The organism is Microbacterium sp. Yaish 1, from assembly GCF_002245215.1.
Taxonomy (GTDB): domain Bacteria; phylum Actinomycetota; class Actinomycetes; order Actinomycetales; family Microbacteriaceae; genus Microbacterium.
Genome location: NZ_NPMR01000001.1, coordinates 790,263 through 847,672 on the forward strand (window position 1 = coordinate 790,263; position 57,410 = coordinate 847,672).

At 71.9% G+C, this 57,410-nt stretch carries 50 protein-coding genes (2 of these 50 cut by a window edge); 33 read left to right on the plus strand and 17 right to left on the minus strand.

All coding sequences use genetic code 11. From position 1 onward, the window contains the following. From CI089_RS03815 to CI089_RS03840, 6 genes are all read left to right on the plus strand, one after another. Positions 1–254: the 3' portion of an RNA polymerase sigma factor gene (locus CI089_RS03815; RefSeq protein WP_094260332.1), read on the plus strand. Its footprint begins 319 nt before the window's first position; only the last 254 of its 573 coding nucleotides appear in the window; its start codon lies off the left edge, out of view; it ends in the stop codon at positions 252–254. Then, on the plus strand, positions 254–841 hold the full coding sequence (locus tag CI089_RS03820; protein ID WP_256977459.1) for an Asp23/Gls24 family envelope stress response protein: 588 nt from the start codon (positions 254–256) through the stop codon (positions 839–841). Before CI089_RS03815 ends, CI089_RS03820 begins: the two co-directional genes overlap by 1 nt. Next, positions 838–1,158 (plus strand): hypothetical protein, encoded by a 321-nt coding sequence (locus CI089_RS03825; protein ID WP_094260334.1) that lies wholly within the window; start codon positions 838–840, stop codon positions 1,156–1,158. Before CI089_RS03820 ends, CI089_RS03825 begins: the two co-directional genes overlap by 4 nt. A gap of 110 nt (positions 1,159–1,268) precedes the next feature. Next, the gene (locus CI089_RS03830) at positions 1,269–2,294 is read left to right on the plus strand and encodes an alpha/beta fold hydrolase (RefSeq protein ID WP_218823010.1); all 1,026 of its coding nucleotides are present in this window, start codon (positions 1,269–1,271) and stop codon (positions 2,292–2,294) included. Between the two features lie 9 nt (positions 2,295–2,303). Continuing rightward, positions 2,304–3,785: a carboxylesterase/lipase family protein gene (locus tag CI089_RS03835; protein WP_094260336.1), complete on the plus strand. Its 1,482-nt coding sequence runs from the start codon at positions 2,304–2,306 to the stop codon at positions 3,783–3,785. 26 nt (positions 3,786–3,811) lie between these two features. Further along, positions 3,812–4,567: a hypothetical protein gene (locus tag CI089_RS03840; protein ID WP_094260337.1), complete on the plus strand. Its 756-nt coding sequence runs from the start codon at positions 3,812–3,814 to the stop codon at positions 4,565–4,567. 13 nt (positions 4,568–4,580) lie between these two features. Here the strand turns inward: CI089_RS03840 and CI089_RS03845 are convergent, their stop codons facing one another. Continuing rightward, positions 4,581–5,630 carry a lipoate--protein ligase family protein gene (locus CI089_RS03845; protein ID WP_094260338.1) on the minus strand — a complete coding sequence of 350 codons (1,050 nt, stop codon included), beginning with the start codon at positions 5,628–5,630 and terminating at the stop codon, positions 4,581–4,583. A gap of 100 nt (positions 5,631–5,730) precedes the next feature. On the opposite strand from CI089_RS03845, the gene CI089_RS03850 reads away from it, so the two are divergent. Next, positions 5,731–6,477, plus strand: coding sequence for an ABC transporter ATP-binding protein (locus tag CI089_RS03850; protein WP_094260339.1), 747 nt, complete (start codon positions 5,731–5,733; stop codon positions 6,475–6,477). Further along, positions 6,474–7,889 (plus strand): FtsX-like permease family protein, encoded by a 1,416-nt coding sequence (locus tag CI089_RS03855; protein ID WP_094260340.1) that lies wholly within the window; start codon positions 6,474–6,476, stop codon positions 7,887–7,889. Before CI089_RS03850 ends, CI089_RS03855 begins: the two co-directional genes overlap by 4 nt. A 23-nt stretch (positions 7,890–7,912) precedes the next feature. Here the strand turns inward: CI089_RS03855 and CI089_RS03860 are convergent, their stop codons facing one another. Continuing rightward, on the minus strand, positions 7,913–8,758 hold the full coding sequence (locus tag CI089_RS03860; protein ID WP_094260341.1) for an alpha/beta fold hydrolase: 846 nt from the start codon (positions 8,756–8,758) through the stop codon (positions 7,913–7,915). 83 nt (positions 8,759–8,841) lie between these two features. On the opposite strand from CI089_RS03860, the gene CI089_RS03865 reads away from it, so the two are divergent. Beyond that, positions 8,842–9,303: a MarR family winged helix-turn-helix transcriptional regulator gene (locus tag CI089_RS03865; protein ID WP_094260342.1), complete on the plus strand. Its 462-nt coding sequence runs from the start codon at positions 8,842–8,844 to the stop codon at positions 9,301–9,303. Between the two features lie 8 nt (positions 9,304–9,311). Then, entirely contained in the window at positions 9,312–10,646 is a 1,335-nt protein-coding gene (locus CI089_RS03870; RefSeq protein ID WP_256977463.1) for an MFS transporter, read from the plus strand. Positions 10,647–10,764: 118 nt separating this feature from the next. On the opposite strand, the gene CI089_RS03875 is transcribed toward CI089_RS03870, so the two are convergent. From CI089_RS03875 to CI089_RS03885, 3 genes are all read right to left on the minus strand, one after another. Continuing rightward, positions 10,765–13,641, minus strand: a complete 2,877-nt coding sequence (locus CI089_RS03875) for a rhamnogalacturonan lyase (RefSeq protein ID WP_306426960.1) — start codon at positions 13,639–13,641, stop codon at positions 10,765–10,767. A 171-nt stretch (positions 13,642–13,812) separates the two neighbouring features. Further along, the gene (locus tag CI089_RS03880) at positions 13,813–16,236 is read right to left on the minus strand and encodes a glycoside hydrolase family 2 TIM barrel-domain containing protein (protein WP_094260344.1); all 2,424 of its coding nucleotides are present in this window, start codon (positions 16,234–16,236) and stop codon (positions 13,813–13,815) included. Continuing rightward, complete coding sequence (locus CI089_RS03885) at positions 16,233–16,892, minus strand: TetR/AcrR family transcriptional regulator (RefSeq protein ID WP_218823011.1); 660 nt, start codon at positions 16,890–16,892, stop codon at positions 16,233–16,235. Before CI089_RS03885 ends, CI089_RS03880 begins: the two co-directional genes overlap by 4 nt. 183 nt (positions 16,893–17,075) lie before the next feature. Here CI089_RS03885 and CI089_RS03890 point away from each other — a divergent pair, with 183 nt between their 5' ends. The 8 genes from CI089_RS03890 to CI089_RS03925 all read left to right on the plus strand — a co-directional run bounded on the left by CI089_RS03890 (position 17,076) and on the right by CI089_RS03925 (position 30,545). Then, the gene (locus CI089_RS03890) at positions 17,076–18,602 is read left to right on the plus strand and encodes an ABC transporter substrate-binding protein (protein ID WP_094260345.1); all 1,527 of its coding nucleotides are present in this window, start codon (positions 17,076–17,078) and stop codon (positions 18,600–18,602) included. A 67-nt stretch (positions 18,603–18,669) separates the two neighbouring features. Next, entirely contained in the window at positions 18,670–19,611 is a 942-nt protein-coding gene (locus tag CI089_RS03895; protein WP_023952564.1) for an ABC transporter permease, read from the plus strand. Beyond that, positions 19,608–21,473 (plus strand): dipeptide/oligopeptide/nickel ABC transporter permease/ATP-binding protein, encoded by a 1,866-nt coding sequence (locus CI089_RS03900; RefSeq protein WP_094260346.1) that lies wholly within the window; start codon positions 19,608–19,610, stop codon positions 21,471–21,473. The genes CI089_RS03895 and CI089_RS03900 overlap by 4 nt, the downstream gene beginning before the upstream one ends. Continuing rightward, positions 21,470–22,318 carry an ATP-binding cassette domain-containing protein gene (locus CI089_RS03905; RefSeq protein WP_094260347.1) on the plus strand — a complete coding sequence of 283 codons (849 nt, stop codon included), beginning with the start codon at positions 21,470–21,472 and terminating at the stop codon, positions 22,316–22,318. Before CI089_RS03900 ends, CI089_RS03905 begins: the two co-directional genes overlap by 4 nt. A gap of 195 nt (positions 22,319–22,513) precedes the next feature. Beyond that, positions 22,514–24,799 (plus strand): beta-glucosidase, encoded by a 2,286-nt coding sequence (locus tag CI089_RS03910; RefSeq protein ID WP_256977721.1) that lies wholly within the window; start codon positions 22,514–22,516, stop codon positions 24,797–24,799. After that, entirely contained in the window at positions 24,796–25,953 is a 1,158-nt protein-coding gene (locus CI089_RS03915; RefSeq protein WP_094260349.1) for a serine hydrolase domain-containing protein, read from the plus strand. The genes CI089_RS03910 and CI089_RS03915 overlap by 4 nt, the downstream gene beginning before the upstream one ends. Then, complete coding sequence (locus CI089_RS03920; RefSeq protein WP_094260350.1) at positions 25,950–28,727, plus strand: alpha-L-rhamnosidase; 2,778 nt, start codon at positions 25,950–25,952, stop codon at positions 28,725–28,727. Before CI089_RS03915 ends, CI089_RS03920 begins: the two co-directional genes overlap by 4 nt. 60 nt (positions 28,728–28,787) lie before the next feature. Next, positions 28,788–30,545, plus strand: a complete 1,758-nt coding sequence (locus CI089_RS03925; RefSeq protein ID WP_094260351.1) for a DUF5605 domain-containing protein — start codon at positions 28,788–28,790, stop codon at positions 30,543–30,545. A gap of 18 nt (positions 30,546–30,563) precedes the next feature. On the opposite strand, the gene CI089_RS03930 is transcribed toward CI089_RS03925, so the two are convergent. Next, entirely contained in the window at positions 30,564–31,280 is a 717-nt protein-coding gene (locus tag CI089_RS03930; protein WP_094260352.1) for a FadR/GntR family transcriptional regulator, read from the minus strand. Positions 31,281–31,387: 107 nt separating this feature from the next. On the opposite strand from CI089_RS03930, the gene CI089_RS03935 reads away from it, so the two are divergent. Genes CI089_RS03935 through CI089_RS03970 form a run of 8 tightly spaced genes read left to right on the plus strand, consistent with a single transcriptional unit; the run spans position 31,388 to position 39,999 of the window. Further along, on the plus strand, positions 31,388–32,770 hold the full coding sequence (locus CI089_RS03935; protein WP_094260353.1) for an MFS transporter: 1,383 nt from the start codon (positions 31,388–31,390) through the stop codon (positions 32,768–32,770). Further along, positions 32,767–34,509, plus strand: coding sequence for a dihydroxyacetone kinase family protein (locus tag CI089_RS03940; protein WP_094260354.1), 1,743 nt, complete (start codon positions 32,767–32,769; stop codon positions 34,507–34,509). Before CI089_RS03935 ends, CI089_RS03940 begins: the two co-directional genes overlap by 4 nt. Next, positions 34,506–34,976: a ribose-5-phosphate isomerase gene (locus CI089_RS03945; RefSeq protein ID WP_094260355.1), complete on the plus strand. Its 471-nt coding sequence runs from the start codon at positions 34,506–34,508 to the stop codon at positions 34,974–34,976. The genes CI089_RS03940 and CI089_RS03945 overlap by 4 nt, the downstream gene beginning before the upstream one ends. Continuing rightward, positions 34,976–35,761, plus strand: a complete 786-nt coding sequence (locus tag CI089_RS03950) for a triose-phosphate isomerase family protein (RefSeq protein WP_094260356.1) — start codon at positions 34,976–34,978, stop codon at positions 35,759–35,761. Before CI089_RS03945 ends, CI089_RS03950 begins: the two co-directional genes overlap by 1 nt. Further along, positions 35,758–36,564 carry a sugar phosphate isomerase/epimerase family protein gene (locus CI089_RS03955; RefSeq protein WP_094260357.1) on the plus strand — a complete coding sequence of 269 codons (807 nt, stop codon included), beginning with the start codon at positions 35,758–35,760 and terminating at the stop codon, positions 36,562–36,564. The genes CI089_RS03950 and CI089_RS03955 overlap by 4 nt, the downstream gene beginning before the upstream one ends. Beyond that, a complete protein-coding gene (locus CI089_RS03960; RefSeq protein WP_094260358.1) occupies positions 36,564–37,412 on the plus strand; it encodes a phosphogluconate dehydrogenase C-terminal domain-containing protein in 849 nt (282 codons plus the stop codon). The genes CI089_RS03955 and CI089_RS03960 overlap by 1 nt, the downstream gene beginning before the upstream one ends. A gap of 11 nt (positions 37,413–37,423) precedes the next feature. After that, positions 37,424–38,179, plus strand: a complete 756-nt coding sequence (locus CI089_RS03965) for an SDR family NAD(P)-dependent oxidoreductase (protein WP_094260359.1) — start codon at positions 37,424–37,426, stop codon at positions 38,177–38,179. Positions 38,180–38,181: 2 nt separating this feature from the next. Beyond that, positions 38,182–39,999, plus strand: coding sequence for a hypothetical protein (locus CI089_RS03970; RefSeq protein WP_256977467.1), 1,818 nt, complete (start codon positions 38,182–38,184; stop codon positions 39,997–39,999). A 117-nt stretch (positions 40,000–40,116) separates the two neighbouring features. On the opposite strand, the gene CI089_RS03975 is transcribed toward CI089_RS03970, so the two are convergent. After that, entirely contained in the window at positions 40,117–41,121 is a 1,005-nt protein-coding gene (locus CI089_RS03975; RefSeq protein WP_094260360.1) for a LacI family DNA-binding transcriptional regulator, read from the minus strand. A gap of 125 nt (positions 41,122–41,246) precedes the next feature. Here CI089_RS03975 and CI089_RS03980 point away from each other — a divergent pair, with 125 nt between their 5' ends. The 6 genes from CI089_RS03980 to CI089_RS04005 all read left to right on the plus strand — a co-directional run bounded on the left by CI089_RS03980 (position 41,247) and on the right by CI089_RS04005 (position 48,579). Further along, complete coding sequence (locus CI089_RS03980; protein WP_094260361.1) at positions 41,247–41,672, plus strand: L-rhamnose mutarotase; 426 nt, start codon at positions 41,247–41,249, stop codon at positions 41,670–41,672. Next, entirely contained in the window at positions 41,669–42,835 is a 1,167-nt protein-coding gene (gene rhaI, locus CI089_RS03985; RefSeq protein ID WP_094260362.1) for an L-rhamnose isomerase, read from the plus strand. The genes CI089_RS03980 and rhaI overlap by 4 nt, the downstream gene beginning before the upstream one ends. After that, positions 42,832–44,148: an MFS transporter gene (locus CI089_RS03990; RefSeq protein ID WP_218823012.1), complete on the plus strand. Its 1,317-nt coding sequence runs from the start codon at positions 42,832–42,834 to the stop codon at positions 44,146–44,148. The genes rhaI and CI089_RS03990 overlap by 4 nt, the downstream gene beginning before the upstream one ends. Then, positions 44,145–45,005 carry an alpha/beta hydrolase fold domain-containing protein gene (locus CI089_RS03995; protein ID WP_094260363.1) on the plus strand — a complete coding sequence of 287 codons (861 nt, stop codon included), beginning with the start codon at positions 44,145–44,147 and terminating at the stop codon, positions 45,003–45,005. Before CI089_RS03990 ends, CI089_RS03995 begins: the two co-directional genes overlap by 4 nt. Positions 45,006–45,034: 29 nt before the next feature. Further along, positions 45,035–47,071: a bifunctional aldolase/short-chain dehydrogenase gene (locus CI089_RS04000; RefSeq protein ID WP_094260364.1), complete on the plus strand. Its 2,037-nt coding sequence runs from the start codon at positions 45,035–45,037 to the stop codon at positions 47,069–47,071. Between the two features lie 107 nt (positions 47,072–47,178). Further along, entirely contained in the window at positions 47,179–48,579 is a 1,401-nt protein-coding gene (locus tag CI089_RS04005; protein WP_256977468.1) for a rhamnulokinase, read from the plus strand. A 188-nt stretch (positions 48,580–48,767) separates the two neighbouring features. On the opposite strand, the gene CI089_RS04010 is transcribed toward CI089_RS04005, so the two are convergent. The 3 genes from CI089_RS04010 to groES all read right to left on the minus strand — a co-directional run bounded on the left by CI089_RS04010 (position 48,768) and on the right by groES (position 51,713). After that, complete coding sequence (locus CI089_RS04010) at positions 48,768–50,126, minus strand: ABC transporter substrate-binding protein (protein WP_094260366.1); 1,359 nt, start codon at positions 50,124–50,126, stop codon at positions 48,768–48,770. 226 nt (positions 50,127–50,352) lie between these two features. Continuing rightward, a complete protein-coding gene (gene rarD / locus CI089_RS04015) occupies positions 50,353–51,294 on the minus strand; it encodes an EamA family transporter RarD (protein ID WP_094260367.1) in 942 nt (313 codons plus the stop codon). A 122-nt stretch (positions 51,295–51,416) separates the two neighbouring features. Further along, positions 51,417–51,713: a co-chaperone GroES gene (gene groES / locus CI089_RS04020; protein WP_023954390.1), complete on the minus strand. Its 297-nt coding sequence runs from the start codon at positions 51,711–51,713 to the stop codon at positions 51,417–51,419. 143 nt (positions 51,714–51,856) lie between these two features. Between groES and CI089_RS04025 the strand changes: the two genes are divergently transcribed. After that, positions 51,857–53,083, plus strand: a complete 1,227-nt coding sequence (locus tag CI089_RS04025; RefSeq protein WP_094260368.1) for a class I SAM-dependent methyltransferase — start codon at positions 51,857–51,859, stop codon at positions 53,081–53,083. Here CI089_RS04025 and CI089_RS04030 read toward each other — a convergent pair. The 7 genes in view from CI089_RS04030 to CI089_RS04060 are tightly spaced (at most 36 nt apart) and all read right to left on the minus strand, a layout consistent with a single transcriptional unit that may run on beyond the window. Then, positions 53,062–53,523 (minus strand): hypothetical protein, encoded by a 462-nt coding sequence (locus CI089_RS04030; RefSeq protein ID WP_094260369.1) that lies wholly within the window; start codon positions 53,521–53,523, stop codon positions 53,062–53,064. The two genes, CI089_RS04025 and CI089_RS04030, sit on opposite strands and share 22 nt — an antisense overlap. Further along, complete coding sequence (tsaD, locus tag CI089_RS04035; RefSeq protein ID WP_064955362.1) at positions 53,520–54,587, minus strand: tRNA (adenosine(37)-N6)-threonylcarbamoyltransferase complex transferase subunit TsaD; 1,068 nt, start codon at positions 54,585–54,587, stop codon at positions 53,520–53,522. Before tsaD ends, CI089_RS04030 begins: the two co-directional genes overlap by 4 nt. Beyond that, positions 54,584–55,051, minus strand: coding sequence for a ribosomal protein S18-alanine N-acetyltransferase (rimI, locus tag CI089_RS04040; protein WP_094260370.1), 468 nt, complete (start codon positions 55,049–55,051; stop codon positions 54,584–54,586). The genes tsaD and rimI overlap by 4 nt, the downstream gene beginning before the upstream one ends. Next, entirely contained in the window at positions 55,048–55,725 is a 678-nt protein-coding gene (gene tsaB / locus CI089_RS04045; protein WP_094260371.1) for a tRNA (adenosine(37)-N6)-threonylcarbamoyltransferase complex dimerization subunit type 1 TsaB, read from the minus strand. The genes rimI and tsaB overlap by 4 nt, the downstream gene beginning before the upstream one ends. Before the next feature lie 36 nt (positions 55,726–55,761). After that, positions 55,762–56,265, minus strand: a complete 504-nt coding sequence (gene tsaE / locus CI089_RS04050; protein WP_064955364.1) for a tRNA (adenosine(37)-N6)-threonylcarbamoyltransferase complex ATPase subunit type 1 TsaE — start codon at positions 56,263–56,265, stop codon at positions 55,762–55,764. Further along, the gene (gene alr, locus CI089_RS04055) at positions 56,265–57,398 is read right to left on the minus strand and encodes an alanine racemase (RefSeq protein ID WP_094260372.1); all 1,134 of its coding nucleotides are present in this window, start codon (positions 57,396–57,398) and stop codon (positions 56,265–56,267) included. The genes tsaE and alr overlap by 1 nt, the downstream gene beginning before the upstream one ends. After that, positions 57,395–57,410, minus strand: the 3' portion of a protein-coding gene (locus CI089_RS04060) for a holo-ACP synthase (protein ID WP_094260373.1). It continues 341 nt past the right edge of the window; 16 of the gene's 357 nt are visible here — the last part of the coding sequence; the start codon falls outside the window, past its right edge; the stop codon is at positions 57,395–57,397. Before CI089_RS04060 ends, alr begins: the two co-directional genes overlap by 4 nt.

Genomic DNA, 57,410 nt, shown 5'->3' on the forward strand with positions numbered 1-57,410 from the left:
ACGGATTCGACAGAGCCGCGGAGACGGGCCTCCTCCCCGAGGCCGCTGCCATCCGCAACGCACAGTTGCAAGCGCTCTCTCTTGCACTCGATGCACTGCCGGAAGCCCAACGCCGCTGCTGGCTGCTCCGAGAAGTCGGGTCGCTCAGCTATACCGAGATCGCAGAAGAGATGAACCTCCCTCTCAGCACCGTTCGAGGAAACCTGTCCCGCGCCCGCGCCAGCATCACGATCCAGATGGCGGGGTGGCGCTGATGGATGCCGCCGACATGACTCTCGAGTGCGGAAAGACGATCGATGAGATCAGCGACTACCTCGACAGCGGTCGCTCGCCGTACGACCCCGAGATCGAGACCTGTCCCGACTGTCTGAACGCCCTCGACGCGCTCGAGCGCGCGGGGCGGTTGTCACGCGAGCTCATCGCGGCGGATGCCGCCGAGATGCCCGAGCCCTCGGAGAACTGGTTCCACGGCGTGATGAACGCCGTCCGGGCCGAGCTGCGGGCCGGACGCTCGATCCCGCTGTCGCATCCCGATCCGCGGGTCTCGATGACCGTCACCGAGGGAGCCGTGCAAGCGCTCATCCGCGCCAGCGGCGACGCGGTCGACGGCGTCTTCATCGGCCATTCGCGCATCGTCGGCGACGTCGAGGTGCCCGATGCACCGATCGCCGTCGACATCACCGCGTCGGTCGCGTGGGGCGAGTCGCTGCCGACCGCCGCCGGAGCGGTCCGCCGAGCGGTGTCCGACGCGCTCGCTCAGCACACCGAGCTGAACATCACCGCTGTCGACGTCACCGTCGAAGATCTCCACCGTCCCTCCCCGCCCAAGGACATCGCATGATCGAGCCCGTCTCCGTCGTCGACCCGTCGGCTCCGCGCCCCCTCGTCGAGGTGCCCGGGGTCAGTGCCGTGCACGACCCCCGCCCGCCGCTGACCCGCGCGCTGGGAGCGGCGGCATCCGCGCTTCGCCTGGAATCGGCGGCACCGGCCGACGGCATCCTCGTCTCCGCCGACGGCGGGGTGACGACCGCTGTGGCCGCCATCTCCGTCGCCGTATCCGCGCGCACCCCCGAGGTGGCCCGCGCCGTCGCTGACGAACTGCGCGCGCAGCATCCGACGGCAGACCGCATCACGGTGCAGGTCCGCCGCATCGCCTGACCGCGATCACCTGCCGCCGGCCTCGCGACGCATTTCGCCACGCAGGATCTCGAGGGCCCACTCGCCGTCAGCGTCATCGGCGAGGCGCGCTCGTGCTAACATCCCGCCTTGTGAACACAGCTGTGCTAAAACCACGGCGCAGGATCCGCCGCTTCGTCATCGGACTCGCCGTCATCGTCCTCGCGATAGCGAGTTCACTCGCAATCGAACAGGCTCAGGTCGTCGCCGGCCGGGCCGAGCATCCGATGCCCGGCGAGATGGTCGATGTCGGCGGCCATCGGCTGCACCTCGTGCGCACCGGGACGGGCGGACCCACGGTCGTCCTGGAATCGGGAAGCGGCGAGGTCGCCTCCGGCTGGGCGCCGGTCGCCGCCTCACTGTCGCGCGACACCACGGTCGTGCGCTACGACCGCGCCGGCACCGGCTGGAGCGAGCCGTCCGACACCCCGCGGACAGCGGCGGCGATCGTCTCCGACCTGCACCGAGCGCTCGAGGAGATCGGGGCGCCCCGCCCTTATCTCCTCGTCGGGCACAGCCTCGGGGGTCTGTACGTCCGGGAGTTCGCGCGCCAGCATCCCGGTGATGTCGCGGGCATGGTCCTCGTCGACGCTCGGCCGGAGGACGACGCCCGCCGCACGTCCGAGCTTCTGCCGGGCGGAGCGGGGACCGCGGCTCTCCCGACCTGGATCCCGTCGGTGCTGAAAGCCACGGGGGTGCTGCGGCTGGGCGGCGGTGCGCTCCTGGACGGTCTGGTCCCCGAGGACCAGCGACGCGAGTTCCTCGATGTCACCGCATCGCCGACCTACTTCGCCACCCAGAGTGAGGAAGCCGACCTGATCGCCCCGACCGAGGACGAGCTCCGCCAACAGGACCTCAGCGACCTCCCGCTGCGCATCATCGCGCGCGGGCTGCCGCAGGATTACGCGGCGGCCGGCATCGACAACGCGACCGGCCAGCAGCTCGAACGCATCTGGCAGGACGGCCAGCGGCGGTTGCTCTCGCTGTCGAGCAACAGCCGGCTGGTCGTGGCGGAGCGCAGCGGTCACCTCGTCACGTCGGAGCAGCCCGACATCATCGTCGACCAGGTGCGGCAGGTCCTCGACGAGATCGCGCGCACCGACGGCGGAGTCCGCTAGCTTCGGAGCGTGACAGCGAGCGTCTCGGCATCCCTCTCCAGCGGTGAGGTGCGCGGCACCCGTCGCCCGGACGGCACCCTCGTCTTCCTCGGCATCCCGTACGCGCAGCCGCCGACAGGAGCGCTGCGCTTCGCCGCGCCCGCTCCCGTCGAGCCGTGGGACGGCGTCCGCGACGCGACTGCCTACGGACCGACGCCGCAGCGCGGGGACTACGGCGACACCCTCATCCCCGAGCCGTCGATCCCCGGCGACGACACCCTGTCGGTCAACGTGTTCGCGCCGGACTCATCCCGGGAGGCGGGCACCGGTGCACGGCATCCGGTGCTCGTCTACATCCACGGCGGCGGTTTCGTGCAGGGGTCCCCGGCGAGCCCGTGGTACGACGGCGGCTCGTTCGCGCGGGCGGGCATCGTCGTGGTCACGGTCTCGTACCGCCTCGGCTTCGACGGCTTCGGCCTGCTCCCCGGCGCCCCCACCAACCGCGCCGTGCGCGACTGGATCGCCGCCCTCGAATGGGTGCGGGCGAACGTCGCCGTGTTCGGCGGAAACCCCGATGACGTCACGATCGCCGGGCAGTCCGCCGGCGGCGGCGCGGTGCTCACCCTGCTCGGGATGCCCGATGCCCAGCACCTGTTCCACCGCGTGCTGTCCATCTCGGCGGCCCTGACGAACGTACCGCCCGACCGGGCCGCGACGGCGACCGGCCGGCTCGCCGCACGCCTCGGGATCGCCCCGACGCGCGAGGCGTTCGCCGGCGTGGACGAGCTCACGGTGCTCGAGGCGCAGCAAGCTCTCGAGTCGGAGCGGCACGGCAGCATCATCGCCTCGGTGCGCTCGCGGCTCGCCGACGGGCTCACGTGGGGTCCGGTCGTCGACGGCGAGCTCATCCCCCGCCCGACCCTCGACGCGCTCGCTGCCGGCGTCGGCGCGGACAAGCCCCTCGTGCTCGGCACCACCGACGACGAGTTCACGATGATCACCGACGGGGTCGCCGGTCCGTTGCGTCTCGTCCCGCCGGCGCTCGCGCTGGCCGCACTCGGCGTCGGCCATGCGATGCGCTGGCGCTACATCCGCGACAACCGTGCGCAGCGACGACTCGGCACCGCCGCATTCCTCGGCCGTTACGCCACCGACCGCATCTTCCGCGACACCGTGCCCCTCGTCGCCGGGGCCCGTGGCGGTTCTTCGACGTGGGCCTACCGGTTCAGCTGGCCCTCGCCGACCAAGCGCTGGGCGCTGCACTGCCTCGACGTGCCGTTCTGGTGGGATGTCCTCGACGCCGACGGTGTCGCGAAGCTCGCAGGGCCGCAGCCGCCGCAAGAGCTCGCCGACGCGATGCACGGCGCCGCCGTGTCGTTCGTGCACACCGGCGACCCGGGCTGGCCGCGATGGACGCCCGACGAGCGGGCGACGCGCATGTTCGGCGCTCCCCCGTCGGTGCCGACGGTCGTGGCCGACGGCTACGCGTCGGTGCGGGCGCTCACCGGCTGACCGCGTGCGGGTGAGAGGAGAAGACGATGCGTGAGAGCTCCGCCGCCTCCGCGGCCCGCGAACTCGTGGCGTCCGGGCGCGGATTCGACGCCGCGCTGATCGAGCGCGCCGCCTTCGCCGACGAACCGGCGGTGCAGGATCTGCTGGACGCGTCGGACGAAGAGCGCCGCCGCCCGGTGGGCCGCGGGTCGATGTTCCGCTCACTGGGCGTCGCACTGTCGGAGTTCCTGCCGATCATCGCCGCCGGGGTCGTCGTGATCCCCGCCCGAACGGCATCCGACCTGACCGTGCCGACCCTCGTCGCCGCTGCGCTGGCGATCGTGGCGGCGGCATCGCGTCCGGTGCTGTGGCGGCAGCTGGCGAGCGGGCGCGCCGAGGCGAGCGGTTCCCAGCTGTCCATCAATGCCATCTCGGTGCTCTTCGCCGCGTTCGCGATCCTCATCGTCGCGCTGCGCTCCAATGACGCCGGTGCCCCCGGCCTCACCATCGGCGCCTTCACCGTGCAGGGCATCGCGTCCGCCGTCACCGTCGCCATCATCGTCCGAGCCGGGCGTCGCGCTGGAGGGTCTTCGACTCCGCGCACGGGAGTCGAGGCCCTGCGCGCCGCTGTCGGCGCGCTGCCGGCCGCGCGACAGGAGCGGGCACGGGAAGACATCGCCACCGCATTGCGCGTGGCGGTCGACGGCGGCATCCTGAGCGAATCGGATGCCGCCATCCTGACGCGAGCGCCGCTCGGCGGTCTCACCCGAGCCCACTGGGCCCTGTCGCAGACGCGCCGCTGACGAGGCCGCGGGGTCAGGGAACGCGCTTGAGCCAGGCGTCTGTCGCGAACTTCGACTCGACGAGCGCTTCGGCCTCGGCGTACTCCTCTTCGGAGATCGTGCCGGGAACGGCGCCGTAGCGCTTCGAGAACACCTCGATGAACCGCTCGATGATCGCGTCGCGCGGCAGACCCGTCTGGCTGCGCAGCGGGTCGACACGCTTGGTGGCCGAGACGGTGCCCTTGTCGCTGAGCTTCTCACGGCCGATGCGCAGCACCTCGGTGAGCACCTGCCCGTCCATGTCGTACGACAGGGTGGCGTGATGGAGCACCCCGCCGTTGGCCAGACGCTTCTGCGCGGCGCCGCCGATCTTGCCCGAGGGCGAGGCGATGTCGTTGAGCGGCTGATACGTCGCCTCGATGCCGAGCGAGCGGAGGGCTTCGAGCACCCAGTCGTCGAGGAAGGCGTACGAGTCGGCGAAGGTCAGCCCTGCGACAAGGGATGCCGGCACGTACAGCGAGTACGTCACGATCGAGTTCGCCGCCATCATCATCGCGCCGCCGCCGGAGATGCGGCGCACGACGTCGAATCCGTGCTTCGCGGCACCCTCGGGGTCGACCTCGTTGCGGTACGACTGGAACGACCCGATCACGACCGCCGACTCGTTCCACTCCCAGATGCGCAGGGTGGGGTTGCGGCGGCCGTCGCCGACGCGGGTGGTGAGCACCTCATCGAGCGCGAGGTTCATGCTCGGCGAGACGGCCCGGTCGTGCACGACCTCCCAGTCGAACTCGCGCCAGCCCGGCGCCGTGATCATCGCGCGCCGCACCGCGGTGCCGACCGACTCGGGAGTGAAGCCGAGCAGCTGGGCCCCATCGGGCAGCGCCGAACGGACGGCGGCCGCGATCGTCGCGACATCCGACTCCTCGGGCAGACCCGTCACGGCCGCATCGATGTCGGCGAGCGCGTCGTCGGGCTCGAGGAAGAAGTCGCCGGCCAGGTGGAAATCCGCGATGCGGCCGTCGCGCACCTCGAGGTCGACGACGACCAGCTTTCCTCCGGGCACCTTGTATTCGCCGTGCATGCGTCCAGCCTAGGACCGTGCGGAGGATCGGTCGCCCGACGGATGCCGTTACACCTCGCGACGGACGACGGCGCAGGCCCCGCTCGGGAGAGTGGATGACATGAACCCCACCATCGACTCCGCCCCCGTCCTCGAAGCCCGCGGGCTCGTGAAGCGCTACGGGCCGCTCACCGCGCTCGACCGCGTCGACCTGACCGTGCGCGCCGGCGAGGCCGTCGCGATCATGGGCGCATCGGGGTCGGGAAAGACGACGCTCCTGCACTGCCTCGCCGCCATCATCGCGCCCGATGCCGGCTCCGTCCGCCTCGCCGCTCCCGGCACGGCGCCCCGAGAGCTCGTCGGGATGCCCGACGCCGACCGGTCCGCCGTGCGTCGCAGCAGCCTCGGCTTCGTCTTCCAGGACCACCTGCTGCTTCCCGAGCTCACCGCCGTCGAGAACGCCGCGCTGCCGCTTCTTCTCGTCGGCACGGCCCGGGCCGCCGCCGAGGCCCACGCCGCGGCGTGGCTCGGCGCGCTGGGACTTGCCGGCATGGAGAACCGTCGCATCGGCGAGCTCTCGGGCGGACAGGCGCAGCGCGTCGCCATCGCCCGGGCTCAGGTGACCGGCGCACCCGTCGTGTTCGCCGACGAGCCGACCGGCGCGCTCGACTCCACCACCTCGGCGGAGGTGCTCGACGCGCTGCTGCACGCCACAACCGGGCAGGGGCGCAGCCTCGTCGTCGTGACGCACGACGCGGAGGTCGCACGCCGATGCGATCGCGTCCTCCGCATGCGCGACGGGCGCATCGTCGACTCGGCTGCCGGCCCCGCGCGTGCGGGCGCAGCCGCCACCGAGGTAACCCGATGAGCGCCGCCGTCGCGACCAGTTCGCTCCCGCAGCCTCCCGCCCCGCTCGCCCGCGCGTCGGAGGCACCGGGCGGCATCCGCCGCGTCGCGGCTCTGACGATCCTGCTCGCCCGACCGGCGCGCCAGGGGTCGGCGGCGATCGTCCTGCCGCTGACGGCCTTCGCGGTGACGACGACGCTCATGCTGATCGTCGCCGGCGGCACGCGCATGTTCCTCACCGACCCGCGCACGGGTCAGATGGCCTTCCTCTACGGCGTGCTCAGCGTCCTCGCGCTCATCCTCCTCGCCGTCCCGACGGCGACCCTGGGGGCTGCCGCCGCCCGCCTGTCGAGCCGCCGCCGCAACGACCGCCTCTCGACGCTGCGGCTCCTCGGGGCCACGAACACCGAGGTCGGAGCGATGGCGGTGGGCGAGGCATCCGTCGTCGCGTTCGCCGGTGCCGTCGTCGGCGCCGCCGCCTACGGCGTCGCGTTGCCCCTGGTCGGGCTGCTCCCCTTCTTCGGCGGGCCCGTCGGCGCCGCCGCGGTGTGGGCGGGGTGGCCGATCGTCCTCGCCGTCATCATCGGTGTCGGTCTCATCGCCACCGTGAGCGCGGCGGCGAGCCTGCGACGCGTGCGGCTGACCCCCCTCGGCGTGCGTCGCCGCACCGAGGCGCCGCCGCGACGCACCCGGACCCTCGTGATCTCCGCGATCGCGATCGTCGCCGTCGGCACGATCGTGGCCCAGTTCAGCAGCGTGAGCGCGGTCCTCGCCCCCGCTGCGTCGATCGTGGTCCTGCTGGCTCTCTTCGCCGGCGCCCTCGCCCTGGTGAACCTCATCGGGACTCCGATCGTCGCGGCGCGCGGACGATCGATGGCGCGGCGCGCCCGAACGGCTGCTCAGCTCATCGCCGGCCGCGAGCTCGCCGCACACGCCCCCACCGCGTGGCGCCGCGTGTCGAGCATCGCGATGATCTCGTTCATCGCGGTCGTCGGCGGCAGCGGAATGGCGCTGACCGAGATCGCCGGCGACGAGCCCGGGATGACGCTCTTCGCCGACATCCGCACCGGCGTCCTCGTCACGCTGGGGGCGGGCTTCGTCCTGCTCGCGGCCTCGGTGGGCGTCAGCCAGGCGGCGTCGGTGCTCGACGACCGCGAACTCATCGTGGGCCTCGACCGGCTCGGCATGGAACCCGCGGAACTCGCCCGGGCACGTCGCATCACGGTCATGCTGCCCCTGCGCTGGGCCGCCGCCGGCGGGGCCGTCGTCGGGGTGGCGCTGGCCCTCCCGATCGTGGGGATCAGCCTCGTCGTGGCGCCGCTCACGATGGCCGTCATCGCGGCGACCTTCGTCGCGGGGTTCGGGGCCGTCGCGCTGGCGCTCCTCGCGTCTCGACCGCTCGTCACGGCGATCCGGCGCGGCCCGGCCCAGTGACCCGGACGCTCGCTTCCCGCGGCTCAGTCCCGCGGGAAGCGAGCGTCGAGCCAGGCGAGCAGATCGGCCTGCACATCGCCCCGCACCGCCTCGTTGAAGATCTCGTGGCGAGCCCCGGGGTAGACGAGCGTCGTCACATCCGTCAGGCCCGAACGCGTGCGGTAGGCGTCGGCGAGCCGATGGACGCTGCGAGGCCCACCCACGGTGTCGTCCCGGCCGACCATGAGCAGCACCGGGACGTCGACCCCGAGGTCGCGACGCGGCCGCCCGATGAGCTTGAGCGTCTCGAGCGGCCCGAACAGTCGGGGCAGCGCTGTCGTCGTGGTCAGCGGATCGTCGAGGAAGCTCTGCTGGACGGCGGCATCCGTGCTCAGCCACTCGACGCCGGTCGCGCCGGGCGCCTTCCACGGCGCATTCAGGTCGCCCGAGTTGAGCGATCCGGGCCAGCGCAGCGCCGACGCCGAGAGCACGAGTCCGGCGTAGGCGTCGGGCCGATCGTCGAAGAGCATCTGCGCGAGGAACGATCCCCACGAATGGCCGAGGAGCACGATGGGCGCCCCGGGATGGTCGCGCTCGATGATGCGGGTCAGCTCGGCGCACGCGTCGCGCGCGGCGTGCAATCCGCCCCGGCCGAGCTTTCCGAGCCTGCTCGGGTCGCCGTGCTGCCGGATGCCGGTGCGGCCATGGCCCCGGTGGTCGTCGGCGTAGACGGTGAAGCCGGCGGCGGTGAGCACCTCGGCCAGCTCCGCGTAGCGGCCCGCGTGCTCGCCGACGCCGTGCAGCAGCTGCACGACCGCCCGCTGCGCGCCCTGCGCGGGATGGATGTCGTAGACGATCGCGACCCCGTGCGCGTCGATGAACTCGGGCATGCGGCGAGTCTACGTTTCCGGCCGTCGCTTTCCGGACATCACAGACCGTTAGCAAGACTAATGAGCTAAGCTAAACATCACCGATGAGCACCTCCTCCCCCGCCCCCGCCGCACCGCCGCCCGCCATCGATCTCGCGCACGAAGCGACCGACCTGCGGATGGCGACGTTCCGCCTCGCACGCCGGCTCCGCGCTCAGCGCGCCGTCGACTCGATGAGCGACGGACAGTTCGCCGTGCTCGCCAACCTCCACGTGCACGGACCGCACACGCTCGGCGAGCTCGCCGACCGCGAACGCGTTTCGGCGCCATCGATGAACCGGACCGTCAACCACCTCGAGGAGCTCGGGTACCTGACCCGGACTCCCGACGACGGCGACCGCCGCAAGGTCAACATCGCCCTCACCGACGACGGACGCACCGTCGTGGTCGAGACGACCCGCCGACGAGACTCTTGGCTCGAGCACGCCCTGGAGGAGCTCGACGCCGCCGATCGTGAGACGCTCGCGGCAGCCGCGGTCATCATGCGGGCGGTGGCCGACCGATGAGCTCCGCGATGTTCCGCTCCTTCTCCGTGTTCAACTACCGGGTCTGGTTCTTCGGTGCCCTCGTGTCGAACGTCGGCGCGTGGATGCAGGCGACGGCGCTCAGCTGGGTGGTCCTCACCGGACTCACCGACAACGACGCCGGCGCGATGGGCGTCACGATGGCGCTGCAGTTCGCCCCGCCGCTCCTGCTCGTCGGCGTCACCGGGTGGGTCGCCGACCGTTTCGACCGGCGCAGGCTGCTCGTGGTGACCCAGAGCTCGCTCATGCTCGTCGGACTGGTCATCGGGACGCTTCTGCTCACGGGCGTCATGACGCTCCCGCTCATGTACGTCTTCGCGTTCACGCTCGGCATGATCTCGGCGTTCGACAACCCGGCACGCCAGGCGTTCGTCTCCGACATCGTCGCGCGCGAGATCGCCGCCAACGCGGTCGCGCTCAACGCGGCATCCTTCAACGGAGCGCGCATGATCGGCCCCGCGGCCGCGGGCATCGTCATCGTCGCGGTCGGCACCGGCTGGGTCTTCTTCATCAACGCGGCGACGTTCCTCGCGATGATCGTCGCGCTCTTCCTCATCCGGCCGGGCGAGCTCATCCCGCGGGTGACCTCACCGGGCGCCGCTCGCCTCGCCGACGGCTTCCGCTACGTGCGCGGGCGTCCCGACCTCATCGTCACGTTCGCGATGGTGTTCCTCCTCGGCGCGTTCGGCATGAACTTCCCGATCTTCGCCTCGACGATGGCGATCGAGTTCGGGCGCGATGCCGACGGGTACGGCCTCCTCAGCTCGATCCTCGCCATCGGATCCCTCGCCGGCGCCCTGATGGCGGCCCGTCGTGAGCGGGCGCGCATCCGCGTCGTGATCCTCGGCGCGGGACTCTTCGCGGCGGCCGCGGCGGTGTCGGCCTTCATGCCGGACTACTGGCTGTACGCGGTGACCCTGATGTTCACGGGCTTCGCGGTCGTGACCACCCTGACGACGGCCAACGGCTACGTGCAGACGACGACCGACCCGGCCCTGCGCGGCCGCGTGCTCGCGCTGTACATGGCGATCCTCATGGGCGGCACCCCCATCGGCGCCCCGATCGTCGGGTGGGTCGCCGACCAGTTCGGGCCGCGCGCGGCCATCGGTCTCGGTGCCGTCGCCGCCCTCGTCGCGTTCGGGGTCGGGGTGACATGGATGCTCGTCTCCGGACGCGTCCACCGCTCGAGCTCGCGCCGGTTCGCGCTCTCGCTCGACGAGACGCGCCCGATCTCGGTCGTGGCACCCGAGGAGTTCAGCGACGAGGTCGCCGGAACGACGCCCATCTCCCTGCCCGACGCCGCCTCCGACCGCCCCCGCCGCTGACCTTTGCACGCGGGAGGCCCGCGCTAACTCCTCAGAGCCGGGCCGAGAACGGGGCGGGCAGGCGCCCGGCACCGCGGTGCGTGGCCGGGTCTGAGGAGTTAGCGCGCGAGCACCGGGCTCAGCACATCCGGGCGAAGTAGGGCACGTCGTACGTCGCGTGGTAGCCGACCCCGTCGAGCCACTGGTACGCCGTCACGGTCGCCGATCCGGGCACGAGCGAGTCGCGGCCCGAGTCGAAGAGCCGGTACGCCGAGTCACCCGCCGCGACCTTCTGCTGCGCGTGCTCGCCGCCGACCGCGGCGAGTCGCACGTCGATCGCACCGTCAGCCTCGTTCGCGGCGTGGACCGCGACGTGCACCGCCCCGTTCACGCACTGCGACCGCGCGCTCACGCGCAGCGGCACCGGCTGCCCCGATCGCACCGTGGCCGTCGCCGACGGCTGTGACGGCGCCGCCTGGCCGAAGGCGCCCGCGGGGGTGACGGTCGCGGCCCACTCCCCCGGGGGTACCTGCGCGAACCGCGCGGCGCGAGCCTCGGCCCCGACCTGCTGCTCGATCGTCTCGCCCGCCGCCGAGCGGAGGACGACGGTGAAGCCGGTGGCCGCAGCACCGGTATCCGTCGTCGTCCAGGTGACGTTCACGCCGGCCGAGTCGACCCCGATGCCGGGGGCCGCGACGGGTGCGGGCGCGGGCCGCAGGGGCACACCGCCGAAGTCCATGCCGGAGGCCAGGTGGAACCCGGTGTAGCTCGGCTGGTTGTAGGTCGTCTGCTGGCGGGCGACCTCGGCCCGGTACTGCGGGTCGTGCATGAGCGTGTAGAGCTTGTGCTCGGTCGGCTCGGTCGAGACGTACACCCGCAGCGCCGACGAGTCGGCCGTGCGGACGACGAGCTCCTCGCGCCAGTCGCCCAGCACGTCGGCGACGAGGCCGGGATTGCCCTTCGTGCCGTTGTTGGCGAGGGTTCCGGATGCCGTCAGCACGGCGCCGCGCGCCCAGTCGTCGATCGTCGGGGTAAAGTCGCCGCTGCCGTTCACGATCTGCGTCGTGAGGTCGCCCGCCCACCGGATCGAGGCATTGGTGCCGGGCGTCGCCGCCGAGAGCACCTCGCCCTGGGCGGTCAGCAGGCCCGAGGCATCCGTTCCGCCGGGCATGCTCGACCAGACCTCCATGCCGGGCACATCGGGGCGCACGTCGCCGATCATCCCGCGCCCGGTGTCACGGCCCGAGTAGGCGCCGAAGATGACCTCGCCGGTGGCGGCATCCCGCAGCGCCGTGCCGTACGGCGCGTACGCCCCGCCCTCGTGCACGGTGAAGATCTCCAGGCCCGGGCGGGTCGGGTCGATGTCGGCGACGTGCATCGCATCGCCGTGACCGAGACGCGCCATCTCGCCCGGGGTCGCCGATCCCTCGGGCATCTCGGCGAACGAGCTGTAGAGCAGGCTGCCGTCGTCGTCGAGCGTCGCCGATCCGTAGACGATCTCGTGACGGCCGTCACCGTCGACATCCGCCGCCGAGAGACTGTGGAAGCCCTGCGTCGTGATGGTGCCGTACACGGGATCGGTGCCGTCGACCCCGTGCGGACCGTCGTTGAACGGGTTGGTCATCGGCGCGTGCCCGCTGTCGACGAACCAGCGCTTGACGAGGTTCTCGCCGTCCCAGTCGTAGGTCGCGATCGTCGTGCGGGTGTAGTACCCGCGGGCGAAGACCGCCGACGGCCGCTCGCCGTCGAGGTAGGCGACGCCCGCCAGGAACCGGTCGACCCGGTTGCCGGGCTCGATGCGCGACATCGCGTAGTCGCCCCACAGCAGGCCGTCGTCGCCGCGGTCGGGCTCGTAGCGCACGGTCTGCAGCTCGGCCCCGCTCTCGCCGTCGAAGACGGTGAGGTACTCGGGGCCGTCGAGGATGAAGCCCTCGAAGTTCCGCAGGACGTTGCGGGCGCTGCGGCTCGGCGCGTACACGTCGATGAAGTGGTCGACGAGGGCGCGGGCGTCGGCATCCGACAGCGGATAGTCGTAGCGCGGCTCGATGCCGAAGGCCTCCTCGAGCGTGGCCGGCCACTGGCCCGACACGACCTCGTCGCGCGTCGACCACCCGCGGAACACCTCGACGAGGTGGTCGGCGTAGTCGGCGGCGCTCATGCGGTAGTCGTCGGTGTGGGCGTAGCCCGCGGCGACATCCTCGGCCGGCATCGTGACGTACTGCTCCGACGCCACCGAGCCGTCGTCGGCGTAGGTGATCGACTTCGTTCCGGGCGCGGTCTTGAGCATCGTCTCCGAGCGTCCGTCGCCGTCGAAGTCGTAGACGAGGAACTGCGTGTAGTGCGCGCCGGCACGGATGTTGGGGCCGAGATCGAGCCGGTTCAGCAGGCGTCCCTCGAGGCTGTAGGTGTCGATGTAGACCCCGCCGGTGTACCCGACCTGCGAGACATCCTTGGAGTTCGAGGGGTCCCACTTCACGACGAACTCGTAGCGCCCGTCGCCGTCGACGTCTCCCACCGAGACGTCGTTCGCCGCGTAGGTGTACTCCTCGCCCGCCGGGGTCACCCCACCCTCGGGCCGCTGCAGCGCGACGTCGAGGAAGCCGTCCTGCATCGGGATCGCGGGGTCGCTCGCCGCCGCCTCGACGCCCGCCGTGACCGGCGCCACGCGGTAGACGGATGCCGCCGTCCCGGCGTCGTCGCGGTAGTTCGTGCTGTCGGTGACGGTGGCGATCGGAACGTCGTCGCGGTAGACGACGAAGTCGGTGCCCGTGAGGCCGGTCTCGCCGGCACCGCTGGCCTCGCCCGCGAGCAGACGCCAGCTGAGGAACACGCCCTCGCTCGTCGGCACCGCGACGAGACCCCGGTCGAGGGTCTCGAGCCGGGGCACGGGGGTGGCCGGTGGCTCCTGTGCGCCCGCGGCCGGGAGCGTCGTAACGCCCCCGACGGTGAGGGTGGCGGCGGCGAGCGTCCCCGCGGTGAGGCCCGCGAGCAGCGTGGAGCGGAGTCTGTTCTTCATCGAATCGATCCCATCGGAATACGCTTTCCTGCGTTGCTCCGAGCCTAGGCGCACCTCCCCCGCGCACCGATGAGTCTTCTCTCATCCCCTATCTCCACCCGCAGCACCCCGAGGGTGCGCATCCGCACGGTCCGGACCCGCCGGCACCGTGCATTCGCGCATTCTCACGGCTCACGACGGGGAGGGGGCCACCTCGAACACCAGGAATGCGGGGGCGTGGCCGGGGGCGGATGCCGTGAGGGCGACCGTGCCGGTTCCGGTGGGCTTCACCACCGCGAGCAGCCGGCCGTCGAACGTCGTGAAGAAGGGACCGGCGTACGACTCCTCACTGTCGGTCCGGCCCGAGCCGATGCCGGCCAGCACCCCGGGTCCGGCGACCTCGACCATCACCGGAACGTCGCGGTCGCAGACCACGACTCCGTCGTCGTCCTCGAGCGTCACCGCGACGAACGCGAGACCGTCGCGGTGCACGACCGCGTCTTCCACGCGTGCGACCAGCGAGGCCGGTCCCGCGGTGACGAGAGCGTGCCGGCCGACCTCGGCACCGCCGCGCCGCGCGACGGCCACGAGACGGCCCGGGCGATAGCGGGTCTCGAAGCGCGCGAGGAACGCCTTCTCGCGGCCGACCGGCACGACGCCGACGCTCTCGTCGTCGACGAACAGCTCGACCTCGTCGGCATCCGCGTAGACGTCCACGGTCACGGGGGCACCGGATGCCGCATCCCACGACCACGACGACACGGCGTCGGTCCACGACCATGGCGTCGTCGCGGTGGGACGCGCGTGATGCTGCGGGCGGTGCACGGCGATGTAGGGGTCGCGGCGCAGCCCGTAGACGATCTCGCGGTAGTACGAGATCGGCCGGCGGAACCCGGTGATGTCGAGGTCGCCGCAGCCGGCGAGCCGGTAGGGATAGGGGCCGGCGGTGCCGGTGGGCGTGTAGCCGGGCTCGTCGGTGTAGTCGACGCGACCGATGCCGGCTTCGCCGAGGTAGTCCCAGCCCGTCCACGTGAAGTCGCCGATGACGTGCGGCAGCTCGCGCACGAGCTCCCACATCACGTCGATGCGCTCGGGGAAGGTCTCCGAGCCGACGATGATGCGATTCGGGTGATCGAGGGCGTCCTGCCGGTATCGCGAATCAGCGTAGTTGAACCCGACCACGTCGAGCACCGCCGCCGACTCCTCGATCGACGCGCTCACGAGCGGCGAGGCGTTCATGAGCCCCATCTGCTCGCCCATGCCCGCCATCATCGTGTTGGCGTCGGGAAGCTGGTCGCGCGCTTCGGCCATGCGGTCGAGGTTCGCGATGATGCCGTTGATCCCGTTCGTGACGAATCGCGTCGGGTCGAGCTCTCGCACCCGCTCGGCGAGCCGCCGGCTCCAGGTCGCTCCCAGCGGCGTGGCGAGCTCGAGGATCTCGTTGCCGATCGAGTACATCACGACGCTCGGGTGGTTGCGGTCCTTCGCGACGAGCGACGCGATGTCGTCGCGCCAGTGCTCGGCGAACGTGATGGTCGCGTCGAACGGGGCCTTCGGCCGCGTCCAGGCGTCGGTCAGCTCGTCCATGACGAGCATCCCGTGCCGGTCGCACGCCGCGAGCATCGCGCGGCTCATCGGATTGTGGGCGCTGCGCAGCGCGGTGAAACCCGCCCGCTTGAGCAGCCGGACGCGCCGGTCCTCGGCGGCGGGCTCGGTGGCCGCTCCGAGCATGCCGTTGTCGTGGTGCACGCAGGCGCCGCGCAGGTCGATCGAGCGCCCGTTCAGGCGCAGACCGTGGCGCGGATCGAGCTGCAACGAGCGGATGCCGAAGCCGGTGACGTCCTCGTCGAGCAGCGCGCCGTCGGCTGAGGCGAGCGTGGTGTGCAGCCGGTACAGGTCGGGGGTCTCGACATCCCAGCGCATCGGCGCATCGACCGTCACCCGCGCCCGGGCCACGGCGCGCTCGCCCGGCAGGACCGTGACGGGCGAATGGGCGCTCGCGACCACCGTTCCGTCGGGTGCGGCGACCTGCCAGCTCACCCGGGTCGTCACGGTGTGCCGGGTCGTGTTCGCGACCTCCGTCGCGACGGCGACGACCGCACGCTCGTCGTCGATGTCGGGAGTCTCCACCCCCACCCCGTCGAGCGGGATGTGCACGGGATCGGCCACGACGAGATGCACCGGGCGGTAGATCCCCGCCCCGGAGTACCAGCGCGAATCGCGATGCGCCCGCGCCTCGACGCTGATGCGGTTGACGGCACCGAACTCGAGGAACGGGTCGAGCACGACCGAGAAGCCGGCGTAGCCGCCCGCCTGGTGCGCGGCGAACGCGCCGTTGACGAACACGACGGCGTCGCGGTAGACGCCCTCGAACTCGAGGACGACGGTGCGCGAACGCCAATCGTCGGGCACGTCGAGCGACCGCGCGTACTCGAAGACGCCGCCGGGGGTGTATCCGGTGTGCACGCCCTGCGTTTCGTCGGGCGAGCGAGGCAGATCGCGCAGCGCATCGTGCGGCAGGGTCACGGCGACGGGGCCTCGCTCGTCGTCTGCGGACTCGAACGGACCGAGCTTGGGGCCGACCGTCCATCCGTCGTGCAGCGGGACGCGGATCACGACGACGCCTCGTCTCGCGGTCGGCGTGACCAGTCGATGTCGACGAAGCTCGCGAACATGGCCTGCAGCTCGGCGGCCATGTCCAGCGCGTCGCGCTCGAGCAGCCACTGCACCTGCAGGCCGTCCATGAGGGCCACGGCCATGATCGCCGCGCGACGCGGCGTCATCCCGTGCCGGAGGCGTCCCTCGTCGCGCAGGGTCCGGAACGACCGCTCGATGTTGCCGCGGGTGTACTCGTACCGCCGCACGAAGTAGCCGTGCGCCGGATGATCGGATGCCGTCGCCTCGGCCGACAGCGTCGTGTAGAGCTCGACGACGCCGGGGGTCGAGGCGTTGTGCGAGGCGAGGTCGATCAGTCCGCGGAGGACGTCGGCACCGTCCTCCGACTCGATGGGCACCAGTGCGCGGGCACGAGCGTCGCGCTCCTCGAGCACGGCCTCGAGCAGGGCGCTCTTGTTGCGGAAGTGGTGCAGCAGCCCGGCCTCGCTCATGCCCACGCGCGTCGCGATGTCACGGAGTGATCCGGCGCGGTAGCCGGACTGCGAGAACACCTCGAGAGCGGCATCCAGGATCGCCTGGCGCGTGGCCTCGGTCTTCGCGTACGTGCCTCGCCGTCGACGGCGCTCGGGCGCCGTCGTGTCGGTCGTCGTCATCATCGTCCATCTGTCCGTCGTCGCCCTCGTCGGCGAACGGAGGCCAGTCTGCACGCTCGGATAACGAAAACCTAGCGATCGGTAGAAATTCGTTTCAAAAATCTAGTCACCGCTCGGATTTGGTGCTAGCGTCCAGCGCCAGGGCGATCCACCGGGGTATCGCCTCTCCCGAGAAAAGGACCAAAGATGTTCCGATGGAAGGCCACAGCAGCCCTCACGGTCGTCGCCGCACTCGCCTTGGCGGGGTGCGCGGGGACCGACGACGGATCCGGCGGTGACAGCGGTCGCGCCGACCGGCTCACCCTCACGGCGATCGCCGCTCCCACGAGCTACGACATCGGCCAGGGCGCGGAATGGGGCAACCGCAGCCCCTTCTTCCAGGCCGTGTTCGACACCCTCCTGTCGAAGGACTCCTCCGGTGAGACGCAGCCCTGGCTCGCCACGGAGTGGTCGTACAACGACGACAACACGGTGCTGACCCTGACGCTGCGCGAGGGAGTCACGTTCACCGACGGCACCGACCTCGACGCCGCGGCGGTCGTCGCGAGCCTCGAGCACTTCCGCGACGGCACCGCCCCGCAGGCGGCCACGCTCGCCGGCAAGGAGTTCGCCGCCGTCGACGCGACGACCGTCACGATCACGCAGGAGGCGCCCGACCCCTCGCTGATCAACCTGCTCTCGATCGCCCCGGGCCTGATCCAGGCGCCCTCGACCTTCGACGACCCCGACTCCGCGACCGACCCCATCGGCTCGGGCGCGTACATCCTCGACACCGCTTCGTCGGTCACCGGGACCACGTACAACTACACCGCGAACCCCGACTACTGGAACGCGGACGCCGTCAAGTACGACAACCTCACGATCAACGTCCTCGAAGACGTCACCGCCACCGTCAACGCGATCCGCGCCGGCGAGGCGAACGGCGCGAAGATCGCCGACAACAACACGATCTCCGAGGTCGAAGGCGCCGGCTGGACGATCGAGTCGAACGAGCTCGACTTCCAGGGCCTGCTGCTGCTCGACCGGGCCGGCACGATGGCCCCGGAGCTCGCCGACGTCAAGGTCCGCCAGGCGATCAACATGGCCTTCGACCGCGAGGCGCTGCTGGCGTCGCTGCAGAGCGGATACGGCACCGTCACGGAGCAGGTCTTCCCCGAGACCTCCGTCGCGTACGACGCGGCGCTCGACAGCACCTACCCGTACGACCCGGATGCCGCGAAGGACCTCCTCGCCGAGGCGGGCTACCCCGACGGGTTCACGCTCAACATGATGTCGACCCCGGCCTTCCAGACCACCTTCGACCTCGTCGCCCAGCAGCTGTCCGACATCGGGATCACCGTCAACTACACCGACCCCGGCACCGGCAACTTCATCACCGACATGCTCGCGCCGAAGTACCCCGCGACCTGGATGGCGCTGGAGCAGAACCCCGACTGGCAGCTGATCAACTTCATGGTCGGCCCCGACGCGACGTTCAACCCGTTCAAGTACCAGGACCCGACGGTCGACGGATACATCAAGACCGTGCAGTTCGGCACCCCCGAGGAGTCGGATCAGGCCCTCAAGGACCTGAACAAGTACCTCGTCGACCAGGCGTGGTTCGCGCCGTTCTTCCGGGTGCAGGGCACGTTCGCGACCGACGCGAACACGAACCTCGAGTTCTGGCCCACCAACGCCTACCCGTCGATCTTCGACTTCTCGCCGAAGAACTGATCAGACTCCCTCGGACCGGGCGGCTCGTCTGCGCCCGGTCCGAGGGCTCCACCTTCGGGAAGGCATCATGCTCACATTCATCCTGCGCCGCCTGCTCTCGGGCGTCGTGCTGATCGCGGTGATCTCGTTCCTCGCGTTCGTCCTGCTGTACGCCGGCGGCGGCGACATCGCCCGCCGCATCCTCGGCGAGAACGCGACGGCCGAGACCGTCGCGAAGAAGACCGAGGAGCTCGGTCTGAACCGCCCCCTGCTCGTCCAGTACGGCGACTGGGTGGCCTCCGCCCTCACCGGCAACCTCGGACGCAGCTGGTTCACCGGCGAGCTCGTCTCGGTGAGCGTCAGCGGGCGTCTCGCCGTCACGCTCTCGCTCGTGCTGGGGGCCACGATCGTCTCCGCCGTCCTCGCCGTCGTCCTCGGAGTGCTGGCGGCACGCCGCGGCGGCATCGTCGACGGGGCCGTGCAGTTCCTCTCGCTCGTCGGTTTCGCCGTGCCGGGCTTCCTCATCGCCCTGCTCCTCGTGCTCGTCTTCGCCATCAACCTCGGATGGTTCAAGGCGACCGGCTACGTGCCCATCACCACGTCGCCAACCGGCTGGCTCGCCTCGGTGACCCTGCCCGTGGTCGCCCTCTCGCTGGGCGCGATCGCGACGGTCGCCGCTCAGGTCCGCGGCTCGGTCATCGACGCGATGTCGCGCGACTACGTCCGCACGCTCCGCTCGCGGGGCCTCGGCATGCGCTCGGTCATCTACAAGCACGTCCTGCGCAACGCGGGCGGCCCGGCGCTGGCCGTCCTGGCCGTGCAGTTCGTCGGTCTTCTCGGCGGCGCGGTCGTCGTCGAGCAGATCTTCGCGATCCCCGGCATGGGCCAGCTGAGCGTCCGCTCCACCACCCTCGGCGACGTCCCCGTCGTCATGGGCCTCGTGATCGCGTTCGCGATCATCGTCGTCATCGTGAACCTCCTGATCGACCTCGCCCAGGCCGCTCTGAACCCGAAGGTGAGACTGTCATGACCGCCGTCGACGTCCCTCCCGCCGTCCCCATCGCCCCCGTGCGGGTGAGTCTGTTCCGCCGCCTGCTGAAGAAGCCCCTCGGGGTCGTGTCGGCGCTGTTCCTGCTGCTGGTCGCCCTCGTCGCGATCATCGGCCCCGCGATCGCGCCGCAGGATCCGAACTTCGCCGACATCCGCAGCATCCTCGCTCCGCCCAGCGCCGCGCACCTCCTCGGCACCGACGGCAGCGGCCGTGACGTGCTGTCGCGCCTGCTGGCAGCCACTCAGACGAGCGTCGCCGCCGCCCTCATCGCGGTCGTCGTGGCCGTCGTGCTCGGCGTCGTCAGCGGACTCATCGCCGGCTACTACCAGGGCTGGTTCAACACCGTCGCCACCTGGGTGACCGAGCTGAACATGGCCCTCCCGGGCATCGTCGTGCTGCTCGCGGCGCGCGCCGTGCTCGGCCCGTCGGTATGGATCTCGATGCTGATCTTCGGCATCCTGCTGGCGCCCGCCTTCTTCCGTCTCGTCTACGCGGCGGTCACGGCGGTGCGTGGCGAGCTGTACGTGGATGCCGCCCGGGTCTCGGGCCTCGGCGACGGCCGCATCATCGGCCGCCACGTGCTCGCGGTGGTGCGGGCGCCCATCATCATCCAGGGCGCGATCATCTCCGGCATCGCCCTGGCGATCCAGTCGGGCCTGGAGTTCCTCGGCCTCGGCGACGTCAACGTCCCGACGTGGGGATCGATGCTGACCGACGGCTTCAAGAACATCTACAAGACGCCCGTCCTGATGATCTGGCCCTCGCTCGCGATCGCCCTGACCTGCATCGCGCTCACTCTCCTGGCCAACGTCATGCGCGACGAGCTCGAGCGCACCGTCACCGTCCGGCGCAAGCGCCGCCGCGCGGTGACCACCGCGACCGGCTCGGTCGCCGCCGTCACCACCTCGGTGTCGACCGGCGGCGGCGAGCCCATCGAAGACCTCGACGAGCTGCCCGTCGTCGAGGGCGCCGACGTCATCGTCCACCCCGAGGACGCGCGCAGCAAGGCGACCGAGCGCGTGCTCGAGATCCGCGACCTGCGCGTCGGCTACGACCAGCCCGACGGCTCGCACATCGAGGTGGTGCACGGCGTCTCGCTCGACATCCGCCGGGGCGAGGTGCACGGCCTGATCGGCGAATCCGGCTCGGGCAAGACCCAGACCGCCTTCGGCGTGCTGGGGCTCCTCCCCCGCGGCGGCCGGGTGACCGGCGGCTCGATCACCTACGAGGGCATCGAGCTGGCCGACGCCTCCGACCGCGTGTACGCGGGAGTGCGCGGCAAGCGCATCGGCTACATCCCGCAGGAGCCGATGAGCAACCTCGACCCCGCCTTCACGATCGGCAGCCAGCTCGTCGAGCCCCTGCGCGCGACGCTCGGGCTGTCGAAGAAGGAGGCGACCGAGCGCTCGCTCGACCTGCTCGCCCGCGTCGGGATCCCGCAGCCGAAGCGGACCTTCGACGCCTACCCGTTCGAGGTCTCGGGCGGCATGGCGCAGCGCGTGCTGATCGCCGGCGCGGTCTCGACCGATCCCGACCTGATCATCGCCGACGAGCCGACGACGGCCCTCGACGTCACGGTGCAGGCCGAGGTGCTCGATCTGCTCCGCGATCTGCAGGCCGAGCGACACATGGCGATGCTGCTCGTGACGCACAACTTCGGCGTCGTCGCCGACCTGTGCGACCGCGTCACCGTCATGCAGAACGGCCGCTTCGTCGAGCAGGGCCCGGTGCGCTCGATCTTCCGCGACGCACGTCATCCGTACACCCGAGCGCTGCTGGACGCGATCCTCGACGAGGGTCCCGCCCGCCCGGCGCTGGTCACGAAGGGAGCGAGCGCATGACCGCTCCGCTGCTCGAGGTCTCCGACCTCGTCGTCGAGTACCCCGGCAAGGGATTCCGCGCCGAGCCGTTCCGCGCCCTCAAGGGGGTCTCGCTCGACATCCTGCCGGGCGAGACCGTGGGCCTCGTGGGCGAATCCGGCTCGGGCAAGACCACGCTCGGGCGCGCGGCGCTCGGCCTGGCACCCGTCACCGAGGGCTCGATCGTCTTCGACGGCCGCGACATCTCGCACCTGACCCGGCGCGAACGGCGCCCCCTCAGCGCCGACATCCAGGTCGTCTTCCAAGATCCGTACTCGTCGCTGAACCCGTCGATGACGATCGAGCAGATCCTGACCGAGCCCCTCACCGCGGCCGGTGTCGGCGCTCGTGAGGCCCGCGACCGGGTGCGCGAGCTGCTCGACCAGGTCGGCCTGCCCGGCGATGCGCGCAGTCGCCTCCCCCGCGAGTTCTCGGGGGGCCAGCGTCAGCGCGTCGCGATCGCGCGCGCGCTCGCGCTGCGTCCGCGCCTGATCGTGTGCGACGAGCCGGTCTCGGCCCTCGACCTGTCGACGCAGGCGCGCGTGCTCGACCTGTTCATCGAGATCCAGGAGCGCACCGGCGTGGCCTACCTGTTCGTCACGCACGACCTGGCCGTCGTCCGCCATGTCAGCCACCGCGTCGCGGTGATGTACCGCGGCGAGATCGTCGAGTCGGGCGACGCCGACCAGGTCACCTCCCGGCCGGAGCACCCGTACACGCAGCGCCTGTTCATGGCGGCCCCCGTGCCCGACCCCGACCGGCAGGAGGAGCGCCGCGCCGCCCGACGCGCGTTCCTCGCGTCCGAGGCAGCGCGCGGCGCAGCCTGAACGGATGCCGGGGCTCCCGTTCCGGCGCCCCGGCATCCACCCCCTCACCCCCTCTCGCTTGGAGTCCCCGTGACCGCGTCCACCGACCACCTCCGTCCCCTGCTCGACCAGCTCACCCTCGAGGACAAGGCCGCCCTCGTCCAGGGCGCCGACTTCTGGACGACGGTGCCGCTGCCGGCGATCGGGCTGCGGGCGATGACCCTCTCGGACGGACCCGCGGGTGTGCGCGGCCCCCGCTGGGACGAACGCGATCCCTCGCTGAACCTGCCCTCGGGCTCCGCGCTGGCGGCATCGTGGGACGCCGACCTCGCCTACCGCTACGGCGCCGCCTCGGCATCCGAGGCCCGCCGCAAGGGCGTCGACGTCGTGCTCGGACCCACCATCAACCTGCACCGCACCCCGCTCGGCGGACGGCACTTCGAGTGTCTGTCGGAGGACCCCGAGCTCACCGGCGAGCTCGGCGCCGCCTACGTGCGCGGCCTGCAGGACAACGGGGTCGCCGCGACGCCCAAGCACTACGTGGCCAACGACTCCGAGACCGACCGCTTCACCGTCGACGTGCAGGTGGACGAGCGCACCCTGCGCGAGCTCTACCTCGCCCCCTTCGAACGCACGGTCACGGATGCCGGCGCCTGGGCCCTCATGAGCTCGTACAACTCCGTCGACGGCGTCACGATGACCGAGAACGCCCTCCTCGAGACGCCGCTGAACACCGAGTGGGGCTTCGACGGCGTCGTCATCAGCGACTGGACCGCGGTGCGATCCCTCGGCGCCGTGCCCGCGGCACAGGACCTCGCCATGCCGGGACCGGCGCCGGCGTACGCCGACCTCGTCGCCGCCGTGCGCGACGGGCGCGTCGACGAGACCGACCTCGACCGCAAGGTGCTGCGCATCCTGCTGCTCGCCGAGCGGGTCGGCGCCCTGGGCGACAGCGCCCCGCGCGAGACGGCGCCGGTCGACGGCATCGCGTTCGCCCGCGAGGCAGCGGTCGCCGGAACGGTGCTGCTGCGCAACGACGGTGTCCTGCCCCTCGACGCCGCACCGCTTCGCCGCGTCGCGGTCATCGGCCAGAACGCCCGCGACGCCCGGACGCAGGGCGGCGGGTCGGCGACGGTCGTGCCCGAACGGGTGGTGTCGCCGCTCGACGCGCTGCGCGAGGCCCTCCCCGGGGCCGACATGCGCTTCGAGATCGGCGCCGTCGTGCAGGAGGGCGTCGCCGAGCTGCCGCTGTCGCAGCTGACGAACCCGGTGACCGGCCAGCCCGGGATGCGGGTGAGCTTCCTCGATGCGGACGGCGGGGAGATCTTCGCCGAGGACCGCCGCTCGACCGCCCTCGTGTGGTTCGGCGGCGACGCTCCGATCGGCGAGAGCGCGACGATCGTCTACGAGACGCGGCTCACCCCGGCCGAGTCCGGCGAGATCGAGCTCGGCTTCGCCGGGGCGAACCCGGGCCGCCTCTTCGTCGACGGCGAGCTGCGCCTCGACGACGCCCCCGTGCTGACGGGCACCGACCTCGGCGCCGCGTTCCTCAACCCGCCCTCGCTCACCGTGCCGGTCACCGTGACGGCCGGTACGCCCGTCGACCTCCGGGTGGAGTTCGCGCGGGCGGGGGACGGCGCCATCGCCGGCGCGTTCTCCGCCACCCTCGGCATCGCCCCCGAGCGCACGGATCCCGACGAGCTGATCGCCCGCGCGGTCGACGCCGCCGCGGCGGCCGAGGTCGCGGTCGTCGTCGTGGGCACGAACTCCAAGGTCGAGTCCGAGGGCTACGACCGGACCGACCTCGACCTCCCCGGCCGCCAGGACGACCTCGTACGGGCCGTCGCCGCGACGGGAACCCCGACGATCGTCATCGTCAACGCGGGATCCCCCGTCGTGCTGCCGTGGGCCGGCGACGTCGCGGCGGTGCTGCAGGGCTACTTCGGCGGCCAGGAGTTCGGGCACGCCCTCGCCGACATCCTCACCGGCGCCGCGGAGCCCGGCGGTCGCCTCCCCACGACCTGGCCCGCCGCACTGGCCGATGTCCCCGTCACCGAGGTGACCCCGTCGGACGGCGTCCTGCGCTATGCCGAGGGGATCCACGTCGGCTACCGCGCCTGGCTGCGCGACGACGTCGAGCCCGCCTTCGCGTTCGGGCATGGACTCGGCTACACGACCTGGCGGTGGGATGCCGCGCAGCGCCACGGCGACACGCTCACGGTGACGCTCACCAACACCGGTGATCGCGCCGGCAAGCAGGTCGTGCAGGTCTACGCCGAGCGGCCCGGCTCCGCCGTCGACCGGCCGGTGCGGTGGCTCGTCGGCTTCGCCGTCGCGCGCGCCGAGGCCGGTCAGACGGTGTCGGTCGACATCGCGGTCGCCCCGCGTCGCCTGGCCCACTGGGACGGCGCCTGGGTCGTCGAGCCCGGCACGTATACCCTGCACACGGGAGCATCGGCGGCCGAGCTCCCGCTCACCGCCGAGTGGGAGGTTTCCGCATGACCACCGAGTCGACCGCAGAGCCGACCACCGAGCTGACCGGCATCCTGCACGGGCAGGCCGATGACCGTCTCGCCGAGGTGGTGACCGAGCTCGAGGGGATGCTCGCCGCCGATCCCGACCTGTCGTTCCAGGTCGCGGCGATCCACCGCGGCCGCACGGTGCTCGACGCGTGGGGCGGTCCGCACCTCGGCGGCGAGTCCGTCATCGTGCCGTACTCGGTCACCAAGAACACGATCGGCCTCTCGGTCGGCCTGCTCGTCGAACGCGGCGAGATCGACCTCGACGAGCGCGTCGCGCACTACTGGCCCGAGTTCGCGGCGAAGGGCAAGGCGGCCGTGACCGTCCGCCAGCTGCTGTCGCACCAGGCCGGCCTCCCCCAGACCGACGATCCCCTCACGTGGGACGAGCTGCTCGACCACCACGCCGCCGCCGCGCGGCTGGCCGACGCGACGCCGTACTGGCACCCCGGCAGCGCCTTCGGCTACCACGCCATCACGATCGGCAGCCTCGGCGACGAGCTCGTGTACCGCGTGACCGGCCGCACGCTGCACGAGTTCTACGAGACCGAGATCCGCGCACCGCACGCGATCGACTTCCATCTCGGGCTCCCCGCCGGACTCGAGCACCGTCGAGTCGACGTGCTGCCGATGATCCGGCCCGTCTCCGACACCGCCGAACGGCCCTCCTCCGCCCTCGGACCGCGGGTGTTCGCTCCCCCGGCGGGCGGCCTCGACCTCGCCAACTCCCCGCGCAGCTGGCGCTACGGCCATCCCGCCGGCAGCGGTACCGGGTCGGCCCGCGGGCTGGCACGCCTGTTCGCGGCCATGGTCACGGGGCTGGGCGATGCCGCACCGGTGCTGGGCGCCGACACGGTGGCCACGATCGGCCAGCAGCAGGTCCGCGGCTACGACGAAGTGCTCCACCAGCACGACCGCGCGCACGCCATCGTCTTCCAGAAGCCCTCGCAGCAGCTCGCCTTCGGCGGCCCGCGTGCGTTCGGGCACGACGGAGCCGCCGGTGCGCTCGCCTGCGTCGACCCCGAGACGGGTCTGGCCTTCGCCTGGACCATCGCCCGCGGCCCCTGGCCCGGCGGCGCCGATCCGCGCGCCGTGGCGCTGGCCGCCCGGCTCGGCCGCATCCTGGGCGACGCATGAGCGCCGCGATCGCGACGCTGCGTGCCGAGCTGCGCGACGACACCGCGTTCGTCGCCACCCCGACACCGCGGCTGAGCTGGACCGTCCGCACGGACGAGTCCGACTGGATGCAGCGACGCGCTGAGATCGACGACGGTTCGGGCCCGGTCGCCCTCGAGCACGACGAGAGCGCGCTCGTGCCGTGGCCGTTCGCCCCGCTCGCGCCCGGAGAGACGAGGCGCGTGCGTATCCGGGTCGAGGGCGCCTCGGGCACGATGACCCCGTGGAGCGACGACCTCGTCGTCGCCGCGGCCTTCCTCGCCGACGACGAGTGGGTCGCCGAGCCCGTCGGGCTGGCCGACCCGGAGCGCCCGGCGCAGCCCGCCGTCGTCCGCACCCGGTTCCGACCGGCCCGCCCCGTCGCCCGCGCGATCCTGTTCTGGACGGCGCTGGGGTCGGCCGAGCCCGAAATCAACGGCGTCGCCGTCTCGGACGAGGTGCTCGCCCCGGGCTGGACCGCCTACCGCGATCGGCTCGTGCACGAGACCGTCGATGTCACCGATCTCGTCCGCGACGGCGAGAACGAGCTGTCAGCGACCCTCGCGGGCGCCTGGTACACCGAGAAGTACGGCTTCTTCGCGTTCGCCGATCGCCTGTACGGCGACCAGCCCTCGTTCCTCGCGCAGCTGCGGATGACCTACGACGACGGCACGGTCGAGACGCTCGCCGCGACCGGCGCGGGATGGGAGGCCGCGGGCGACGGGCCCGTCGTCGCGTCCGGCATCTACGCGGGCGAGCACCAGGATCTCGCGCGCACGGCGACCGCCTTCTCGCCGGCGCGGGTCGGTGCGGCGGCTCGCCCCGGTTACGAGAACGTGCCGACGCCCGAGGCGCGCATCGCTCCGCCGGTACGCCGCACCCAGACGCTCCCGGTGGCCGAGGTGCTCACCACGCCCTCGGGCGGGCGCATCCTCGACTTCGGCCAGAACCTCGTCGGCAGGCTGCGGCTGCGCGTGCGCGGCCGGACCGGTCAGCGCATCGTCATCCGCCACGCCGAGGTGCTCGAGGACGGCGAGCTCGCGCTGCGTCCGCTCCGCAACGCTGCGGCGACGGCGACGTTCGATCTCTCGGGCGGCGACGACGTGCTCGAGTCGCGCTTCACCTTCTACGGGTTCCGGTACGCCGAGATCACCGGTGCCGACATCGACCCCGCCGACATCGAGGCCGTGGTCCTCCACACCGACATGACCCGCACCGGATGGTTCGCCTCGTCCGACCCGCTGATCGACCGGCTGCACGAGAACGTCGTGTGGGGGATGCGGGGCAACTTCCTCTCGATCCCCACCGACTGCCCGCAGCGCGACGAGCGCCTCGGCTGGACCGGCGACCTGCAGGTCTTCGCGCCGACGGCGTCCTTCCTCTACGACTGCGCCGGCTTCCTGACGTCGTGGCTGCGCGACCTCGCTCACGAGCAGCGCCGCAGCGGCGGCTCGGTGCCCGTCGTCGTCCCCGCCGCCCTCACGGCCTTCGGGGCGTTCGGGGTGAGCCCCGCCGCCTGGGGCGACGCCGCGACGGTCGTGCCCACCGTGATGCACGAGCGCTTCGGCGACCGCGACGTCGTCGCCGCGCAGTACGCGAGCATGCGCTCGTGGGTCGATGCGGTGGCCGCCGATGCGGGAGACAGCGGGCTGTGGGCGGGACGCATGCAGCTGGGCGACTGGCTCGACCCCGCCGCTCCCCCCGACAAGCCGGGGCAGGCGAAGGTCGACTCCGACATCGTCGCGAGCGCCTACTTCGCCCGCTCGCTGCGACAGGTCGCCGACGCGGCCGCGCTGCTCGGGTTCGACGCGGATGCCGCTCACTACGGCGCGCTCGCGGAGCGCAGCCGGGAGGCCTTCGTCGCGGAGTACGTCACCCCCGCCGGCCGGATGGTCAGCGATGCCCCGACCGCCTACGCCCTGGCGCTCGAGTTCGACCTCGTCGTCGACGCACCGGTGCGCGCGGCCCTCGCGACCCGGCTGGCCGACCTCGTCCGCGAGGGCGGCTACCGCATCGGCACCGGGTTCGTCGGCACACCGCTCGTCGCCGACGCCCTCGCCGAGGGCGGGCGGCTGGATGCCGCGGAGCGCCTCCTCACGCAGACGGAGTGCCCGTCGTGGCTGTACCCGGTCACGCGCGGTGCGACGACCGTCTGGGAACGCTGGGACTCGCTGCTGCCCGACGGAAGCGTGAACCCGGGCGAGATGACGTCGTTCAACCACTACGCCCTCGGCGCGGTCGCCGACTGGCTGCACCGCACGGTCGCGGGGCTCGCCCCGGCAGCCCCGGGCTATCGGCGGATCCGGATCGCTCCCCGCCCGCTGCGCTCGCTCGACCACGCCTCGGCGCGCCACCTCACGCCGTACGGCGAGGCGAGCGTGGCCTGGCGCCGCGATGGCGGGGAGATCGTGGTCACCGCCGCCGTACCGCCGAACACGCGCGCCGACGTCGACCTGCCCGGGCTGAGCACCGAGGTCGGGTCGGGAACGCACGAGTGGCGCTTCCCGGCCGAAACCCCGTCGGAGTCTCGCCCGCTCGACGGCCTGAGCGCATCGCTCGCCGATGTGATCGACGACCCGCGGGCGTACGACGCGCTGCTCGGTGCGCTCGAGCGCCACGCCCCCGATCGGGTGCCGGCCGTGCGCGACGAGACCCGCTGGGGCGCGGGCCGGACGGTGAGCTCAGTACTCATGTTCAGCCCGCCCGATCTCCTCGCGGCGGTCGATTCCGCCATCCGCGACGCCACCGCGCGCTGACCCGCGCCCCACTCCGACCTGCCCCAACCTCCCGATCCCGTTCCCGCCCAGGAGGCATGAATGTTCGACCGCGCCACGACCTTCGGCGAAGCCCTCGACGACCCCGCCGCACGCGCCATCCTCGAGCGATACATGCCCGGAGTCGCCGCCTCGCCGATGGCGACCCAGTTCCGGGGCGGTCGTCTCGGCCAGCTCGTCGCGATCGTGCCGGCGCTCGAGGACCTCGCCGAGCGCGAGCGCTTCTTCGCGGCTCTCGCCGAGGTCGGCAGCGGAGCGCCCCGCCCGCCCTACGCGCCGGCGGTCGAGCCCGACCCCGCGTACGAGGGCGACGACGTCGCGCGCGGGTCGGCGTCGATCGACGTACCGGCGAGCGCAGCCCTGTGGGACCCGATCGAGATCCGGCTGACGGGGCCGGCGCACGGCAACCCCTTCGTCGACGTCGAGCTCGACGCGGTCTTCGAGAGGGACGGGGCCGAGGTGCGGGTCGGCGGCTTCTACGACGGCGACGGCGTCTACGTCATCCGTGCCCTGGCCGACACGGTCGGGACCTGGAGGTTCCGCACCCGGTCGACGGCGCGCTCGCTCGACGGCATCACGGGCGGCCTCGAGGTCGGCGCGGCGCGGGCCGGCTCGCACGGTCCGGTTCGCGTCGACGGCTTCCACTTCCGGCACGCCGACGGCACGCGGCACCGTCCGCTCGGGACGACGGCGTACGCCTGGACGCACCAGCCCGACGAGCTGCAGGAGCAGACGCTGTCGACCCTCGCTGCGGCATCCTTCGCGAAGCTCCGCATGTGCGTCTTCCCGAAGTCGTACCTGTACAACAGCGACGAGCCGGCCGACTTCCCCTTCGCCGGCAGCCTCGCCGACGGGTTCGATCTCGAGCGCTTCGATCCCGCGCACTTCCGCCGGCTCGAGAAGCGGATCGCGCAGCTCGGCGAGCTCGGCATCGAGGCCGACGTCATCCTCTTCCACGCCTACGACCGGTGGGGCTTCGCCGACCTCGGTCCCGCCGTCGATGAGCGGTACCTGCGCTATGTCGTGCGCCGCCTGTCGGGGTACGCGAACGTGTGGTGGTCGATGGCCAACGAGTACGACCTGCTGTGGTCGAAGGATCTCGACGACTGGGAGCGGCTCGCGGCCGTCGTGGGCGAGGAAGACGCGTTCGGTCATCTCAACTCCATCCACAACTGCCGGCCGGTCTACGACTACGACAAGCCCTGGATCACGCACGTGAGCATCCAGCGGGTCGACGTGTACCGCACCGCCGAGAACACCGACCAGTGGCGCGAGCAGTGGGGGAAGCCCGTCGTCATCGACGAGTGCGCCTACGAGGGCGACATCGACCAGGGCTGGGGCAACATCACCGGCGAGGAGATGACCCGCCGATTCTGGGAGGGCGCGGTGCGCGGCGGCTACGTCGGCCACGGCGAGACCTACTACCCGCCCGCGCACGGCCGCGATGACGAGATCCTCTGGTGGTCGAAGGGCGGCGAGCTGCATGGCTCGTCTCCCGAGCGCATCGCGTTCCTCGAGCGCCTCCAGTCCGAGTCGCCGACCGGGGTGTGGGATCCCCTGCCGAGCGACTGGGACGTGCCGTGGGGCGGCGTCGCGGGCGCCGTGAAGATCGGCTACTTCGGGTTCAACCGCCCGCGGTTCCGCAACGTCATCCTCGACGAAGGGGCGTGGCGGGTCGAGGTCATCGACACCTGGAACATGACCGTCGAGCACGTTCCCGGCGAGCATCGCGGCCAGCTGCGTGTCGAGCTTCCCGGCCGCCCGTACATGGCCGTCCGCCTCACCCGCCTGTCCGACTGACCCCGGGCCCGCGGGCGGTCAGGGGGCGATGCGGCGGGCGGCGGTGGCCATGTGGGCCGCCATGGCCGAGGCTGCGGCGTCCTCGTCGCCGGCGGCGACGGCCCGGGCGATCTCCTCGTGCTCGGCGAGGGCGCGTCGGGCCTGCTCGTCGTCGTGCACCGCACGGTCGGCGTAGACCTGCAGCAGCGACCGCACGACGTGCAGCAGATCGATGAGCATCGCGTTGCCGGCGATGCGGGCGAGCTCGTGGTGGAACGCCAGGTCGGCGCGGGCGAACGCGCCGAGGTCGGCGAGCGTCGACCGCATCCGCTCGACGTGAGACTCGAGGTCGCCCGAACCGTCCGCCGCCGCGGCGAGGCGGGCGACGTAGATCTCGAGCCCCGAGCGCAGCTCGATGAGCTCGTGCGTGTTCCGCTCGCCGATGAGCAGCCCCCACCGCAGCGTCTGCGGCAGCAGCTCGCTCGCCGCGCCGCGCAGGTAGGTGCCCGAGCCGGGGCGCACGTCGACGATGCCGAGGATCTCGAGGGCGGCGAGCGCCTCGCGCACGGCCGACCGGCCGACCTCGAGCGTCGCGGCGAGCTGTCGCTCCGGAGGCAGCCGCGTTCCCGGGGCGACATCGCCCGACGTGAACAGGTCGAGCAGGCGGCGAGCCACCTCCGAGACGGGAGTGCGCGCCGGGAGCGCCGCGAGGGATGCCGCGAGGTCGGGCGATCCGTCGGAGCGATAGGCGGGCATGACGACAAACCTACCCGGCGCGCCTCGGGTTGCAATTGGTCAACCGGTTTGCCAAACTAGCCGAGCGATGAGGCAACCCATCGCGCAACCGACGATGGGAAGTCAGCGTGGACACCTCTTCCGAAACGGAATCCCCCGTAGCCCGTTCCGCGATCCGCAAGGTCGCGATCCGCCTCGTGCCGTTCGTGGCGTTGATGTTCTTCATCAACTACCTCGACCGCACCGCGATCGGCTTCGCCGCCCCGAACGGCATGAACGACGACCTCGCGCTGAGCGCCGCGCAGTTCGGGTTCGCCTCGGGGGTGTTCTTCATCGGCTACATCCTGCTCGAGGTGCCCTCCAACCTCGCCCTGCACCGGTTCGGCGCCCGCAAGTGGCTCGCGCGCATCATGGTCAGCTGGGGCATCGTCGCGGTGCTCTTCACGTGGGTGCAGAACTTCGAGCAGCTCGTCGTCTTGCGCTTCCTGCTCGGCGTCGCCGAGGCCGGGTTCTTCCCCGGAGCGATCCTGTTCCTCAGCCTCTGGGTGCCCTCGCGCTACCGCGGCCGCATCCTCATGCTCTTCTACCTGGCACAGCCGCTGACCACCGTGATCGGCGCCCCGCTGGCCGGAGCTCTCATCCAGCAGCACGGCGTCTTCTTCGGGCTCGAGGGATGGCGGTTCATGTTCCTCGGCGTCGCGATCCCCGCGGTCATCGTCGGCGTCGTGGCCTGGTTCTACCTGAAGGACTCCCCCGCGGATGCCGCGTGGCTGACGCCCGACGAGAAGACCTGGCTCACCGGAGCTCTCGCGGCCGAGCGGTCGGCGACCGAGGCGCGCGAGAAGCACGTCTCGGCACGGTTCGCCTTCGGGAGCGGACGCGTGTGGGCCCTGTCGTTCATCTACTTCGGCTTCATCTACGGCCTCTACGCCCTCGCGTTCTTCCTCCCGACGATCATCGAGGGCTTCCAGGAGCAGACCGGCCAGACCTTCGACGTCTTCCAGAAGGGCCTGATCACCGCGATCCCGTACCTGCCCGCCGCGATCGTCATGGTCCTGTGGTCGCGAGACGCCCACCGCCGCGGCATGAAGACCTGGCACATCGCGGTGCCCGCGGTGGCCGGCGCCGTGTCGATCCCGCTCGCGCTCTTCGCCGGCTCGCCCGCCGCGACGATCGCCGTCATCACGGTCACCGCGTGCGCGATCTTCGCCGCCCTGCCGAACTTCTGGACCCTGCCCACCCGCTTCCTCACGGGAGCCGCGGCCGCCGCCGGTGTCGCCCTGATCAACACCGTCGGAAACCTCGCCGGGTTCAGCGCGCCCTACATCACCGGCGCCGTCCGCGACTGGACCGGGGGCTACGAGGTGCCGATGATCATCGTCGGCGTGATGATGCTCGTCTCGGCCGTGCTGATGGTGCTGCTCGCTCGCGGCGACCGGATGGCTCCCGCGGCCGTCCCGCACACAGGCGAGACGGTCTCCGCGACGCAGAACGGGCCCGCGACACGATGACCCGCCTGTGGAACGACCCGGCCGACTTCGCCGACGAGATGATCGACGGCTTCGTCGCGGCCAACGCGCGCTACGTCCGGCGCGTCCCGGGCGGCGTGGTCCGCACGAGCCCCGCCCCCGAGGGCCGGGTGGCCGTCGTCGTCGGCGGCGGGTCGGGGCACTACCCGGCCTTCGGCGGGCTCGTGGGGGCGGGCCTGGCCGACGGCGCCGCGATGGGCAACCTCTTCGCCTCGCCCTCGACGCAGCAGATCCATGCCGTCGCCCGCGCCGCCCACGGCGGCGGCGGCGTGCTGTTCTCGTACGGCAACTACGCCGGCGACGTGCTGAACTTCGACGCGGCGCAGGAGCGGCTGCGCGCCGAAGGCATCGCGTGCGAGACGGTCGCCGTCACCGACGACATCGCCAGCGCATCGGCCGACGAGACCCACCGGCGGCGCGGCATCGCGGGAGACCTCACGGTCTTCCGTTCGGCCGCGGGTGCGGCATCCGCCGGTTACGACCTCGCGGGCGTCGCGCGGGTGGCGCGCCTCGCGAACGACCGGACGCGCTCGTTCGGCGTCGCGTTCTCGGGATGCACGCTTCCCGGCGCCCCCGCGCCGCTGTTCAGCGTTGCCGAGGGGCGCATGGCGATCGGGCTGGGCATCCACGGCGAGCCGGGCATCGACGAGGCCGCGGTGCCGACCGCCGACGGGCTGGCCGAGCTGCTCGTGTCGAGGCTGCTCGCCGAACGCCCCGACGGCGCGGACGGGCGCGTCGTGCCCCTCCTCAACGGCCTGGGCTCGCTCAAGCACGAGGAGATGTTCGTCGTCTACCGGCGCATCGCCCAGCTGCTCGCCGAAGCGGGCCTCGAGATCATCGACCCGCACGTGGGCGAATACTGCACGAGCTTCGACATGGCGGGCACCTCGCTCACGCTGTTCTGGCTCGACGACGAGCTCGCCGAACTGTGGGAGACCCCCGTCGACACCCCGGCATACCGCCGCGGTTCCGTCGCGCCCGAGGCCTCGGGTCGCTCCACGGCGACGGCCGCCGATGCCGACACCGGGGACACCGCCACCGCGATCGTCCCCGGCGACAGCGAATCGCAGTCCGTCGCCCGCCTGATCGTCGAGGTGGTCGACGCCGCCGCCGGGGCCGTCGACACGCACGTCGACGACCTGGGACGAATGGACGCGATCGCCGGCGACGGCGACCACGGCATCGGGATGCAGCGCGGCTCGCACGCCGCGCGTGCTGCCGCCCACGAGAGCGCGGCCGCCGGGGCCGGCGCCGCCACGACGCTCGCCCGCGCCGCCGATGCCTGGTCCGACCGCGCCGGCGGCACGTCCGGGGCCCTGTGGGGCGTCATCCTCACCTCGGTCGCGGGCGCGCTCGGCGACACGGGGCGACCGGATGCCGCGGCCGCCGCGAACGGTGTCGCCGCCGCGACCCGCGGGGTGATGTCGTACGGCAAGGCCGAGCTCGGCGACAAGACGATGGTCGACGCCCTCGTGCCCTTCAGCGCCGAGCTCACGGCCGCGGTCGCGGGCGGCGCGACGCTCGCCGAGGCCTGGCGCTCGGCGGCATCCGCCGCGTCGGCCGCCGCTGCCGCGACCGCCGCTCTGCTCCCCCGCATGGGCCGGGCGCGCACCCACGGCCAGCACAGCGTCGGCACACCCGACCCGGGCGCGCACTCGCTCGCGCTCATCGTCACCGCCGTCGGCGACGTGCTCACCCACCACGAGAGGACCCCGTCATGACCGAACCGCTCCGCATCGTCATCGGCTGCGACGACGCCGGCTTCGACTACAAGGAGGTGCTCAAGCGCGACCTCGAGTCCAGCGACGGCGTCGCGTCGGTCGTCGACGTCGGCGTCGGCGCCGACGGCCACACCCCCTACCCGACCGTCGCGATCGAGGCCGCCGAGCGGGTCGCACGCGGCGAGGCCGACCGCGCCCTGCTGATCTGCGGCACCGGGCTCGGCGTCGCGATCGCAGCCAACAAGGTCGCCGGCATCCGCGCCGTCACGGCGCACGACTCGTTCTCGGTCGAGCGCGCGGTGCTCTCCAACAACGCGCAGGTGCTGACGATGGGCCAGCGGGTCGTGGGCATCGAGCTCGCGCGCCGCCTCGTCCGCGAGTGGCTGACCTACCGCTTCGACACCTCCTCCGCCTCAGCCGAGAAGGTAGCCGTCATCGACCGGTACGAGAGCACCGGATCCTGCTGATGACGCCCGTGACCGTCGGGGTGAGCCTCAAGGCGTACTTCGGCCGACGCGCCGCCCGTGTGTGGTTCGGCGAGGTCGCCGCGGTCGTGGGCGCCCATGAGGCCGTGCGCAACGGCGCCGTCGAGGTCTTCGTCATCCCCACCTACCTGCAGTTCGACGACGCGCGCGACTACCTCGCCCCCGCCGGCATCCGCGTCGGGGTCCAGGACGTCTCGGCGTACGAACCCGGCCCCTACACCGGCGAGATCACCGCAGTGGAGGTCGCGGAGTCGGGCGGTGCTTTCGCCGAGATCGGCCATGCCGAACGCCGGCGCCTCTTCGGCGAGACCGACGAGATCACGGCGGCCAAAGCGGCGGCGGCCCTGCGACACGGCGTCACCCCGGTGCTGTGCATCGGAGAGTCGGGTCGGACGGATGCCGAGACCGCGGCGCGCACGACCGTCGCCCAGCTCCGCGCCGACCTCGCGGGCGCTCCCTCGGGCCGGGTCGTCGTGGCGTACGAGCCGGTTTGGGCCATCGGTGCCCCCGAGCCCGCGCCGACAGCGCACATCGTCGCCGTGAGCCGCGCGCTCCGGGCAGCCCTCGACGCAGACCCCGCGCGCGTCGGATCCAGCGTCATCTACGGCGGCTCGGCCGGCCCCGGTCTGCTCGCGCGGCTCGAGGGTGCCGTCGACGGCCTCTTCCTCGGGCGCTTCGCGCACGACGCCGCCGCCTTCGGCCGCGTCATCGACGAAGCCGCCGAGCTCGCGGCATCCCGCAGCACGCAGAACGGAGCGACCCCGTGATCGGCCTCGGCACCTATGCCTTTTTGTGGGAGCACTCGGATCGTGCCCCGCGTCCCCTGTCGCTCGTCGGCGCGTTCGAGCGCACCCGCGAGCTCGGCGTCGACCTGTTCCAGATCTGCGACTACGCCCCGCTCGAGGTCATGGACGACATCGAGCTGCGCGATGCGGCCGCCGCGGCCCGCGACCTCGGCCTGGCCATCGAGGTCGGCACGAAGGGGGTCACCCCCGAGCGGCTCACCCGCTTCCTCGAGCTCGCTGCGGTCTTCGACGCGCGGCTCGTCCGCAGCATGATCTACGCCCCCGACTCCCGCCCGACGCTGGCCGAGGCCGAGGCGTGGCTGCGCGGCATCCTGCCCGCGTACGAGGCAGCCGGGGTCTCTCTCGCGCTCGAGACCTACGAGCAGGTGTCGACCGCAGATCTCGCGCGGCTCATCGCGGCCATCGACAGCCCCGCCCTCGGCGTGTGCCTCGACCCGGCCAACGTCGTCGCGCGCCTGGAGCTGCCGCGCGAGACCGTCGAGCTCGCCGCGCCGTATGTCACGAACATCCACGTCAAGGACTTCGCCTTCGCCCGGCAGCCCGGATGGGTGGGATTCACCTTCACCGGAACCCGCATGGGCGAGGGCCTGCACGACTACCCCCATCTGCTCGAGACCGTCAGGCCGCGCGAGCGCGGGGTAGGCGGGCGCGAGGTCAACGAGATCGTCGAGCACTGGCTGCCCTGGCAGGGCGATGCCGAGACCACTGTCCGAACCGAGCGGGATTGGACCCGCGCCACCCTGGAATACCTGAGGAGCACCTGATGAGCCACACGATCGCCGTCGTCGGAGCGGGCGGGAAGATGGGCATGCGCGTGTCCAACAACCTCGTCAAGACCGACCACACCGTCTTCTACGTCGAGAACTCCCCGGCCGGGCGCGAGCGCACGATCGCCGCCGGACGCGAGCTGACGGATGCCGCCGCCGCGGTCGCCGACGCCGACATCGTCGTGCTCGCCGTGCCCGACCTCGCGCTGGGACCGGTGACCGCCGATCTCGTCCCGCAGCTGAAGCCGGGCGCCATCGTGCTGACGCTCGACCCGGCCGCCGCCTACGCGGGCCTGCTCACGACGCGCGACGACGTCATCCAGGCCGTCGCGCACCCGTGCCACCCGTCGGTCTTCCTCGAGCGGACCACGAAGGAGGAGTGGGCCGACACGTTCGGCGGCATCGCCGCCCCACAGGACGCGATCGCCGCGATCGAGTCGGACGACCCCGGCAAGAAGCGCATCGTCGAAGAGACCGTGCGCGCGATCTACGCCCCCGTCATCGACGTGCACTGGGTGACGATCAAGCAGCTCGCCCAGCTCGAGCCGACCCTCGTCGAGACCGTCGCCTGCATGATCGGCTCGCTCCTGAACGAGGCGCTCGACGAGGCGATCCACACGATGGGCGTGCCCGAGGCCGCGGCCCGCAGCATCCTGTACGGCCACACGCAGGTCGCCCTCGCGAACGGCCTGCGCGGCGACAACCCGTTCAGCGATGCGTGCCTGATCGCGATGGACTACGGTCGCGAGAGCATCATCAAGGACGACTGGAAGAAGATCTTCCGCGACGACGAGCTCGACAAGAACCTCGCCCGGATGCTGCACCTGGACCACATCGAGCGCTGAGGACGACGACGATGACGAGACTGCAGGGCAAGACGGCGCTCGTGACCGGCGCTGCGATGGGCATCGGACACGCCGTCGCCGGGCGCTTCGTCGCCGAGGGGGCGCGGGTCGTGCTCGCCGACCGCAACGGGCCGGCGGTCGGCGACGCCGCGGCCGCGCTCGGGCCGCTCGCGCGCGCCGTGACGATGGACATCTCCGACGAGACCGCCGTCGCGGCGGCCTTCGCCGAGCTCGAGGCGGCTGGCTGGACGCCCGACGTCGTCGTCGCGAACGCCGGCGTGCAGCTCTTCGGACAGGACGCACCCGCCGCCGACCTCGACCTCGACGTGTGGCGGCGGACGATCGACATCAACCTCACCGGGACCTTCCTGACGGTGAAGTACGCGGTGCGGGCGCTGGTGTCGCGCGGCGGCGGGTCGATCATCCTGACCGGCAGCCCGACCGCCGTCAACGGCGAGGGGTGGGCGTTCACCGCCTACAGCGCGTCGAAGGCCGGCGTGCACGGGCTGGGCCGCACCGTCGCCGCGGCGTATGCCGATCGCGGCATCCGGGTGAACACCGTGCAACCGGCGTACACCGAGACACCGCTGGTGTCGGCCATCAGCGACGACCCCGAGTCGCGGGCGGCGATCGTCTCGCGCATCCCGGTGGGCCGGGCGGGCACCCCCGCCGATGTCACCGGCATCATGGTGTACCTCGCGAGCGACGAGGGCTCGTTCGCGACGGGGGCGACGTTCTCGGTCGACGGCGGCATGACGACCCTCTGAGGATGCCGACGATGTGGGGGCGCGACGAGGCGGACCGGCGACGGGTCGGGGCATGGGAGTTCGAGCTGCGCGGCGACGAGTTCGCCGACATCCGATGGGACGGCCGCCGGGTGCTGCGCAGCATCCGGGCCGTCGTCCGCGACCGCGACTGGAACACGGTCGACCTCGTCGTCGACCGTGTCACCGCCGGCGAGACCAGCCTGATGCTGCACGTGCGGACCGGTGACGAGCGGATGCCGCTGAGCGGCGTCATCCGCGCCGAGGTCCGCGGCGAGAGCCTGCGGGTGCTGTGCGACCTCGAGGCGGCGACGGGCATCGAGACGAACCGCACCGGCCTCGTCGCCCTCATCCCGCCCTCGGCGGCCGGGGCCGGGCTTTCGGTGACCCACAGCACGGGCGGGGTGTCGCAGACGGCGCTTCCGGTCGCCATCAGCCCCCACCAGCCGGTGCTCGACATCGCGGCCCTGCGGTGGCGTGACGGCGGCGTCGATGTCGGGCTCGCGTTCGACGGCGATGTGTTCGAGATGGAGGACCAGCGCAACTGGACCGACGCCTCGTTCAAGGTCTACAGCCGGCCGCTCGCCCTGCCGTTCCCGTACCCGGTCGCGGCGGGCGAGCGCGTGCGGCAGCAGATCACCGTCACGGCTGAGGCCGCGCCGACGCGGGGTGCCGTGCCGGTCGGGGTCGCCGCCGAGGGCGACGTTATCGGGGATGCCGCGGCCGACGCCGTGATCGAGCTGCGGCGTGCCGGGGTCTTCCCCGCGATCGGGCTGAGCGCGTCGACCGCGCCCGACCCCGCGCCTGCGCCTGCTCGCATCGGGACCGGCGGCGCGGCGAGCACGCTCGTCGAGCTCGACCTGGCGTGGCCGGGGTGGCCGGCGGCGCTCGAGCGCGCGGCATCCGAAGGCCCTCCCCTCGACGTCCGGCTCGTGCTGCCCGCCGAGGCGGGGGTGTCGAATGACGCGGATGCCGCGATCGCCGCGGCGCTCTCCGGCGCGGTTGCTGCGCTCGGTCGTCATCGTGTGACCCGGGTGGCGGCGTTCCAGCCCTCCGGAGCTGCTCGGCACGTGTCGGATGAGGCGGCCGTCGCGCTGCTCCGAGGCGCGCTGGAACGCTCGGGCCTCGCCGTGCCCGTCGTCGGCGGCGTCCGCTCGCACTTCACCGAGCTCAACCGCGAGCAGCACCGCCTGCCGCGGGATCTCGCAGGCCTGACGTTCAGCGTGACCCCGCTCTTCCACAGCCGCGACACCGAGCAGCTCGTCGAGTCGCTCGCGATGCAGCGCCTGGTCGCGACGCAGGCGGTCGAGATCGGCGGCGGGGTGCCGGTGCACGTCGGCCCCGTGACCCTGCGGCCGCACTTCAACGACGTCGCCACGACGGCGCCGCCGCGCCCCGCGGCATCCGATCTGTCGGCCGGCTACGGCACGCACCTGACCGATGCGGACGACCCGCGGCAGCGCGCGGCCGAGCTCGCGGCGTGGACGATCGCGAGTGCCGCGGCTCTCGCCGTTCCCGGTGTCGCGAGCCTGACGTTCTTCGAGTCGTGGGGTCCGCGCGGAATCGTCGATGCCGATGGCACGGCGCTGCCGGTCGCTGAGGCGATCGCGGCCCTTGCCGGGCTCGCGGGCTCCGAGCTGCTGTCGGGCGCGAGCCCCGACGGCCTCGTCTGGGCCATCGGCGCCGAGCATCGCGGTGAGATCACGGTGCTGGCGGCCAACCTCGACACCCGCCCCCGCACGCTCACGGTGACCACCCCCCGCTCCCACCCCACCCTTCCCTCCCCCACCCTTCTCTCCCCCACCACCTGGTCCCCCCTCTGACCCCCCTCGCCCCGCCCCGCCCCGCCTCGCACCGAGGACGCGCGAATGCACGGTCACGGCGACCCAGCACCGTGCAGATCTGCACTCTCACCGCTGGTCAAGAGCGGAACCGAGGGCTCAGCCGGTCGAGTCGCGGACGACGAGCTCGGGACGGAAGCGCACGCGGCGCTCGTGCTCGCCGCTGGGATCGTCGAGGCCGCGCAACAGGAGGTCGACGGCGCGGTATCCGATCTCGTGCGCGGGCTGGCGGATCGAGCTGAGCGGCACGACGGTGGCCGACGCGAAGTCGATGTCGTCGTAGCCGATGAGGGCGACCTCCTCGGGTACGCGTAGCTGCCCGAGCACCGCGAAGGCCTGCAGCACCCCGACGGCGAGCAGGTCGTTCGCCGCGAACACCGCGTCGACGCGGTCTTCCCCGCGTCGCTCACGCAGACTCTCGCCCGCGGCGCGGCCGTGCAGCACCGACAGGGCGGGTACGGCGATCTCCTCCAGGCGCGCGCCGGCGACCTCGGCCACCGCGCGCCGCGCACCCTCGAGACGGTCGGCGACCTGACGGATCGACACCGGCCCGCGGACGAACGCGATACGCCGGCGCCCGCGCGCCAAGAGGTGCGACACGGCGAGGTACCCGCCCTCGACGTCGTCGACCGAGACCGAGGCGAAGACGTCGTCGGGTATCTCGCGGTCGACGAGGACGACGGGCACACCCGCCGCCTGCAGCCCGCGCAGCCGTTCGAGGTCGTCGCTCGCGGGAGTCACGAGCACGCCGTTGACGCGCTGCTCGCGGAAGAGGTCGAGGTACGCCGACTCGCGCTCGGGCTTCTCGTCGCTCGTGCTGAGCAGCACGGCCATGCCGCTCTCGGCCGCACGCTCCTCCGCGCCCCGCGCGACCTCCGCGAAGAACGGGTTGCCGATGTCGAGCACCACGAGACCGATCGATCGGCTCCGCCCGGCCCGCAGCTGCCGCGCCGCATCGTTGCGCACGAACCCGAGGTCGGCGATGGCCTGCTGCACGCGCGCGACCATCTCCGGCGACACGCGCGTCGGATTGTTGAGGACGTTCGAGACGGTCCCCACCGAAACGGATGCCGCGACCGCGACATCCCGCACGCTCACTGCCATGCACACCACCGTAGCGCGAGCGCGACGGCAACGGCAGGATGTGGGTAAGCGCTTGCCGTTTGTGCTCCCGTGTACAACCCGCTACGCTCGTGAAACGATTCACAACCGCTCACCAAGGAGCCTCGATGACGAGTGCATCTGCCCACCGGGTCTGCTTCTCGCTGCAGATCCATCCGGACCTGCTCGATGAGTACATCGCCCGGCACACCCCTGTCTGGCCCGAGATGCTGGCGGAGATCGCGGCATCCGGCCGCCGCAACTACTCGCTGTTCCTCGGCGAGGGCGGGCGGCTGATCGGCTACTACGAGGTCGACGACGATGCCGCGGCTCAGGCCTACCTCGCCGCATCGCCCGTCGCCGCCCGCTGGGAAGCCGAGATGGCGCGCTTCTTCGTCGGGCTGGAGGGCCGCCCCGACCAGGCCGCCACGCCCCTGACCGAGGTCTTCAACCTGCACGACCAACTCGCGGCGGCGACCACCGCCGGGGCCCTCACCGGCACGGCCGCGACGACATCCACCGAAACCCCCGACGAAAGCGACGACGCATCGTGAGCACCCTCTCCCCCGACCACTTCGCCCTGCTCGAGCGCCAGGGCATCGAGCTGCCCAGCTGGGCGTTCGGCAACTCCGGCACCCGGTTCCGCGTGTTCCCCACCGCCGGCACCCCGCGTGATCCGTTCGAGAAGATCGCGGATGCCGCCGAGGTGAACCGCCTCACCGGGCTCGCGCCCGCCGTCGCGCTGCACATCCCGTGGGACAGAGTCGACGACTTCGGTGCCCTGCGCCGCCACGCCGAAGACCTCGGGGTCGCGCTCGGCACGATCAACTCGAACACGTTCCAGGACGAGGACTACAAGTTCGGGGCGCTGACCCACGAGGATGACGCGATCCGCCGCAAGGCCATCGACCACCACCTCGAGTGCATCGACGTCATGGATGCCACGGGCTCCCGCGACCTGAAGATCTGGCTGGCCGAGGGGTCGAACTACCCCGGGCAGAACGACATGCGCGCGCGCCAGGACCGCCTGGCCGACTCGCTGCAGCAGATCTACGACCGCCTGTCGGGCGAGCAGCGCCTGGTGCTGGAGTACAAGTTCTTCGAGCCGTCGTTCTACCACACCGATGTGCCCGACTGGGGGACGAGCTACGTGCAGGTCGCGGCGCTCGGCGAGCGCGCGATGGTGTGCCTCGACACCGGGCACCACGCCCCGGGCACGAACATCGAGTTCATCGTCATGCAGCTGCTACGGCTCGGGAAGCTCGGCTCGTTCGACTTCAACTCTCGCTTCTACGCCGATGACGACCTCATCGTGGGTGCGGCCGACCCGTTCCAGCTGTTCCGCATCCTCGTCGAGGTGCTGCGCGGCGGCGGCTTCGACAACCCCGACGTGGTCTTCATGCTCGACCAGTGCCACAACATCGAGGCGAAGATCCCCGGGCAGATCCGCTCGGTGCTCAACGTCCAGGAGATGACGGCCCGCGCACTGCTCATCGACGCCGACGCCCTCGCCGCCGCCCGCACCGCGAACGACGTGCTCGGGGCGCAGGCGGTGTTCATGGACGCGTTCTACACCGACGTCCGCCCGGCCCTGGCCGAGTGGCGCGAGTCGCGGGGACTTCCCGCCGACCCGATGGCCGCGTACGCGGCATCCGGCTACCAGCAGAAGATCGAAGCCGACCGCGTCGGCGGCACCCAGGCCGGGTGGGGCGCATGAGCACGACCCGCACCCGACGCCCGCTGAGCGCCTGGAAGGCGACGATCGCCGTCGCCATGTCGAACTACATCGAGGCCGGCGCGATCATCGCGCTCGCCACGAGCCTGACGCTGTGGCAGGAGGCCTTCGGCTTCGACGACGGCGTCGTCGGCATCGTGGCCGCCCTGTCGGCCAACGCCTTCGGCGCCGCGATCGGTGCCGCGATCGGCGGTCCCCTGTGCGACCGCCTGGGCCGGAAGTTCATCTACACCTATGACCTGATCGTGTTCATGCTCGGCGCTCTCGCCGTGACATTCGCGCCGAATCTCGCGATCCTGCTCGTCGGCGTCATCCTCATGGGCATCGCGGTCGGCGCGGGCGTTCCCGCCTCGTGGACCTACATCGCCGAGGAGGCGCCCAATGAGCACCGTGCCGCGCACGTGGGCACGGCGCAGCTCGCCTGGTCGATCGGCCCGGCCGTCGGGTTCCTGCTCGCGGTCATCGTCGGCCCGCTCGGCCTGCTCGGCTCGCGCCTGATCTTCTTCCACCTCTTCGTCATCGCCGCCGTGACGTGGTGGGTGCGCCGCGGACTCCCCGAGTCGCGCCGGTGGAAGAGCCAGCGCGAGGCAGCGCTGGTCGCGGGCGAGCGGCCGTCGTTCTTCTCCGGCATCGTCGGCCTGCTCAAGGAGCCGAAGAACTGGGGCGCCCTCGCCTTCCTCATCGGCGTCTACGGCCTGTGGAACACCGTCGCGGGCCAGGCCGGCATCTTCCAGCCGCGCGTGTACGACGCCGCAGGCCTCCACGACCCGATGCAGCAGAACCTGCTGCAGGTGCTCGTCTGGAGCCTGACGGCAGCCGCGACCTTCTTCGGCTTCATGCGCTTCGGCGACCGGGTGCGCCGCAAGTGGCTGTACCTCGGCGGTGCGGCGCTCGGCGTCGTCGCGTGGGCCGTGCTGATCTACGCTCCCCCGGGGCTGTTCTCGCTGCTCTTCTTCGCCGTCGCGTGGGGTGTCTCCGCCGGCGTCGGAGCCCAGGCGTTCTACGGCCTGTGGACCGCCGAGCTGTTCGCCACCCGTTACCGCGCGAGCGCGCAGGGCGTGCTCTTCATGCTCGCCCGGGTCATGGTCGGCCTCCTGAGCCTCGTCTTCCCCGTCCTTCTGTCGGGACTCGGACTCGGCGGACTGGGCGTGATCATCCTCGGCCTGCTCGTCGCGGCGCTGCTCATCGGCACGATCTGGGCGCCGAACACCGAGGGCAAGTCGCTCGAGGACATCGAGCTCGAGCGCTACGGCCGGCACGTGCCGACACCCGCGGAAGAGCGGGTCGCCCGATGAGCGCCGCCTCGACGGCCGCGTCCTCGCCCGCGTCCGAGGCGGACGGGCTCATCCGGCTCTACCGGGCGGCGGAGCCCGACGGCACCGGCCTGGTCTGGATGCACGGCGGCGGCTTCGCGTTCGGTGACCTCGATATGCCCGAAGCGGATGCCGTCGCCCGCGGGCTCGCCGCGGCGGGGACGACGGTCTTCTCCGTCGACTACCGCCTCGCGCCCGTTCCACCCACGTGGGACGGCGCCGACCAGCAGAGCGAGGACCGCAGCCGCAACCGCTACCCGGCGGCATCCGACGACGTCCTGCGCGCCTGGGAGTGGGCGACGGTGCACGCCGAGGAGCTCGGCGTCACGCGCGTGGCGATCGGCGGGGCGAGCGCGGGGGCCAACCTCGCGACGGGCGCGACACTGCGCCTGCTCGCGGCCGGCGGCATCCTGCCCCGCCTCGTCGTGCTGGCCTACCCGACCCTGCTCGCCGTGCAGCCCGCCCCCGGCCCGGCGCTGCGCGCCGCTCTCGACGCGCACCCCGAGCACGACCGGTTCGGCGCCGAGGTCGTCCGTGAGATGTACGAGAACTACCTCGGCGGCTCGGTGATCGGCGCGCCGATCGCCGCCGTCCCGGGCCTCGCGTCGACGGACGAGCTGCGGGGATTCCCGCCGACGCTCATGATCAACAGCGAGATCGACGAGCTGAGCGTCTCGGGCGACGTGTTCGCCGCGACGCTCCGGGCCGCCGGCGGCGATGTCGACGTCGTCGTCGAGCCCGGCACCGATCACGGCCACCTCAACCGGCCCGAGCACCCCGGCTTCGCCGCCTCGATGGCACGCATCGTGCAGCGATTCGCCGGCCTCGCCGCATCCTGACCTCCCCTCCCTACCCCCGAAGGAAAGCCATGACCTCCGCCGCAGCCGCCGACCTCATCGCACGCAGCAACCGCCTGGGCTCCGACCCCAAGAACACCAACTACGCCGGGGGGAACACCTCCGCCAAGGGCACCGACATCGACCCGGTCACGGGTGAGCCCGTCGAGCTGCTGTGGGTCAAGGGATCGGGCGGCGACCTCGGCACCCTCACCGAGTCGGGGCTCGCGGTGCTGCGCCTCGACCGGATGCGCGCGCTGGTGAACGTCTACCCCGGCGTCGAGCGCGAGGACGAGATGGTCGCCGCGTTCGACTACTGCCTGCACGGCAAGGGCGGCGCGGCTCCCTCGATCGACACCGCGATGCACGGACTGGTGGATGCCGCACACGTCGACCACCTGCATCCCGACGCGGGCATCGCGATCGCGACCGCCGCGGACGGCGAGGCGCTGACCGCGAAGATCTTCGGCGAGAAGGTGGTCTGGGTGCCCTGGCGGCGCCCGGGTTTCCAGCTCGGTCTCGACATCGCCGAGATCAAGGCGCAGAACCCGCAGGCGATCGGCTGCATCCTCGGCGGGCACGGCATCACGGCGTGGGGCGACACCTCGGATGAAGCCGAGGGCAACAGCCTGTGGATCATCGAGACCGCGCAGGCCTACATCGACGAGCACGGCGCGGCCGAGCCCTTCGGCGGCGTGCGCCCCGGCTTCGAGGCACTGCCCGAGGCCGACCGCCGAGCCCGCGCCGCAGCCCTCGCCCCCACGATCCGCGGCATCGCCTCGACCGACAAGCCCATGGTCGGCCACTACACCGACACCGACGTCGTGCTCGACTTCCTGGCATCCGAGAAGGCCCCTGCCCTCGCTGCCCTCGGCACGAGCTGCCCCGACCACTTCCTGCGCACCAAGGTCAAGCCCCTCATCCTCGACGTCCCCGCGACGGCGTCGGTCGAGGAGCAGATCGCCCGCCTGCACGAGCTGCACGCCGAGTACCGTGCCGACTACCAGGCGTACTACGACGCGCACGCCACGGCGGACTCCCCGGCGATCCGCGGCGCCGACCCGCTCATCGTGCTCGTGCCCGGGGTGGGAATGTTCTCGTACGGGGCGAACAAGCAGACCGCCCGCGTCGCGGGCGAGTTCTACGTCAACGCGATAGGCGTCATGCGCGGCGCCGAGGCCCTCTCGACCTACGCGCCGATCTCGGACGCGGAGAAGTTCCGCATCGAGTACTGGGCGCTCGAAGAGGCCAAGCTCCAGCGGATGCCCAAGCCCAAGACCCACCAGGGGCGCATCGCGTTCGTCACGGGTGCGGCATCCGGCATCGGCAAGGCCATCGCCACCCGGCTCGCGGCCGAGGGCGCGTGCGTCGTCGTCGCCGACCTCGACCTCGAGAAGGCGCAGGCCGCGGCTGCGGAGCTCGGCGGCACCGACGTCGCGATCGGCGTCGCAGCCAACGTCGCCGACGCCGACGGCGTGCAGGCCGCGATCGACGCGACGCTGCTGGCGTTCGGCGGCATAGACCTCGTCGTCAACAACGCCGGACTGTCGCTGTCGAAGCCGCTGCTGGAGACCACCGAGAAGGACTGGGACCTGCAGCACGACGTCATGGCGAAGGGGTCGTTCCTCGTCTCGAAGACGGCCGCGAAGGCACTCATCGAGCAGAAGATGGGCGGCGACGTCATCTACATCTCGTCGAAGAACTCCGTCTTCGCCGGGCCCAACAACATCGCGTACTCGGCGACGAAGGCCGACCAGGCCCACCAGGTGCGGCTGCTGGCGGTCGAGCTCGGCGAGCACGGCGTGCGCGTCAACGGCATCAACCCCGACGGTGTCGTGCGCGGCTCGGGCATCTTCGCCTCGGGCTGGGGCGCCAACCGCGCCGCCACCTACGGCGTCAAGGAAGAGGACCTCGGCCAGTTCTACGCCAGCCGCACGATCCTCAAGCGCGAGGTCGTGCCCGAGAACGTCGCCGACGCGGTCTACGTCCTCACCGGCCCCGAGCTCTCCCGCACGACCGGCCTGCACATCCCGGTCGACTCCGGCGTCGCCGCCGCGTTCCTCCGATGAACGCGGGCACTCGAGTGCACGGCTCTGCGCCGAGTGCACGGCATCCGCACGCTCCGACGTCGTGCGCTCGGCGACAAGCCGTGCACTCGCGGGAAGGGTCGGGGAATGTGGTGGCCGTGGATCTCGGGGCCACCAGTGGGCGGGTCATCGTGGGGCATGTCGGGCTGGACACGCTCGAGACCGAGACCGTCGCGCGATTCGCGAACGATCCGGTGCTGGCGGGTGACGGCCTGCACTGGAACCTCGTGGGGATGTACGGATCGGTGCTGGGCGGGCTGCGCGATGCGTTTCGCACGACCCCCGGCATCGCGTCGATCGGGGTCGACTCTTGGGCCGTCGACTACGCGCTGCTGCGCGGCGGGCGGATGCTGGGCGAGCCGTTCCACTATCGCGACGAGCGCACCGCCCGCGGGGTCGAGAGCGTGCACGCCCGCTTTCCGCACGCCGAGCTCTTCGAGCGGAACGGCCTGCAGTTCCTGCCGTTCAACACCCTGTACCAGCTCGCCGCCGAAGACCCGGAGGTGCTGGCGTTCGCCGACACCGCCCTCCTCGTGCCCGACCTCGTCGGGTACTGGCTCACCGGCGAAGCCCGCGCCGAGCAGACCAACGCGTCGACGACCGGACTGCTGCGGGTGCTGCAGGCCTCGTGGGACGGCGCGCTCGTCTCGGCGCTCGGCATCCCCCGCGGCATCCTCCCCCCGCTCATCGCGCCGGGCGATCGGCTGGGCCCGCTGCGGGCGGACGTCGCGGCGTCGATCGGAGCGCCCGAGGGCACGCCCGTCACCGCTGTCGGCTCGCACGACACCGCTTCGGCCGTCGTCGCCGTGCCGATGCAGCCGGATGCCGCGGCCTACATCTCCTGCGGCACGTGGGGGCTCGTCGGCGTCGAGGTCGACCACCTCGTGCTCAGCCGCGCCGCGCTCGAGGCGAACTTCACGAACGAGGGCGGCGTCGACGGCCGCGTCCGCCTGCTGCACAACGTCATGGGCCTGTGGGTGCTGAGCGAGGCCGTGCGGCAGTGGGAGCGCCACGAGGGCCATCGCATCGATCTGCCGACGCTGCTCGATGCCGCACGCGAAGCGGATGGCGTCGTCTTCGACGTCAACGACCCGCGCTTCCTCGCCACCGGCGAGATGACCTCGCGCATCGACGCGTGGTGCGCCGAGCACGATGTCGCACCGCCGCGCACCCGCGCGGAGTACACCCGGTCGATCGTCGAGTCGCTCGCGCAAGCGTTCGCCGATGCCGTGGCCGACGCCGCGCGCCTCGGCCGCGTCGACGTCCGGACGATCCACATCGTCGGGGGCGGAGCGCTCAACGAGCTGCTGTGCCAGCGCACGGCCGACCGCGCCGGGATGCCGGTGCTCGCCGGCCCCGTCGAAGCGACGGCCCTCGGCAACGTGCTGGTGCAGGCCCGTGCCGCCGGTTTCGTCTCGGGGTCGCTCGAGGCGCTCCGCGACCTCGTCGCCCGCACGCACGCACCGCGCCGCTACGAGCCCCGCGCCTAGCCGCGGAGCCCGTTCGCGATACATTCGCCGGACCGGCGATGCGGGAGTGGTCTCAGGCGGCCGCCGACACCACTCCTGTCACGCCGATCCGACGGATGTACCGGCTCGCGGGGATAGCGGATGCCAACCCAAGCCCCGCACACGACGAAGGGCCCCGGCCAGGAGACCGGGGCCCTCGTGCGCGGGGGTCAGCCGACGCGGACGAACTCGTAGTTGTTGTCGTCGCCGTACTCGAAGACACCGATGGATGCCTCGGTCGGGTCGCCCACCTCGTTGAAGGTGATCGGGCCCGAGACGCCGTCGTAGTCCGCGGCCTGACCGGCGATGATCAGGTCGGCGCACTCCGCGAAGCTCGTGCACTTCGTGCCGTCGCCCGAGCCGCCCGAGACCGCCTGCAGGTTCGCCGCGACGTCGGGGCCGGCCGTCGATCCGGCCTGGAGCGCGGCGAGGGCGAGCAGCACGACCGCGTCGTACGACTCCGGCCCGTAGGTGAAGTCCTGCAGCTCGGCGTTGCCGGCACCGGTCCAGAACGCCTGCAGGTTGTCGCGGAAGGTTGCGATCGACGCGGGGTCGACGGCGGGGTAGGTGCCCTTCGCACCGGCCATCGTGCCGGCCTCGAAGTCGTCGCCGAAGTTCGCCAGGTTGCCGTCGACGAGGTACAGCTGCTCGGGGTTGACGTCGGCGCCGATGAGCTCGGGGATGATCGTCTTGACCTCTTCGAACGTGATCAGGGCGATCGCGTCGGGACCGGCGGCGAGCACGTCCTCGACCTGGGCCGAGAAGTTCGTGTCACCGGTGTTGTAGAGCGAGGTCGCGACGACCTCGCCGCCAGCGGCCTCGAAGGCGGCCTTGGTGAAGCACGCGAGGCCGGTTCCGTAAGCATCGTTGAGCACGATCATGCCGAGCGTCTCGTTGCCGTCAGCGCCGATCAGGTTGCCGAGCACCTCGCCCTGCAGCACGTCGGAGGGAGCGGTGCGCCAGTACAGGCCGTTGTCCTTGTACCCCGTGAACGCCGCGGAGGTGTTGGCGGGCGAGAACTGGATGGCGTTGGCCGCGATCACCTGGTCGATGAACTGCAGCGACGTGCCTGAGGAGGCCGCCCCGATGATCGCCGTGGCACCTTCGCCCAGCAGTCGGGGGATCTCCGTCTCGTACGCCTTGTTGTCGGTGTCACCCGAGTCGCCCTGCTTGAGGTCGATCGTGATGCCCTTGCCCGCGGCGTTGATCTCGGAGGCGGCGAACTCGGTCGCCGAGATCTCCGGCGGGCCGAGGAACGCGAGGTTGCCGGTCACGGGCAGAGCCGTGCCGATCGTGTAGGTGAGGTCGGTACCGGGACCCGTCGAGGTCGAGGTGTACTCCGGCGTGTACGACGCGGGCTCGGCCGCTTCGCAGTCGATGGGGAAATCGGCCGAGGTGTTCCCGCCGGCGTCTCCCGACGCAGCGGGTTCGCTGCCTCCGGCACAACCTGCGAGGACGAGGGCACTCGCGCCGATCACGGCGATACCGCCGAGGACCTTCGCGGTGCGGGAACGGGTGAGAACGCCCATTGTGCTCCTTGATGAGTGGGAACGCGGCACCGAAGCCCCGCGAGGTTGGGTTAAACCTAGTGGCGCGTTCGCGTCGGCGATGTTGCAATGTGTTAACGGTCTGTTACGCGACCCAATCGTTATCTGCGGCGTCGCGTACGGCCCGTCATTCCGCGGCTGGGACCGCTGCCACGACCGTCATCGAGCCGAGTCGACGAGCCGGAATGCGACGCCGGCGACGGGAGCGTCAGACGACGGGAGCGACGTCGGATGCCTCGTCGATGCGCTTCGGGCGACGGGCGGCGCGAAGCGAGTCGACGCTCAGCACGACGAGGGCGAGCCAGACGAGTCCGAAACCGATCCAGCGCTCGAGAGGCATCGGCTCGCCGAGGATCCAGGCTCCCGTGATGAACTGCAGAATCGGCGCGACGAACTGGAGCAGACCGATGACCGTGAGGCTGCTGCGACGGGCGCCGGCGGCGAAGAAGAGCAGGGGCACGGCGGTGACGACCCCGGCGAGGGTGACCAGCGCGGTGTGGCCGGGGCTGACCGAGCCGAACACGAGCCCGCCGGTCACCGCGACGACGATCGCCTGCACGATCGCGACCGGCGCCAGCCAGAGCGACTCCAGCGTCAGACCGCTGACGGCGTCGACCGACGGCCCGATCTGCTTCTTGACCAGTCCGTAGGTTCCGAAGCTCGCGGCGAGGGTCAAGGCGATCCACGGGAAGGCTCCGTAGCCGACGACGATGACGCCGACCGCGACGGCGGCGATGCCGATGGCGACCCACTGGGCCACCCGCAGCCGCTCCTTCAGGACGAGGACGCCGAGGAGCACCGTGACGATCGGGTTGATGAAGTACCCGAGGCTCCCCTCGATCACGTGCCCCGTGAGGGTGCTGATGAGGAAGACCTGCCAGTTCACGTAGATGAGGAGCCCCGCGACGATGGTCCACAGCACGAGACGCGGCGTGCGCAGGATCGCGATCAGCTTGCCCCAGGCTCGGAGCACCGTCAGGAGGATGGCGCAGAAGACGAGCGAGAACAGGATCCGCCACGAGACGACCTCGAACGGCCCCATCGGGGCGAGCGTGAGGAAGTAGAGGGGCATGAAGCCCCAGAGCACATACGCCGAGAACGCGTAGATCCCGCCGAGCGAGCGTTCACGGGCGGGATCGAGGGGTGTCACGAGCCAAGCATAGGACGGTCATGACATGCGGCGCCCGTCGCGGACTGCCATCCGCCGCCGCACGCCTGCCATGACGAAGGCCCGGATGCCATGCACCCGGGCCTTCGTGGAAGAGCTCTGCGTCAGCGGACGACGACGGCGAGGACGTCGCGCGCCGAGAGCACGAGGAACTCGTCAGCGCCGAACTTGACCTCGGTTCCGCCGTACTTGCTGTAGATCACGCGGTCGCCGACGGCGACGTCGAGCGGAACACGGTTGCCGTTGTCATCGATGCGGCCGGGGCCCACCGCCACGACCTCGCCCTCCTGGGGCTTCTCCTTGGCGGTGTCGGGGATGACCAGACCACTCGCAGTGGTCTGCTCGGCCTCGACCTGCTTGATGACGATGCGGTCCTCGAGCGGCTTGATGGAAACCGACACGGTCTACCTCTTTCTTCGACAAGACTTGTTGGCAATCTCACCCTGAGAGTGCCAACTCCGAGTCTAGGGGGACGTTGGCACTCACGCAACGCGAGTGCCAACCTCCCGCGGCCTCGGACGGACGCCGCGCGTAGGCTGTCGTGGTGGATCACGCCGAGCTCTCCGCGTTGCTGACCCCCGAGGGACTCCGTCTGGTCGACACCCTCCGGATCTCCTCGACCGCGGATGCCGCGTCGGCCGTGTCACGGCTGCGGCGCGAAGGCCTCTCCCCCGACCTCGTGGCGGCGGCGGTCGGCCAGGCCCGCCTCCGCGAGCGCGCGCGGACGAAGTTCGGTCCGTTCGCCGACCGGATGCTGTTCACGCGGGCGGGTCTGGAGCAGGCCACGCGTCTCGCGGTCGCCGCCCGTCACGCCGGCCGGTTCCGCGACGCCGGGATGACACGGGTCGCCGACCTCGGCTGCGGGATCGGCGGGGACGCGCTCGGCTTCGCCGGCATCGGGCTCGAGGTCCTGGCCGTCGACGCCGACGAGATCACCGCCGCCCTGGCCGCCTACAACCTCGCCCCGTTCGGCTCATCCGCCCGGGTGCGCCACGGCCGCGCCGAGGAGACCGATCTCGACGGCGTGGATGCGGTCTGGCTCGATCCTGCCCGCCGCACCTCGGGCCACAGCGAGACACGGCGGATCGCGGCATCCGATTACACGCCGTCGCTCGACTGGGCCTTCGACCTCGCGCGGCGGATGCCGACCGGCATCAAGCTCGGGCCCGCATTCGACCGCGACGACCTCCCGCCGGAGGGCGAGGCACAGTGGATCAGCGCGGACGGCTCGACGATCGAGCTGGTCGTGTGGTCGGGCCCCCTCGCCCGCGCGGGTGTGCGCCGTTCGGCCCTCGTTCTGCGCGGCGACCGTGCCGCCGAGCTCACGGCCCCCGCCGACACCGCCGACGCCGAGCCGCGCGACCTCGGCGCCTACCTTCACGAGCCCGACGGCGCCGTCATCCGTGCGCGCCTGATCGGCGACGTGGCGCGCGCGCTCGACGCCGGCATGCTCGCGGGCGGGACGGCGTACATGACGTCCGACGCCGGACGCACCAGCCCGTTCGCCACGACGTTCCGCGTTCGTGAGGTGCTGCCACTCAAGCCGCGCGAGATCGATGCCGCCCTCAGAAGCGCCGGCATCGGCATCCTGGAGATCAAGAAGCGCGGCGTCGACATCGATCCGGCGCAGTTCCGCAAGCGGCTGCACCTGTCGGGGAACGCGTCGGCGACGCTGTTCCTCACCCGTATCGGGGACCGCCGCGTCGCCGTCCTCGCGGACCGCGTCGAGGACGAGCCGGGCGGCGCGGGTCAGCCCAGCAGCTCCGCCTGAGCGGCCGCCCACACGAGCCAGCCCGCGCTGTACAGGATCGACAGCGCCGCGAGACCGAGCGCCCAGACGGCGACGGTGCGGCTCTCCCACGGGCGGCGGAGGGCGAGCACGGCCATCACGGCGGCGGCGATGCCGAGCGGGAACGCCCAGCCGACGAACAGCGACAGCACGAGCGCCACGATCGCCAGGGCCAGCGCCCATGCTCCCGAGCGCGGCAGGATCTCGGGCGGCGGAGCCCACTCGACGCGCGGCTCGGGCACCACGGGCTCGGCCGGTCGCTCGGTCGCGGGGACGAACTGCAGCGGGGTCGGCTGGGTGAACTCGCGCTGGAAACCGCCGCGGTGCTCCCCCGGAAGCGGCGCGGCCTCGGGCGCCGATGCGACGTCGCCCGACGGCGCGTCCACCGCGGGGCGCCGACTGCGCAGCCGGTCGTCGCTCACCCGCGCACCTGGATCTCGGTCACCGGAAGCGTGGAGTCGGCGCCGAACGAGAGCGTGGAGGGCTCGGCGCCCGACGAGATGAGCTCGGCCGCGAGCGCCGCGATCATCGCCCCGTTGTCGGTGCACAGGCTCAGCGGCGGGATGCGCACCGCGACGCCGGCGGCTGCAGCGCGTTCGAGGGCGACCTCGCGCAGTCGCCGGTTGGCGATCACCCCGCCGCCGAGCAGCAGCCGCGGGACGCCGTGCTGAGCGCACGCGTCGAGCGCCTTGGTGACGAGGACGTCGACGACCGCTTCGCGGAAGGATGCCGCGACATCGGCGACCGGCACGGCTTCACCGGCCGCCTCGCGCTGCTCGACCCAGCGCGCCACGGCGGTCTTGAGCCCCGAGAAGGAGAAGTCGTACCGATGCGCCGCCAGGTCCGAGGCCCGCGAGAGGCCGCGGGGGAACCGGATCGCGTCGGGGTCGCCGCTCGCGGCGGCACGATCGATCTCGGGGCCGCCGGGATAGGGCAGGCCGAGGATGCGGGCGATCTTGTCGAACGCCTCCCCGGCGGCGTCGTCCATCGTCTCGCCGAGCATCTCGACGTCGGAGACGAGGTCGCGCACGAGGAGGAGCGAGGTGTGTCCGCCGCTGACCAGGAGGGCGACGGTCGGGTACTCGACGTCGTCACCGGTCAGGATGTCGGCGGCGATGTGACCCACGAGATGGTTGACCGCGTAGAGCGGCTTCCCGAGCGATACGGCGAGGGCCTTCGCGGCGCCGACACCGACCATGAGCGCCCCGGCCAGCCCCGGTCCGCTGGTCACGGCGACGGCGTCGAGGTCCTGGAGCGATACGCCCGCCTCGGCCACGGCGGCCTCGATCGCCGGCTGGAGCGCCTCGAGGTGGGCGCGCGCGGCGACCTCGGGCACGACGCCGCCGTAGCGGGCGTGCTCGGCCATCGAGCTCGCGATCGTGTTCGACAGCAGGGTGCGTCCGCGCACGATCCCGATGCCGGTCTCGTCGCAGCTGGTCTCGATCCCCAGGACGAGGGGCTCGGAACGGGTCGGGGTGGTCGTCATCGGTCGGTCCCTCCCTCACCGCGGAGGTTCAGTTGCATGATGATCGCATCGACGTCGTCGGGCTGGTAGTAGCGCGGGCGACGGGCGATCTCGACGAATCCCTCGGAGAGGTAGAGCCCCTGCGCGACGGGGTTGTCGGCGCGGACTTCGAGGAACAGCTCGCGTGCTCCGCGATCGCGGGCCTCGGTCATCAGCGCGCGGAGCAGCCTGCGGCCGCGGCCGGTCCCCCGGCAGGCGGGGTCGAGGGCGAGGGTCTGGATGTCGGCGTCGGCCGCGCCCGGTACGGCGCGGACTCCGCCGTAGCCGACGACCCGGTCGTCCTCGACGTCGACGAGGTACCGGCCGTGGGGCGACGCGATCTCGGCGGACATGGCGGTACGGCTCCACGCGTCGGTGGGGAACGACGCCTGCTCGAGCGCCATGATGGCGTCGAGGTCATCGGCGGTCGCCGTGCGCAGGCTCACGTGCCGACCTTCTTCGGCCCCGCGGGGACGGTCACGTCCGGGGCCCGGAGATACAGGGGCTCGAGGGCGGCGGTGTCGGCGTCGGCGGTGTCGACGTCACCCGCGGCGAGCCGCTGGGCGGCGACGCGGGCGAGCGCGGCGGCGCTGATCGCCGTCGTCTCGGACAGCGCGGCGGCGGGGGCGCCGAAGAGGTCGAGGGGCTCGGTCGACGCGCGCGCCACGAGGTGCGGATCGACGATGCGCACCGGCATCCCGTTCTCGACGCGGTAGACCGAGACGGCGAGCTCTCGGCGACGCGCGTCGGTCACGATCGCGATCGGCTCGCCCTCGACGGGGACCGCGCCGGCGGTGGCGAACGCGGGGTCGACATGAGCGCGGGCGGCCGCGTCGTGACTCGCCACCGGGACCACGGGGATGCCGCGCCCGAGGGCGAACGCCCGCGCGGCGGCGATCCCGACGCGCAGTCCCGTGAAGGGGCCCGGGCCCATGCCTGCGGCGACGGCCGTGATCTCGGCGGGGTCGACGCCCGCATCGCCGAAGACGCGCACGAGCAGATCGCCGATGACCTCGGCGTGACCGCGGGGGTCGGAGCTGACGGCCTCGGCCCGGACGCGACCCGCGGGGTCGACGATCGCGACGGCCGTGCCGATCGAGGTGTCGATGCCCAGAATCACGTCACCCAGGGTAGCCCGGGCCGGGATGCCGCGCGCTCAGGGGCGCCGCGTGACCGTGACGATCCGCGGGGCCGCGTCGGCCATCTCGGCGGCCGCCGGACCGCTCGTGCCGCAGGCGTTGTCGAGGCCCGTGCCGCTCCAGCCGCGCTCGAGCTCGATCTCCCACCAGCTCTCGCGCAGCCCGTCGACCATGCCGTGCCCCCACTCGACGATCGTGACGCTGGCGTCCAGGTCGAGATCGAGGTCCGACAGCTCCGCGGGCGACCCGAGGCGGTAGGCGTCGACGTGGATCAGCGGCGGGCCGTCGACGAGCGACGGGTGCGTGCGCGCGATGACGAAGGTCGGGCTCTGGATGGGACCGCGCACGCCGAGGCCGGCGCCGATCCCCCGGGTCAGCGTCGTCTTTCCGGCCCCCAGGGGGCCGGTCAGCACCACGAGATCGCCCGCGCGGAGCCGCGATCCGATCTCGCGCCCCCATGCTTCCATCTCGTCGGCGGAGGTCACCTCGCGCTCGCCCAGGTATTCGTCGATTCCGCTCATCACCGGCCTCCCGTCATCTCGGACGATACCGCCGTGCGGTGCACGCGCGGGCCGATCCGCGTGACGATCTCGTAGTCGATCGTGTCGGCGGCATCTCCCCATTCGGCCGCGGCGGGGAACCCCAGCGTGGGGTCGCCGAAGAGCACGACCTCGTCGCCGATCGCGACGTCGGCGTCGCCGACGTCGACGACGAACTGGTCCATCGCGATCCGTCCCGACACGGTGAACCGCCGGCCGCCGATCACCACCGGTCCGCGGCCGGAGGCCTGCCGCGGCACGCCGTCGGCATAGCCGAGGGGCACGAGGGCGAGCGTCGTCTCGCTCGCGGTGCGATGGGTGTACCCGTAGGAGACCCCCTGGCCCGCGGGCACGCGGCGCACAGCGGCGACCGAGGTGCGCAGGGTCATCGCGGGCTGGAGCCCGAGGTCGGCGGAGGAGCGATCGGGAAGCGGCGAGAGACCGTAGATCGCCAGCCCCAGGCGCACGCAGTCGAGCCTCGCTTCCGGGAGGGCGATCGCGGCGTTCGACGCGGCGATGTGGCGCAGCGGCGGGTGCACGCCGGCCGCCGCAGCCTCGGCGAGAGCGTCGTGGAATCGGGCGAGTGCGACCCGGTCGTCGTCGATGCTCGTGTTCGACAGGTGGCTGAAGACGCCGATGACCCGCAGCTGTCCGATGCGCTCGAGACGGGCCGCCTCCGCGCAGACGCGCTGCCATTCGCGCGGCTCGACCCCGTTGCGCCCGAGCCCGGTCTCGACCTTCAGGTGGACTCCGACCGGCTGCCCGGCGGATGCCGCGGCCGCGGCGGCCTGCAGCTGCGCGAGGCTCGAGATCCCGAGCTCGATGCGGTGCTCGGCGGCCTCGCGGAAGTCGGTGCGGGGGCCGTGGAGCCAGGCCACGAGGGGCGCGGTGATCCCGGCCCGGCGAAGCGCTACGGCCTCGGCGATGTCGGCGACACCGAGCCGCGAGGCTCCGCCCGACAGGGCCGCCGTCGCGGCGCGTACCGCGCCGTGGCCGTAGCCGTCGGCTTTGACGACGGCGATGACCTCGGTCTGGACGAGCCGCCGGAGATGACGGACGTTGTGCTCGATCGCCTCGACGTCGATGAGCGCTTCGCGCAGCGGTCCCGGGGTCACGACGCCGCCTCG

Excerpts from the sequence above, each read along its gene's own strand:
- CI089_RS03870 (WP_256977463.1), top strand. The coding sequence starts at position 9,312 with ATGTTCCGCTCCTTCTCCGTGTTCAACTACCGGGTCTGGTTCTTCGGT.
- tsaE (WP_064955364.1), bottom strand. The coding sequence starts at position 56,265 with ATGAGCGGAATCGACGAATACCTGGGCGAGCGCGAGGTGACCTCCGCC.
- CI089_RS03950 (WP_094260356.1), top strand. The coding sequence starts at position 34,976 with ATGACGCCCGTGACCGTCGGGGTGAGCCTCAAGGCGTACTTCGGCCGA.
- CI089_RS03990 (WP_218823012.1), top strand. The coding sequence starts at position 42,832 with ATGAGCACGACCCGCACCCGACGCCCGCTGAGCGCCTGGAAGGCGACG.
- tsaD (WP_064955362.1), bottom strand. The coding sequence starts at position 54,587 with ATGACGACCACCCCGACCCGTTCCGAGCCCCTCGTCCTGGGGATCGAG.
- CI089_RS03975 (WP_094260360.1), bottom strand. The coding sequence starts at position 41,121 with ATGGCAGTGAGCGTGCGGGATGTCGCGGTCGCGGCATCCGTTTCGGTG.
- CI089_RS03900 (WP_094260346.1), top strand. The coding sequence starts at position 19,608 with ATGACCGCCGTCGACGTCCCTCCCGCCGTCCCCATCGCCCCCGTGCGG.
- CI089_RS03875 (WP_306426960.1), bottom strand. The coding sequence starts at position 13,641 with ATGAAGAACAGACTCCGCTCCACGCTGCTCGCGGGCCTCACCGCGGGG.
- CI089_RS03930 (WP_094260352.1), bottom strand. The coding sequence starts at position 31,280 with ATGCCCGCCTATCGCTCCGACGGATCGCCCGACCTCGCGGCATCCCTC.
- CI089_RS03820 (WP_256977459.1), top strand. The coding sequence starts at position 254 with ATGGATGCCGCCGACATGACTCTCGAGTGCGGAAAGACGATCGATGAG.
- CI089_RS03925 (WP_094260351.1), top strand. The coding sequence starts at position 28,788 with ATGTTCGACCGCGCCACGACCTTCGGCGAAGCCCTCGACGACCCCGCC.
- CI089_RS03825 (WP_094260334.1), top strand. The coding sequence starts at position 838 with ATGATCGAGCCCGTCTCCGTCGTCGACCCGTCGGCTCCGCGCCCCCTC.
- CI089_RS03890 (WP_094260345.1), top strand. The coding sequence starts at position 17,076 with ATGTTCCGATGGAAGGCCACAGCAGCCCTCACGGTCGTCGCCGCACTC.
- CI089_RS03865 (WP_094260342.1), top strand. The coding sequence starts at position 8,842 with ATGAGCACCTCCTCCCCCGCCCCCGCCGCACCGCCGCCCGCCATCGAT.
- CI089_RS03850 (WP_094260339.1), top strand. The coding sequence starts at position 5,731 with ATGAACCCCACCATCGACTCCGCCCCCGTCCTCGAAGCCCGCGGGCTC.
- CI089_RS03860 (WP_094260341.1), bottom strand. The coding sequence starts at position 8,758 with ATGCCCGAGTTCATCGACGCGCACGGGGTCGCGATCGTCTACGACATC.
- CI089_RS03915 (WP_094260349.1), top strand. The coding sequence starts at position 24,796 with ATGACCACCGAGTCGACCGCAGAGCCGACCACCGAGCTGACCGGCATC.
- CI089_RS03910 (WP_256977721.1), top strand. The coding sequence starts at position 22,514 with ATGACCCTCTCGGACGGACCCGCGGGTGTGCGCGGCCCCCGCTGGGAC.
- CI089_RS03940 (WP_094260354.1), top strand. The coding sequence starts at position 32,767 with ATGACCCGCCTGTGGAACGACCCGGCCGACTTCGCCGACGAGATGATC.
- CI089_RS03965 (WP_094260359.1), top strand. The coding sequence starts at position 37,424 with ATGACGAGACTGCAGGGCAAGACGGCGCTCGTGACCGGCGCTGCGATG.
- CI089_RS03905 (WP_094260347.1), top strand. The coding sequence starts at position 21,470 with ATGACCGCTCCGCTGCTCGAGGTCTCCGACCTCGTCGTCGAGTACCCC.
- CI089_RS04000 (WP_094260364.1), top strand. The coding sequence starts at position 45,035 with ATGACCTCCGCCGCAGCCGCCGACCTCATCGCACGCAGCAACCGCCTG.
- CI089_RS03845 (WP_094260338.1), bottom strand. The coding sequence starts at position 5,630 with ATGCACGGCGAATACAAGGTGCCCGGAGGAAAGCTGGTCGTCGTCGAC.
- CI089_RS03960 (WP_094260358.1), top strand. The coding sequence starts at position 36,564 with ATGAGCCACACGATCGCCGTCGTCGGAGCGGGCGGGAAGATGGGCATG.
- CI089_RS03995 (WP_094260363.1), top strand. The coding sequence starts at position 44,145 with ATGAGCGCCGCCTCGACGGCCGCGTCCTCGCCCGCGTCCGAGGCGGAC.
- CI089_RS04010 (WP_094260366.1), bottom strand. The coding sequence starts at position 50,126 with ATGGGCGTTCTCACCCGTTCCCGCACCGCGAAGGTCCTCGGCGGTATC.
- CI089_RS03885 (WP_218823011.1), bottom strand. The coding sequence starts at position 16,892 with ATGATGACGACGACCGACACGACGGCGCCCGAGCGCCGTCGACGGCGA.
- CI089_RS03855 (WP_094260340.1), top strand. The coding sequence starts at position 6,474 with ATGAGCGCCGCCGTCGCGACCAGTTCGCTCCCGCAGCCTCCCGCCCCG.
- CI089_RS03840 (WP_094260337.1), top strand. The coding sequence starts at position 3,812 with ATGCGTGAGAGCTCCGCCGCCTCCGCGGCCCGCGAACTCGTGGCGTCC.
- CI089_RS03920 (WP_094260350.1), top strand. The coding sequence starts at position 25,950 with ATGAGCGCCGCGATCGCGACGCTGCGTGCCGAGCTGCGCGACGACACC.
- CI089_RS03945 (WP_094260355.1), top strand. The coding sequence starts at position 34,506 with ATGACCGAACCGCTCCGCATCGTCATCGGCTGCGACGACGCCGGCTTC.
- CI089_RS03895 (WP_023952564.1), top strand. The coding sequence starts at position 18,670 with ATGCTCACATTCATCCTGCGCCGCCTGCTCTCGGGCGTCGTGCTGATC.
- CI089_RS03980 (WP_094260361.1), top strand. The coding sequence starts at position 41,247 with ATGACGAGTGCATCTGCCCACCGGGTCTGCTTCTCGCTGCAGATCCAT.
- CI089_RS03970 (WP_256977467.1), top strand. The coding sequence starts at position 38,182 with ATGCCGACGATGTGGGGGCGCGACGAGGCGGACCGGCGACGGGTCGGG.